Source organism: Bacteroidales bacterium, from assembly GCA_016707785.1.
Taxonomy (GTDB): Bacteria; Bacteroidota; Bacteroidia; order Bacteroidales; family UBA4417; genus UBA4417.
In genome coordinates this window covers 115,344-173,014 of record JADJGZ010000002.1, presented here as the reverse complement: position 1 = coordinate 173,014, position 57,671 = coordinate 115,344, and the positions used below count along the sequence as shown (strand labels likewise).

Genomic DNA, 57,671 nt, shown 5'->3' with positions numbered 1-57,671 from the left:
GATGGCAAGAAGAAAAATGATGGTCAGACCAGAAAGCAGAATTGTCAGGGCGATTTCATTCGGAGTTTTTTGCCTGCTTGCTCCTTCGACCAGGGCAATCATTCGATCCAGGAATGAATCACCGGGATCAGATGTTACCCTGATAATAATACGGTCGCTGATGACTTTTGTGCCGCCGGTTACTGCGCTTCTGTCACCACCACTCTCACGGATTACCGGCGCTGATTCGCCGGTAATTGCTGATTCATCAACGCTGGCAACACCTTCAGTTACTTCACCATCAGCCGGAATTATATCACCAGCTTCGCAAACCACAATATCTCCTTTTTTGAGTTTTGTAGCCTGGATTACTTCAATAATTCCATTTACCAAACGATTTGCCTTCGTTTCAATCTGGTTTTTTCTCAGGGATTCTGCTTGTGCTTTACCTCGTCCTTCAGCAATGGCTTCAGAGAAATTGGCAAAGAAGACTGTAAACCACAACCATATTGCAACCTGAAGGTTAAATGCCTGGTAAGTCCCCTCAGCCATTTCCCGGAATACTAAAATGGTAGTCAGGATTGCCCCGGCTTCAACAATAAAAATAACCGGGTTTTTGATCAGGGTAAAAGGGTTTAGTTTAATAAGTGCATCCTTAGTGGCATTCAGGAGTAGCTTCCCGGTAAAAACATTATTTTTATTTTCTTTCATCATTTTTTTCATCATTAAAATCCAATACCCAGTTTCATCAGCAGGTGTTCAGAGATAGGCCCCAATGTTAAAGCCGGGAAAAATGTAAGTCCCCCGATTACGAGTATTACAGAGATCAGCAGCACTCCGAAAAGCCAGTTATCGGTTCTGAAAGTACCGGAAGAAATGGGGGTTATTTTTTTTATGGACATGCTACCAGCTATTGCGAGCACAGGAATAATGATTCCAAACCGGCCTATAACCATGGCAATGCTTAGTAAAATATTATAAAATGGAGTATTTGTATTTAGTCCGGCAAATGCACTGCCATTATTGCCGGCACCGGAACTAAATGCATAAAGGATCTGACTGAGTCCATGAGGCCCCTGGTTATTCAGACTGGAAGTCCCGATGGGAAGAATGCTGGCAATTCCGGAAAATACTAATATGACAACACAGGGTGCAAGAACAGCAAGAATGGCCATTTTCACTTCAAAAGCCTCAATTTTTTTACCCAGGTATTCAGGGGTTCTTCCTACCATTAATCCGGCAATAAAGACTGTCAGGATAATAAAAATCAACATTCCATACAGACCGGCCCCTACACCACCAAAAATCACCTCTCCCAGCATGATATTAAATATTGCAATAAGTCCGGATAGGGGTGAAAGGCTATCATGCATGGAATTCACTGAGCCACTTGATGCTGCTGTTGTCGAAACAGACCAAAGAACACTGTTACCAATGCCCAGCCGGGTTTCTTTACCCTCCATATTTAACAAATTTCCCAGCTGGGAATAAGTTCCCATTTCTGCAACATATGAAATCACCCAGCCTGCTGTAAAGAGTATTAACATTACAATGAAGATCGTCCACCCCTGACGGCTGGAACCGGCTAATTTGCCATAAGTAAAAGTGAGGGCTGCAGGTATAAGAAGGATCGATAATAATTGAAGGAAGTTACTAAAAGGTGTCGGGTTTTCAAATGGATGTGCTGAGTTAGTCCCGAAAAACCCACCCCCGTTTGTCCCTAGTTGTTTTATTGCAATTTGTGAAGCAGCAGGGCCTGCCGGTATTACCTGGGTAGCACCTTCAAGGGTTGAGATTTCATGGTAGGAAGATAGATTTTGTACCACACCCTGGCTAACAAGTGCTATTGAGAGTATGATGGAAAGGGGAAGAAGGATATATATAACTGATCGCGTCATATCAACCCAGAAATTGCCCAATTTCCGGATACCTTTTTCCTTTAATCCTCTTAAAACGGCAATGATTACTGCCATACCGGTGGCAGCACTCAGAAAATTCTGAACAGTTAATCCAGTCATTTGGGTTAAATATCCAAGAGTTGATTCTCCGCTGTAGGATTGCCAGTTGGTATTTGTCATAAAGCTTATGGCTGTATTCATAGATAAATGCCATGATGCTCCGGGAAGATGCTGCGGATTGAAGGGCATATATCGTTGAAGGATCATTAATGTGAAAATGATACCTCCCCCAACAGATTAAATAGAACCAGGCTATAAGCATAGGTTTTCCAATTCATCCCTGCTTCCTTATTTATGCTGCAAACCTTATAGATCAGCTTTTCCAGCCAACCTAAAACGGGCAATAAAAAATGTTTTTCTCCCTGGTAAACTTTTACCATATATCCCCCGAGGAAAGGCGTAAACAAAGTAAGGATCCCCAGGAAAACTGCTAATTGAAAAATTTCATTCATCTTGATCTGTATTTAAAATCTTTGAATGATCCTGATTCAGTGAAAGGTCCATATGAAAGACTAGTTCAATGAACCTGGCAATAAAGTAACTGAACACGAAGACCAGGAAAACACCTAAAAATAATCCTAAGGCCTGGATCATTTTCTCAGAATTTTTGTGGTTTAACAAGACTATACACCAGGTAAGCCAAAACAGAGATGGCCAATATCAAGGCAAGAATGTATGAGGAAGAAGATTCAGATTCAATGCCGGTAGCTACCAGCAAAGTAAGAAATAGGGCGACAATAAAGGTTTTCATTTTGCTTCGTTTTTTGATGAAGCAAAATTATTTCCGGAATAATAAGTGTTTTATCAAATAAGAATGTGAGGGTATAAAAAAAATATAAAGAAAATAACCTTGTTCGCAGTATTATTTCTTAACGATACAATTTTGTTCATTACAGATTAAAGGAGTATTCATGTTTTCAATGTACCGGGATATCATGGTAGGATAGGGCTGCTTCGAAAAATTAAAAGCCAGGTTTACCGGTGCTTTTGTAAAAGCTATTGTATTGCTTATTTTGATTCTGCAGACAAAAGTGCCTTGACCTTTATCAGAAATGATGGTGCCCCTGAGTTTGTCATCACCTGTATTTTTTGAATAGGGTTTCAATGTTCTGGAAGGAAGTTTGATAGCATGTGTCTCCTTTGAAAAAATAACCGCTTGGGGTTTCTGAGTTTCATTCAGGTCCGATTTACCTTCAACCAGTGAAACAGTGATCTCACCCCCTTCATAAAATGCAGGATTGATAAGTATACAGGCTTGTAATAATGCCAATTCAAAGGGCTGTTTTTTATCTAAATTTTTCAGATATAAATCAAACTCTAAAGTCTTATCAGAGGTCAAAACAATTTGTTGAATGGTCAGATTGAATGCTGGGTCAATCACTTTATTCGATTGGGAAAAGGATTTATTGGTTGTGATTACAATTGCAAGCATTAGCAGTCCAATTACCAGGCTATTTTTCATAATAGATAAATAAGATGAATGGTTGGTTCTGGAAAATTCCAGTGATAAAATTAATAAAATCTCGTCATGCAGTAGATTATAATCGCAGAGATGGATAGATTGTTATTTCAATAACAATAAAATTTTGTAATATTCAGATCTATTGTATATTTGACATGGTTTATTAAAATCATTGATTTAAGGACCAACAAATTAGGGTTTTTGGGTATTGAAAGGTAACTAACCTGAATTCATAAAGAAATCAAAGGTCGATTCAGTTGCAGGATTTAGGTAATACCTTGATAGGACTACTTTTTTAAGGTGGTTTTATTATAATTCATTAATGCATTCTGAGCAATAACTAACTCTTATTTCTCAGGCAATAAAATATATATTACCCAACCCTAATCTCTTCATAATGAAACACTTTACTTCTTTCCTCGTTTCAGGAATTATCCTTTTCTTTTTAGCCATCTCAGTTAATGCTCAGAATTATTCCTTTCCGGATGCATGGAATAATCATGGCTTTACACTTCTGAAAAGCAGGACTTCAGATATAGAGATCAATTTCTCAGTATCAGAATTCAGTCTTAACGATGTAGTAATTAATGGCGAGGCAATGAAAGATATTTCCATATCCGGGAATTTTCTTTTTAACAACGAAGGGGCACCGAATCTCCCCGGGAATGGCAAGTTCATTGCTATTCCTAATGGTTGTGTTCCTCTTGTGGAGATAATTTCATCACGGAAAGAAGTCTTCAACAATATTAATCTTGCCCCCGCACCTAATATCCCTAAAGATGATGAAAAAGGTCCGCTTCATTATAATAAGGACCCCAGGATTTATAACGTGGATGCTCTTTACCCTGCCGAACCGGTAATCCTTTCAGAAACCAGGCAATTAAGAGGGATTGATGCTGTTATGTTGGGAATAACTCCGTTTCAGTATAATCCGGTAACAAAACAACTCATCGTTTATCGGGACATGAAGGTGAAAATCAGTTTTCAGGGTGGAACAGGAAGTTTTGGAGAAGATCGGTTGCGGAGTCGTTGGTGGGATCCAATCCTGGAAGATGCCATTTTCAATTTTTCACAACTACCTAAAATTAATTATGACTCAAGAAACAGGACATCCGGACCTTCCGAAGAAACTGGTGCTGAATACCTTATCATCACTCCTGACGGCCTTGCTTTTCAGCAGTATGCCGATTCCATCAAAAAGTTCCGGACGGAACAAGGAATTCTTACAATGGTAAAAACGCTTTCCCAGATTGGAGGAAATACAACGCTTATTATCGAAAACTATATTAATAATGCATACAATACATGGACGATACCACCTGCTACCATTCTACTTCTGGGAGATTTTGGATCAGATATCAATAGTACCGTGATTTCTCCCATTTATGACAACTATTGTGCGTCAGATAATATTTATGGAGATGTTGACAATGATCAGTTACCCGACATTGTTATGGCCAGGATAACAGCCAATAACTTAGCACAGTTGCAGGTTATGGTTTCCAAGTTCCTGAATTATGAAAGAAATCCTCCTACCAGTGCCTCATTCTATGATCATCCGATAACTGCTCTTGGATGGCAGACAGAGCGCTGGTTCCAGTTATGCTCTGAAACAGTCGGGGGGTACTGGAAAAATGTTCAAGGTAAGAATCCTGTCAGGATCAATGAAATTTATGACGGAACCCCTGGTACAGCATGGTCTACAGCACCTAATACTTCAACCGTTGTGAGCTATTTTGGCCCGGCAGGACTGGGATATATCCCTGAATCACCGGCCACTTTGGGCAATTGGAGTGGAGGTAATGCAACTGATATAAATAATGCCATTAATGCTGGTAGTTTCATGCTGCAGCATAGAGATCACGGGGCTGAATCTGGTTGGGGTGAACCTGCATATTATAGCTCAAACATTGATGGACTCACAAATACAGATTTGACGTATATAATGTCAATCAATTGTTTGACGGGGAAATATAATTATTCGAGTGAGGTATTTGCTGAAAAATTCCATCGCTATACCTATGGCGGTCAAAATTCCGGAGCGCTAGGTATAATGGCAGCATCAGAAGTATCCTATTCATTTGTCAATGATGCTTATGTATGGGGTATGTACGATAATTTATGGCCGGATTTTATGCCTGATTATGGAACAACACCCGCTTCAAGAGACGTTTTACCTGCTTTTGGCAATGCAGCCGGGAAAATTTTCCTTGAAAGTTCCGGTTGGCCTTATAACACTGGCGACAAAGAAGTAACTTATCATCTTTTCCATCATCATGGGGATGCATTTCTGACGGTTTATTCAGAAGTTCCCCAGAACCTGACCGTTACTCATAACCCGGTGCTTTATGCCGGGGTCACTACTTTTGAAGTGACTGCAAATGCCGGGTCTTTTATTGCTCTTACTTCGAATGGGGTTATCCTTGGTACCGCAACAGGAACAGGTTTCCCGGTTAGTATTAACATTCCCGGCCAGGTACCTCCCGACCAAATGATTGTAACGATTACCAAACAGAATTTTTATCGATATAGTTCGGTTGTGGACGTCGTACCAGCAACCGGACCTTATGTAGTCTATTCCTCGAATTCTATAAGTGACCCAATACCCGGGGGTAACAATAATGGATTGATGGATTATGGTGAAACCAACCTGATTTCTGTGTCATTAAGGAATGTTGGTATTGCTATGGCAAACAACGTTTCAGCAACACTTTCCACCGCCGATCCCTATATTACTATTACTGATCCGTTGGAGAATTATGGTAACATTGATCCCAATCAAACGGTAAGTAAAAGTGATGCTTTCTCTTTAATACTCGCGAATAATGTCCCTGATCAATATATTGTGCCGTTTACTTTAAATTGTAACAGCGGCACAGATACCTGGACTTCCCACTTTAATATTGTTGCAAATGCCCCTTCGCTGGTGATTGGAGCTATGACAATACAGGATAATGGACCGGGTTGTAACAACGATGGAATACTTGATCCGGGCGAAACGGCAAATTTACTTATTGCCACTTCCAATAATGGTCACAGCAGTCTGGCGGGTATTACCGGCAACCTTGCAATCAGTGGTGGATCAAGTGCCTACCTTTCACTGGTAAATAGTTCATCAACGCTGGGGACATTGAATCCCGGAGGATCGACAAATGCCGTATTTGTAGTAACGGCTGACCCCTCCACCCCGATCGGAACGCCTGTTGATCTTGAATATACTGTTATAGGAGGTGCATATAATGTACTGGGATTGAAACAAGTTGTTATTGGTTTAATTCCAACCTATAATATGACAAATGCGGTAATTACAACCTGCCCGGGAAATTTCTATGATTCTGGCGGAGCTTCAGGCGCCTATCTGGATAGTGAAAATTATACAGAAACATTCTATCCATCCACACCCGGAAATATGATCAGGTTTACTTTCAATTCATTTGAAACAGAATCAGGCTACGACTATTTAAGAATTTACAATGGAACCAGCACAGCCGCTCCTTTAATCGGAACCTACCATGGTACTGCCGGTCCGGGAACAGTTACTGCGTCAAATGCTGCCGGCGCTCTGACATTTAATTTTACCTCCGATGGCAGTGTTACTAAACCCGGATGGTCAGCAGGCATTAGTTGCTATAATAACAATATTCCACCGGTAGCAGGGTTTACTGCCTCTTCAACAACCACCGCCATTAATTCGACGGTGACTTTTTCCGACCAGTCTGCAAATATTCCAACCTCCTGGTCATGGAGTTTCACACCTGGAACTGTTATATTTATGGGGGGTACAGATGCAAGCTCCCAGAATCCACAGGTTCAGTTTACTTCAATCGGAACCTATGATGTCACGCTCACTGTTACCAATGCATTTGGAAGTAATACCATCATAAAAAGCAGTTACATAAATGTTCTCAATTATCAATATTGCACTCCAACCTTTACTTCAGGAACCAGCTCAGGAGATTTTATCACACTGGTGCAGCTTGGAAGTATAAATAATGCAACAGGTGCTTCAACAAGTCCCTATTATACCTATTATAGTTCATTATCGACCGACCTTTTACCAGGAAACAGTTATTCTATAACCTTAAGCCCCGGAACCTATTCAAGCGGCAATTATATCGCAGTTTGGATTGATTATAATATAAATGGGGTATTTGAGACTACAGAAAAACTTGGTACCATTAGTATTGCCCCAACCCCGGCAACGGGTTCCATTGCTTTTTCTGTTCCTGCAACCGCTCTGACAGGTACGACACGAATGAGGGTGAGAGAGGTATGGAATAATAGCTCTATAGATCCCTGTTTGAGTTATTCATATGGTGAAACAGAAGATTATAATGTGAATATTGTCAGTTCCGACAAAAACCTGAATCTTACCGTTTTACTCGAGAGCCTGTATTCAGGTCAAGGGATGATGCGTAAGGCGCAAAATTCGACCGGTGACCAGTTCCAGGGGAATATTGCTGACCAGATAACAATTGAATTGCATAGCGCTGACCATTATGGTACAGTTGTATATTCCCTGAGTAATGTGAACCTGAGTATTGATGGAGTTGCCCAGGTAATCATTCCGGGAATATATAATGGCACCTATTACCTGACAGTAAAAGGCAGGAATGCAATTGAAACCACATCAAACACTCCTGTAAGTTTTAATCCGGGTACAATCAATTATAGTTTCGAAAATGCTTCTATGGCTTATGGGTCCAATTTAAAGCAGATGCCGGATAATGTATGGGTGGTTTATTGTGGAGATGTAAACCAGGATGGCGTTATTGATTCCCAGGATATGAATATCGTCAGTAACCAATCCTCATCATTCAGTTCAGGATATATTCCAGAAGATATTAACGGGGATGGGTTATTAGATGCTGCAGATTTCATTATTGTGGATAATTGTGCATCTCATTCAATAACAAAAATTACACCCTAAATAAACAATCAAAGGGGAAGCAGGGAACAGAAGAAAGATAATCCAGGTTTCTTTCTGATTGAATTCCAATAAGGTCTCTCCTTATATGATCCTATAACATTCTCAAAAAAAACCATTAACCCTATTCATATGAAAAAATTGATTTACGCTTCAAAAGTGCTCCTGGTTTTGATGGCCATTGGTACATTTTCGTCAGGACTGTTTGCTGAAACTATTCATTTAAATGCGGAAGCTACTAAAGTCCGAATGACTGAAAATTCCTATCAAAAACTTGTATTCTCAAGTACCATTGCGGATATTGGAACATTAAAAGTATCAACAGCTGTTGGTGATTTCAATGTATTATCTGTTGAAGGTTTTGGTCAGAGAAATGTTGTTGGAGAACCGGCCCTTCCTGTTTACAGGAAATTAATTGAGGTCCCTTTAAATGCATCTTTCACCATCAATATTATAAAGCAACACTTTATTGACATTGATCTGGATGATCAGGGAATAAAAGGATTTGTTATGCCTGCTCAACACCCATTGTCAAAGGGTGATGATCCATCAAAGGTTACCTTTGAATACAATTCGCAAATTTATTCCAGGAATGATTTTATAGATGATCCATTTGCAACGGTAACTCCTATTGGTATATTACGTGCACTTAATCTTGCAAGGGTGGATATTTCACCGGTTCAATATAACCCGGTTGAAAATATATTAAGAGTGTATGATGTCCTGGAAGTAGAAATAGTATTTAATAATGCGAATATACCCGGGACTATTGGATTAAAGCAAACCAAGGCTTCTCCGTATTTTAAAAGCATGTACGGAATGGTTGAAAATTTTAAGCCCCTTGGCCCGGGTGATGAACTGATTTCTTCTGCACCTGTTACCTATGTTATCATTTCGGATCCTATGTTTCAGTCGGCCCTGGCACCATTTATCCAGTGGAAACAAAAGAAAGGATTTAAAGTCATAGAAGGTTACACCAATAATCCGCTGGTCGGGAATACTACCACCTCAATCAAAGCTTATTTACAGAGTTTATACAACTCGCCCCCAAGTGGTTTTAATGCGCCTAGTTTCATCCTTTTTGTAGGGGATGTTGCCCAGATACCGGCATGGTCAGGTTCTGCAGGTTCCCATTTTACTGATCTCAGGTATTGTGAATATACCGGTGATAATTTGCCGGAAGTTTATTATGGAAGATTTTCGGCAACTACAGTTGCTGAATTACAACCACAGATTGATAAAACCCTGGAATATGAGAAATACCTCATGCCTGATCCATCCTTTTTAAATGAGGCAGTAATGGTAGCAGGAGCCGATGCCAGTTACCAGACTCATAGTAATGGTCAGATCTATTATGGAACTGAAAATTATTTCAATGCAGCCCATAACATTGTATCTCATACTTACCTTCAGCCAGAACCCTCGGGGGGAAATTATTCTGCCAATATTAAGAGCAATGTTTCAAGCGGGGTTGCCTACGCTAATTATACAGCCCATTGTAGTTCAAGTGGTTGGGCCGATCCTAGTTTCTCAATTTCTGACATTGCCAGTCTGACCAATGCCCATAAATATTGTTTGATGGTTGGGAATTGTTGCCTCTCAGCAAAATTTGATGTAACAAGTTTTGCGGAAGAACAATTACGGGCAGCCAATAAAGGATCCGTAGGTTATATTGGTGGTTCAAATAATACTTATTGGGATGAAGATTATTGGTGGGGTTGCGGTTTCAAGACTGTTGTATTACACCCATCCTATGATGCAAATCATATTGGTTCCTATGATGGCACCTTCCATGATCATGGAGAACCTTCATCCGATTGGTTTATAACACAAGGCCAGATGGTGGTTTGTGGAAATTATGCCGTTGAAGAATCCAATACCAGCAGGAAGACCTATTACTGGGAGATATATCACCTCATGGGAGATCCATCACTGATGATCTATTATTCAGTACCTCCGGCTTTAACAGCCACCTACCAAAACACTTTAATGTTAGGAATGTCATCTTTAACAGTAACTACTGAAGCAAATGCCTATGTTGCCCTTTCTTTCAACGGAACCTTGCTGGATGCAAAACTGGCTGACGCCGCGGGCACTGCAAATCTTACCTTCCCCGCACTTGGAGCTGTAGGCTATCTGGATATTGTGATTACCAAACAAAACAGGCAGCCACATATTTCAACCATTCAGGCTATACCGGCTTCAGGGCCTTATGTTGTATATACCTCAAATTCAATCAGCGACCCCATACCATCTGGAAATAATAATAACCTGGTTGATTTTGGGGAAACAGATCTGATGAGTATTGCAGCTAAGAATGTTGGGGTAGCAGTAGCCAGTAATACCATTGCAACATTATCCAGTGCAGATACTTATATAGTTATTAATGACAACACTGAGAACTTCGGATCTATCAACCCTAATCAGGTAGTTACTATGACGGATGCATTTTCTTTTTCTGTATCCAATAACATCCCTGATCAGCATATCATTCCTTTTACCTTTTCAGCCACAAATGGATCAGATACCTGGAATTCCCAATTTAATGTAACAGCCAATGCCCCCAATCTCACCATCGGTGTTCTATCGGTTCATGATACAGGTCCGGGATGTAATAACGATGGCATTCTTGATCCCGGGGAAACAGCTGACCTCTATATAGAATGCAACAATACGGGACATGCCAGCCTGGGAAATATTGCCGGCACCCTGACTATTTCAGGGGGATCAAGTCCGGATCTTATACTCAACAACTCCACCTATAATATTGGTACGATTACTCCAGGTGGCTCCTCATCGGCAGTATTTAATGTAACAGCAAATGCAAGCACACCAATCGGGACGCCGGTTGATTTACTATTTAACCTCTCCGGGGGTTCCTATAGTGCCCAGGAGGCTATGCAGGTTGTCATTGGACTTATCCCAACCTATGTAATTACCAATGGGACAATTACAACATGCCCGGGGAATTTCTATGATTCCGGAGGTTTATCAGGTGAATACCAGAGCAGTGAAAACTTTACTGAAACATTTTATCCCTCAACACCCGGTGCCCAGATCAGGTTTGAATTTTCAGCTTTTGAAACAGAATCAGGGTATGATTACCTCAGAATTTATGACGGAATCAATACTTCAGCTAACCTTATAGGTACATATCATGGGACTACAGGTCCGGGTGTTGTTATGGCAACCAATGCCTCCGGTGCCCTCACATTTAACTTTACATCTGATGGCAGTATTACGAAAGCCGGATGGCAGGCTTCCATCAGTTGTTACAATTCAGCACAGCCACCGGTAGCCCAATTTACAGCTTCTGCTACTAATCCGGCAATTAATACCACTGTAACACTAACTGATCAAACAGTGAATATTCCAACTTCATGGAGTTGGAGTATAAGTCCGGGTACCTATACCTATGTAAATAGCACATCCTCCACATCCCAGCACCCACAGGTTCAATTTAGTTCAATTGGTACCTATACTGTTTCACTTCATGTTGAGAATGCCTATGGAACAGATGAAATAACGAAAGTTGATTATATCAGTGTGATAACCTGTTCTTATTGTACCACCTCATTTTCAAACTTAACAGACGATTTTATCAGTAATGTTACTTTAAGTACCATCAATAACAATAGTGGTTCTACAAGTTATTCAGATTATACGTCACAATCCGCTACTTTAATGCCTGGAACATCCCAGGGTATTTCTGCAAGTATTACAGTCAATGGTGCCTGGATACAGCATTGTATCGCATGGATTGACTGGAATCATAATTGCAGCTTCACTGATGCAGGCGAATTGGTAGACCTTGGACAAACACCCGGTACCGCTGGAGTAACTGTATTGACGGGTACAGTAAATGTTCCTGTAACAGCACTGCCTGGCCCAACAAGAATGAGAATTTCTGAGCGTTATAGCCAGGATCCCGGTTCATGTGATGCAGCCACCTATGGTGAAGCAGAAGACTATACGATTATTGTGGGATCATCAGAGCGGACTGTCAACCTGAGTGTTATGCTTGAAGGTTTATATAACGGAGAGGGAACGATGCGAAAGGCACAAAATGCAACAGGAGATCAATTCACGGGAAATACTGCAGATCAAATTAGTGTTGAGTTACATGATGCCACGAATTATTCGGTGATTGTAAGTACGATAAATAATGTCAATTTAAGTACCTCCGGTCTGGCAAGTTTAACATTACCCGGTTCATTTAATGGATCTTACTATATAACAGTAAAGCACAGAAACAGTCTTGAAACAACAACGCTTAATCCTGTCAGCTTTTCTTCAGGCACTGTTAATTGCAATTTAAATCATCCCTCTCAGGTTTACGGAGCCAATCTAAATCAAATGCCTGATGGATCGTGGACTATATTCTCTGGTGATGTAAATCAGGATGGGGCGATTAATAATGATGATATTCTTTTGGTTTCCAGCCAGTCTTCACTCTTTACCAAAGGATATTTACCAGAAGATGTGAATGGGAACGCAATGGTGGATGCCGGAGATATGATAATCATAGATAATTGTGCCGCACACACTATTGAAAGGCAAATACCTTAAGTATCCGATATAAATGCAATTTCCTGCCAATTCTTTGTTTTAAAAGAGTGGGCAGGAAATTGTTTTGATTAGCAAACTGATTGTCTTTTAATGAAAAGCAATTAGTTTTTGTTTATTTGCTTTAAAAGGTGTCGGGCATCTTTACGGTGAAAATTATCAGGATTGGCTGCAATTTTTTCAAGCTGCATCTTGGCTTTCACCATTTGATTGCTTTTTAGAAAAGAGAGTCCAAGGTACCATTCAGCATGCTCCGAATATAAATTACCTTCATTTTGAATGATTCGGTTAAAAGCATTCTCAGCCTTTAAATAGTCAGAGGTTTCGATACAGGAAATTCCGTAATAGAACCAACCTGCAAAATTGGTTGTATCATTTTCAAGAATTTGTCCGAAAAGGCGTGAAGCCGAGGTGTAATCCCTTTCCTGGAATTTAATAATGGCCTCAACGATATTGGCATCACTGGATCGTGTGATTTGTATCAGGTTATCCGGGGAATAATACTGTTTGAATAAACTGTCATTTGTCCCGGTATCATTAAAAGCAAAAATAAAGACACTTCCAACGGTAGCCAAGAGTATTATTGACGCTGCAGCATACCAGTATTTTTTCCAGAGGGTCCTTACTTTGGGTTTAGCTGACTGAGTCAAGCCCGCCTCCTTACGCGCGGCTAAAAGCTTTATCCTCAAATCCAGTATATCTTCATTACTGATTGCAGCATCAATGCTCTTAGTCAGGATCAGTTCTTCTGAAAGTTCTTTGTTCGTAGTAACCTCTTTCTCAAATGATTTCTTTTCGGCATATGCCAGATCATTGGTAAGGAATTTTTCAATAATAGCGGAGTACTTAAAATGACGTTTCATATGTAGAGTATTCTTATAGTTCGCAGAGCTTAGTGAGTAAGTAAAGTAATCATGAAATCATTCTTAAATATAATTTTCATCAGCAGAGGGCATAGAGTTTATTCAATTCCCTGAAAAGCATGCAGCCAAAGAAAAAGAGCAGTCATAAATAGACAATCCACTTATTACCAAAGTTATGCCAAAGTAATTGAGAGGAGCCTTATAGTAGTGCATAGACATTTCGCGATAATCATAACAGGTTGATAAACAGATTTTAAATTAATTATACATTTTCGGGAACTCTAAAAGAAAAAAATTTATACTTCTCAGTTTTTTTGCCAGGAGAGAAAAAACTTTTACACTTTGTAAAGTATTCCTTCTTGTGAGGAGCAATTATCCATGGAATCTCATAAACCAATTTTGATATAAAGAAATATTTCATTGTTATTGCGGGAGATCTGAACAAGAGATATAGAATATTTGAAATACCATATCATCCTAAATAACTGAATAATAGGGATTTGTGGGAGGGGAATGATGGATAAGGCCAGGCTGGTTTTTTACTAAAATAGGGTTTCTTTACTGCTAATATTTATTAATAAATTAATGTTAACAATTTGAAAACAAAATTGAGATTGTAAACGTCTCTATTTATGCTTAATTTAGTAACTTGCATTTGGATTTTTTTTGATCCTGAAGTTAAGTTTAACTGTTGAAAATACTTCATCTATTCCGTTGCTATTTCATCTTGTATTCAGCCAAAGGCGGACAGATTTTAAGACACCCGGTATAGATGAATTCAAACATACACTGCTTCGAGCCAATGGCTTTTCTAAAAGGGTCCATTTGGCTCTTTGATACATTTTCATTAACACTCAGTATATTTCAAATAACAGCAAATCATTATATTAACCAAATTAACATGACATGAAAAATCAGAAACTCTCAATTCAATGGTTTTTGCTGCTTTTCCTGATCCTTTTGGGTTTTGGGATTAAGGCTCAATCACCAACTTACAATTGTCGGATTACTAATGCTGCGCAGGTTTCCTGCAATGTTTGGGAATTTGATGTTGTTCTTCAAAGAACCGGAACTACAGTTTTCAAGTTAGCCCAGTTTCAGATGGGTATTAACATGAATCCTGCTATTATTCCAAGTGGCGGTATCATTAATGTTTCGCCGGTTCCGGGAAGTTCTCAATTAAATGCCTCACAGCAACCAGGGCCTGAAAAATTCTCCTATGATGCAGTTAAGAATTGTATCATCGTAACACCAGTTGCCCCCCCGGGGTCAGCCGGTGCATCCACAATTTCCAACCTCCCGGCAGGAACCCGCTTAACCAGGATCAGGGTAGGTTGTAATCTTGCATTTAATACGGCATTAACCCCCGACCCTACCTGGTGCTGGACATTATCCCTGGGATATCAGACTAAAATGTTCGCATATGTTGGAGTAATCAACACTGATGTTACAGTTCAGGCTTCCCACAGTTATGTGGCTCCTTCAAATCCAACCTTAACCGGTGGTTTTCCGGATCCTATAGCTCAGACAGTTACTTCAGATGTTACTGAATATTGTAATCTTCCCGGACAAGGGGCTCAAATCTCATTGGCAAGTACAGAAGCCGGATATACCTATTACCTGTTTAGCAATGGAACCCCGGTTTCCGGCGCTGCAGGGGTAGTCTTCGGAACAGGCTCTGCCGCAACTTTCGGAGCAGTGGCTACCGGTGCTGTTATGTCGGTAAAGAGCCCATCCTGTACAGGATATGGTAGATATGCTGAATACAGTAAGTCTTTCCCCCGCAAATCCCGTTGTACCTTCTGTAACCATAACTGCATCACCTGCAACAGCTGTTCCTCCGGCAACATCTGTTACTTTTTCACCTACACCGGTAAATGGAGGAACTCCATCTTACCAATGGTTTGTTAATGGAGTGCCGGATTATGTCAATGGACTTGAAGCCACTTATACTTATACCCCAGTGAATGGTGATCAGGTATATTGTGAAATGTACCCCTCGCTTACTTGTGTTAGTCCACTTTTCGGAACATCAAACACCATTACAATGTTTGTTGGTACAATAGACCCGCCAACAGCATTCAATGTTACTGGTGGTGGTAATTATTGCCAGGGTGGAGCGGGAGTGCCTGTTGGATTGTTTGATAGTGAACTGAATGTTACCTATACATTGTTTTTGGATGGTGTAGCCCAAACGCCTACTGTAGCCGGTACCGGTTCAGCCATATCCTTTGGTAACCAGCTGGCTGGTGTTTATACTGTTTCAGGAACCAACCTGGGAGGCACTACTGTAATGACAGGTAGTGTTACAGTTGTAGAAGACCTGCCCGTTCCGGTAAGTGTTTCTATTTTGGAAAGTGCCAATCCAATTTGTGATGGAGGTTCGGTTACATTTACAGCCACTCCAACCAATGGCGGAACGGCTGCTTACCAGTGGTATGTTAACGCAAACCCCGTTGGAACCAATCTTGATACATATGCCTATACTCCAGCCAATAATGACCAGGTTTATGTCATTATGACCTCTGGATTAACATGTGTATCCGGAAGTCCGGCAACTTCCAATACCATCACTATGTCAGTAATAGCCATTACTCCCGTTAGTGTTGTAGTTGCTGCTGATCAAAATCCTGCCTGTGTTGGAAATACCGTGAATTTTACTGCAACCCCAACGAATGGTGGTGCTGCTCCCACATACCAGTGGTATGTGAACGGAATAGCAGCAGGAACAGGCCTGGATACCTATTCTTATGCACCCGCTGATGCTGATGAAGTTTATGTTGTCATGACCTCAAATTTTGGATCCTGCCTTAGTAATAATCCGGCAACTTCCAACACTGTAACTATGTCAATGAGTCCATCAGGTGTTGCCTCTGTGCTCATTGCCGCCAGCGAAAATCCAAGTTGCGACGGGTCTTCTGTAACCTTCACAGCAACTCCGTCATTCGGAGGTATCCCAACTTATCAGTGGTATGTTAATGCTACTCCTGTTGGTACTAACCTGGATACTTATTCCTATATTCCTTTAGCAGGTGACCAGGTTTATGTTGTTATGACTTCAAGCCTTACTTGTGCTTCCGGAAGTCCGGCAACATCCAATACTATCACCATGGCAACCACTGCCCCTGTTACTGTAAGTGTTACCATTGCAGCATCAGAAAACCCCTCTTGCGCAGGTGCTTCTGTTACCTTTACGGCAACCCCGGTAAACGGTGGAACAACACCCACCTATCAATGGTATGTGAATTCAATAGCTGTTGGAACCAACCTTGACACATACAGCTATGTACCGGCAAACAATGATCAGGTATATGTAGAAATTACGACAAGTCTGACATGTGTAGTTGCTGCCACTGCTAATTCAAATACAATTACAATGGGCGTGCTTCCATTGGTACCATTAAGTGTTACCATTGGTGAATCTGCAAACTCAGTATGTGCCGGAACCTCTGTTTTATTTACAGCCATAATAGGAGGAGGGGGCACAAAAGCTCCATCTGACTATTCTTATCAATGGTATGTGAACGGAACAACAGTTGGCATCAACCAGGATACATATTCATATGCTCCGGCCAATAATGATGAGGTTTATGTAATAGTAACTTCTTCCATTCCCTGTGCTACAGGTACCCCGGCAACTTCCAATACTATTACCATGACGGTAATTGCTATTGAACCTGTAAGTGTAAGTATTTTACCTTCTGCAAATCCTGTATGCGCGGGATCAGATGTAACATTAACTGCTACCCCTGTTAATGGAGGAGTTCCTGCTTACCAATGGTATCTTAATGGATCACCAACAGGAACAGGTTTGGCAACATATACCTATACACCAACTGATAATGACCAGGTATATGTAATAATGACTTCTGATCTTCCCTGTACCTCAGGAAATCCAGCAACATCAAATACAGTTATTATTGCAGTCAGTTCCTCAGTAGTTGCATCAGTTACAATAAATCCTGATGCCAATCCGGTTTGTGCCGGAACTCCGGTAACCTATACTGCAACACCGACCAATGGTGGTACTCCTTCATACCAGTGGTATTTGAATTCAAATCCTGTTGGACTTAATCAGGATACATATAATTTCACCCCTGTAAATAATGATCAGGTATATGTTGTAATGACCTCAAGTATAGGTTGTGCAACAGGTAGCCCTGCATCCTCAGCTGTTTCAACAATGGGGGTAAATGCATTGCCGGTTCCGGGAATAGCAGGCCCAGTTTCGGTTTGTGCTACAGGAACAGGAAATGTTTATTCTACTGAAGCGGGAATGACCGGTTATACCTGGTCAATTTCAGCCGGTGGTACAATCACAGCCGGTGGTACAACAACTGATAACACCGTAACTGTTACATGGAACGTAGCTGGTCCTCAGACCGTCAGTGTTAGCTATACTGATGCCAACTCATGTGTTGCTGCAGTTCCATCCATTTACAACGTTACAGTTAATCCTTTACCTGTACCTGTTATCACTGGTTCTGCTTCTGTTTGTTTAAACAGCACAACAGTTTATTCAACTGAAGCCGGAATGACTGGTTACAGCTGGGTAGTATCTGCAGGGGGTACCATTACTGCCGGAGGCACAGCCACCGACAATACTGTTACCATTAACTGGACTGCTTTAGGTGCTCAAACAGTTAGTGTTGGTTATACAAATGGTAATTCTTGTACATCTGCATTACCAACAGTATACAATGTTACTGTAAACGCTCTTCCAGTGCCTACGATCAGTGGTTTGGCATCAGTTTGTGCTAGCGGAACCGCTATTTACACTACAGAAGCAGGTATGACAGGCTACACCTGGAATATATCAGCAGGTGGTACCATCACAGCCGGCGCTGGCACCAATGCCATCACAGTAACCTGGAATACAGCAGGTGCCCAGACGGTAAGTGTGAACTATACCAATGCAAACAGCTGTACAGCACCTTCTGCAACCGTTTATAATGTAACGGTGAATGCTTTACCAGTACCTACTATTACAGGCCCATCGCCCGTTTGTGCTTCAAGCACCGGTAATGTATACACCACCGAAGCAGGTATGACAGGTTACACCTGGACTGTATCAGCAGGCGGAACCATCACTGCCGGAGCAGGCACTGATGCTATTACAGTAACCTGGAATACAGCCGGAGCCCAGACCGTAAGTGTAAATTACACCAATGGTAATTCCTGTACAGCAGCAAGTGCTACTGTTAAGAATGTAACCGTTAATGCACAACCTGTACCAACGATCACAGGCACCACACCAGCAGGTGTTGGAACATCGCATGTTTATACCACAGAAGCCGGTATGACCAACTATGTATGGACTGTTTCAGCCGGTGGAACCATTACAGCCGGTGGAACAAGCACCAGCAATACCGTCACCATCCTTTGGAATATAGCAGGAGCAGAAACAGTAACTGTCAACTATAACAATGCCAATGGTTGTAATGCCACAACGGCTACTTCCTATCCTGTCACCGTTATATCCATTCCTCCAACTGCCGGTTCCATCACAGGAACATCAACAGTATGTCAGGGTACTATGGGTGTAGCTTACAGTGTAGCTCCAATTCCTAATGCAACAGGCTATGTATGGAATCTGCCAGCCGGTGCAACCATTGCAACCGGTGCCAATACCAACAGCATCACAGTTGATTTTGGATATACAGCAGTATCAGGAAATATCACTGTTTATGGAACCAATATCTATGGTAATGGTGGCTTGTCACCAGCATATGCAGTGACAGTAAATGCAGCTCCTGTACCAACGATCAGCGGCCCTGCTTCGATCTGTTCTTCAGCAACCGGTAATGTTTATACAACCCAGGCCGGTATGACCGCCTATGTATGGGCCGTATCAGCCGGAGGTACTATCACAGCCGGAGGTACAGCAACGGATAATACCGTAACAGTAAGCTGGACCGGATCAGGTGCACAGACCGTAAGTGTATCTTACACCAATGGTAACGGATGTACAGCAGCCACACCTACCGTTTACAATGTAAGCGTAGGCGCTTTACCTGTACCAACCATTACCGGAGACAATGCAGTTTGTGAAGATTCAGATTATTACACCTATACTACCGAACCAGGAATGACCAATTATGTATGGGCTATGAGTCCGGGCAGTGGTACCATGACCTGGGTAACCGGCAGCAATGAAGTAATGATTTTCTGGACTACTTCGGGGGCGAAATTCGTAAGTGTAAGCTATACCAATGCCTCAGGATGCAGCGCAGCAGCACCAACCGTATTTAATGTAACGGTAAGTCCGGTGCCATCAGCAGCAGGAACTATCACCGGAACCACTACCCTATGCCAGGGTACCTCAGGTGTGACCTATACCACCACAGCTATCAGCGGTGCTACTTACAGCTGGACTGTTCCTACGGGAGCAACCATTGTAACAGGAGCTACAACCACCAGCATAACGGTGGACTATGGCAGTACAGCAGTATCAGGGCTTGTAACAGTAGCTGGCAGCAATGCCTGCGGACTGGGCACATCCTCTTCCCTGTCAGTAACTGTTAACCCGATACCAGCTACCCCAACCATTACCCGCGTGGGTTATATCCTGACCAGCAGCTCACCTGCAGGCAACCAGTGGTATAAAGATGGTGTTCTGATCACCGGAGCAACAGCACAGACCTATGAAGTTTTGGAGACAGGCACCTATTCAGTGGTTGTAACGCTGAGCGGATGTACTTCAGAAAGTTCAGAAGGACTCCTGGTTGTATACACCGTAGGGGTGAATGAACTGGTAAAACTGCAGAAAGTGGAAGTTTATCCAAACCCCAATGATGGACAATTCACACTGGGAGTAACCAGCTCATCGAGAGAGATGTTCGACATCCGCATCATGAGTAACCTGGGTGTGGTTGTTTATGAAAGAAAGGGCGTTGAAGTAGACGGAAGCCTCAAACAGGAAATTGACCTTTCCAGGATGCCTAAGGGTATTTATTCAGTGGTACTGCTCAGCGGTAACACTCAAATCATCCGCAAGGTAGTTATCAACTAAAGGGCTTAAAACCCCGGTTTATGCAAAGGCTGCCTTAAATGGGCAGCCTTTGTCTTTTTAATCTGAAACATAACTTAGTAATTGATCTCAAGAGTTAAAGTCATTTAATATCGTTTGATCAGTTTTGAAAAGACGGAAAGTATCCAAAACTTCTGGTTACGGAATATAGATCCAGGGTTTGTCCAATGTTTTATACTATGAGAAACAATCTAAAATTAATGTTATTAGCTTTTTTTGGATTCCAGAAGCCTGCCCGAATGACTGTGACTGTGATGATACTTTACTAATCTCATTGAAATTTCGGATAGGTGGGTCAGGATTCATATTTCATAATGGCCTGACTATAAGCATTTAATAATTAAATCACTATTCAGGATTCTCCCGAAGGGAAGCCTTTGGCTTGGCTTCTTCGGGGAATAGCTTCTTTAGACAATCTCTTAGCATTTAAAATCCAATAAGAGCCACTTGATCAATTGTATAATAAAAAGAAGGGTAAAATTCTATGGAATCTTACCCTTCTTTTGAAAATTGTCATATTAGCAAAATGCTAATACCTTTTTAAAACTTAGATCCTGTTGCAGATGATTTTTTAGCTACAATGTACATATCTACAGAACAATTGAAAGTTTGCCCATCAGAAATCTGAAACTCTGTAAGACTTGGACTTCCAAGGCCCCCTGAACCATACCAGCCAACATAATCGGTAAACGACCAGGTACCACTATTATCAATATCTTTCCATACGTCCAGGTAATAGTTACCAGGGTTGACATTTGTAAGTGTGAAGGATACACTTGCACCTGATCCTGTAACTGCTCCGAATTTGATGGGTTGGTTATTCAGCCAATTATCATAGGAGGTATAGATACTAACTTTGGAATTTGATAAATCTCCGGAAGTTCCTGCCGGGAATCTGGCTGTGCCAGTAATTTGAGTAACAGGTTGCAGAACGGTAAGGGCTCCGTTTCCAGTGGCCTGATTACCATTTCCATCAGAAACAGTAACAGTAATTGAGTGGGCTCCTTGTGCAGACGGAGCTGTCCATGATACGCTAGGCCCGGTTCCTGTAATAGCTCCACCGGTCACGGAATAAGAATAAGTAAGAGCATCACCTTCAGGATCAGAAGCAGCAACGGAAACAGAGACAATACCATTTGCGTTGACGGTACCTGGGTTTACTAGGACTGAAGTAATTGATGGAGCTTTATTTGTCTCTTCTTTTTTACAGGAGGAGAAAAAAGTGATTCCAATTCCCAGGGTTAATAAAAGTAAAAGGGGTAAGGTTTTCATTTTCATGAGAGTGAATTTAGGTTAATAACTGGTTTTAAGGTGGTTATAAATAATTGAACTTGGTTAACAGGTTCGTAAAATATTAAATAATCTAGCAATCTCCTCCTTTGAGCAAATATAAGGACACTTTAAAAAAAAACCATAAATTCATGATTGTTTTTTGTAAACTCTTCTGAATATTATGGTTATACCGAGGCTTAAAACTGGATAGTATACAGCGAAATTTGACCACAGTAGTGATTTCGCTGACTTCGATTGGATCAAATGCAAGTACTTCCAAAGATAAATGGAGATTTGAAACATTTATCATTTCTTCAAAGCAATTCCTGATTCTATAGTTATAAAGTATCTGTTTTGAATCAACCGGGACAGACCGTTGATCATCATAGCTTTAGTGAAAAAATGGAAATGTGCACTTTTTACGCTAAGTATTAAATCAGAATGCCTGAATGAAGGTAAAATATGCTCCAAATTATTGGTATTAAAGGGGAAGCGAATCGATGGATTTTAAGCATGGGATTTTAGGCTACACCTGATTTTTGAAGAATAACTCTAAGCCTGTTCTGAACCATCCGATTTTAGGTATAATTTCTATAATCATACTTCACTTTGTCAAATGATTATACTGTCTTTTTTCTGCATTGAAAGCTGCTTGTAGTAAAGAAATCAATGAGTTATCCATTTGAAATACTTAGGGTAACATCAAATTTTCATAAGGATGAGATAATATAGTATTACTATTCCGCAGTATCCACGTCTAAATTTGAGTAATTAAAAAGAAAAGCTATGCAAAAAAAATTACTCAGAGTAATCGCCTTAGTATGTCTTTCTCTAATCTCCTTATTACAAGTTAGTTATGCCCAACAAGCAACAACTATTTCAGGGACTGTATATGGGGAAGACAATGTGACTTTGCCCGGTGCTACCATCAAAATTCCTGGTACCACCATTGGCACATCGACCGATGTAAATGGTAAGTTCTCACTTCAGGTTCCGGCAACTGCCAAAACTATAGAAGTGTCCTTCGTTGGAATGAAGGTACAGCAACTTCCTGTCACTTCCGGTACAATGAAGATTTATTTAAAGTCGGATGTCAAGCAGTTGGATGAACTGGTTGTTATCGGTTATGGAACAGTGAAAAGAGCAGAGGTTACCTCATCCATTTCATCTGTAAATCAAAAAGAACTTAAAAACCTTCATGTTACCGGGGTTGACCAGGCCATGCAGGGCAAACTTGCCGGGGTTACTGTTACCAATAACAGTGGTCAGCCAGGTGGAGGTGTTGCTTTAAGGGTTAGGGGATTTACTACAATAAATAGTAATGACCCTCTCATTGTAATTGATGGAGTGCCATTCACAACAAATACCGTTTCCAGTTCCGGTTATGACGGACTTGGTGGTGGACGTGGACAGACAGGAAATAGTTTCCTGGCTAATATCAATCCCAATGATATCGAATCTATAGATGTTTTAAAAGATGCATCAGCACAAGCTATTTACGGATCACAAGCTGCCAATGGGGTCATCATGATCACTACAAAGAAAGGTAAAGCTGCAGATGGAAAGGTTACATATGATGGCAGTTTTGGAGTCTCACAGATTGTAAACAGGCTGGATGTAATGAATCTTAGTCAGTTTGCCCAATACCAGAATGAAATTCTGACTGAAACAAATCAAACTCCAACACCTGAATTTGCTGATCCAACCATCCTTGGTGAAGGGACAAATTGGCAGGAAGCTATTTTCAGGAATGGGTTATCAAGGAATCATTCTCTGAGTTTTTCCGGAGCAAAGGATAAGACCTCTTATTATGCTTCAGCAGGGTATCTCGACCAAACAGGAACCATTGAAGGTTCAGATTATAAAAGGTATTCAACTCGTTTCAACCTTGATCACCAGGTTAAGAGTTGGTTAAATTTTGGTACCAGTGCCAATATCATGAGAAGTATTCAAAATGTTGCACTTGCTGATAATGCTCCTTCGGGATCGATTTGGCTTGCTTGTATTCAAAATCCTTTAACACCGGTTAAAAATCTGGATGGCACATGGGGTGGAGGACAAACAGTAGGTGGACAGCAATATCTTCAGGAAAACCCTGTTGCTAATGCAAGAAGCCGTGGAAATGAGGTTGTTCAGAACCAGATTTTTGGTAACATCTACGCTGATATCAAATTTTTGAAGGATTTCTCATTCCGTAACGAAGTATCCTATACTATCGGAAATCGCAATAACAAAGCTTATCAGCTTGGAGTTGATGTTGGATCCCGCGAGTTGCAAAGTAAACTGATTGATAGCCGTAATAACAGCTATTATTATGCTTTGAGAAACTATCTCAATTACAATAAATCTGTGGGTAAACACTCCTTTGGAGCCACAGTCGGTCATGAAGCCCAGTATTCCTATTGGGAACAGGTATCCGGGACCAAACTCGACCTTACCAATAATATCATCGACCTGAATGCCGGTAGCACTACTCAAACTACCTGGGAATTAAATGGAGGCAAAGGTGATTGGGCGATGGAATCCTATTTTGCACGCGCTATGTATATGTTCGATAATCGTTATTCATTATCGGTTAGCTACAGAGGTGATGCATCATCCAACTTCGGACCAAACAACAAATGGGGTTATTTCCCTGGCATTTCTTTAGGCTGGACTGCCAGTAATGAAAGTTTCTTCGAACCTATTAAAGGTGTATTCACATATCTTAAGGTACGCTTAGGTTATGGTGGCGTAGGGAATCAAAACCTTCCCAGTGGTGCACCCAATCCTCCTTATACCTCACTTATCAGTATATGGCCAGGACCAGCAGGATTTGGGTCAGTTAATGGTTATGCAACCAACTACCTTTATGGAATTGCAAATCCAGACCTGAGCTGGGAAAAGGTTATAACTTCCAATATCGGTTTTGACATGAGTTTTCTGAAAGAACGTATCGACCTTACCGTTGAACTCTACAAGAAAACGACTTCAAATATGTTACTCTTCACAACAGGTCCTACCTTCCTGGGCATCGGTTCAGCATGGAATGACCTGAAAGCCCCGATAGGAAATGTAGGTAAAATGACCAATAAGGGGGTAGATCTAAGCCTGACAACTCAAAACTTTATTAAAGGTGATTTCAATTGGTCTACAACACTCATTTTCTCAAAATACAAAAACACCCTTGATAAACTGTTGAATGAAAGTTCATCACTTACCGGATCTGTGTATTACACTGGTTATAATATCACTTACACCGCTCCAGGTCATCCGGTTGGATCTTTCTACGGACTGGTTTCAGATGGTATTATCCGGACACAGGACGAACTTGATGCATCACTACCACAGTTTGGCTATTCAAAAGATGAAACCCATACATGGTTAGGTGATGTCCGTTATAAGGATATTAATGGAAAGGATGAAAACGGAAAACTAACCGGAGAAGCGGATGGAATTATTGATGAAGCTGACATGACTTACATCGGCAGCCCGATTCCTGATTTTACCTTTGGTTTCACAAATACCCTTTCCTATAAGAATTTTGATATGTCAATCTTCATACAGGGAAGCCAGGGTGCTGAGATCTTCAATTTCCTCAAATGGCAGTTGGAAAAAATGGATAATACTACCAATAATCAACTTGCTTCAGTGCTTGACAGGTATACTGCTACCAATACCGATGGAAATCTGCCCCGGTTCACTACAACAAACTCCAATAATAGCTATATGTCCGACAGGTATATTGAAGACGGATCCTATGTTCGTATTCAGAACCTGACCATTGGATACAGACTCCCGGTAAATATCATCAGGCATGTTAAGATGACCAATCTGAGAGTTTATGCTTCTGCCCAGAACCTGTATACCTTTACTAAATACACAGGTTATGATCCGGAAATTGGATCGTACGATAATGGCATTCTCCTGATGAATGTGGACCAGGGACATTACCCCAATCCACGGACTTTCACATTTGGTGTTAATGTCGAGTTCTGATAGCTACTCCTTGGTTAAACCTTAAATCGTAAAGAAAATGAAGCGTAAATTAATATATATCTTTCTTGTACTGGTGTTTGGAGTGGTATCCTGTTCAAAGGATTTTACCGAAAAGACGTCCCTGACCAGTGTTTCTATTGACAACTCTTACAATACGGCGGATGAGGTGCGGGCAACCACCAGCACATTATATTCGGGATTACCATGGGCGGGATTTATGAGCCGCGGATTAGATGATATCGGTGATGTTATGGCAGGAAACTCTCATAGCTATGAAGGGAATGGAGATTACCGCGCATTCGTGGAATTCTCGCAATCAGCAGCCACACCATTGGTTCAGTATTGCTGGACATCCTTTTACAAAGTAGGAGGTTGGGCTGCATCCTTCCTGCGTGCATTCGAAATGAAAAAGACGCTGGGTGGAGATCCTGAAATCCTTGATCCGGCAATTGCCGAATGCCGTTTTATGCTTGGTGTTACCTATTTTTATATAGGACGTGCTTTTGGAGATGCTCCTATCATCGATGATCCGGGTAAAATTGCTCTTGAAGGTGACTATAATCTCCCTAAGTATTATAAGGAAGATGTGCTGAAATATGCCATCGAACAAATGACACTTGCAGAGAAAGACCTTCCTGAAACAGATGTACCGGGCCGTGTAACTAAATCTTCAGCTAAAGCATACCTGGCTAAGATGTACCTCTATGTAAAGGATTACACAAATGCTGCTATTAAAGCCAATGAAGTAATCGGTTCAGGTAAATATGACCTGGTTTCTTCTGAAAGTTATGCTACAATGTTCAATAGCAGCACCATGAATAACAATATTGAATCGATTTTCTCCATTCAATACCAGTTGACAGGCAATCCATGGGGTGCCGGAAACCAACTGCAGTGCGACCGCGGACCGAGTAATCTTAATACTTCGGAATCGAGTATGTGGGAACTTTTCAGGCCATCAATAGATTTTGTAAGAAATGCCTTTGAAACCGGTGATGTTCGTCGTGCCGCAACCATTATGGAGCATGGGTGGTCAAAGCCAGATTGGAAGCCACAAACTGCTGATCCTGCTTACAACGAATTTATGGCCAATGGTTATAAATATGATACCGTTACTACCAGTCCTGCAAAAGCAGGTAGTGCTACCGGTGCAAATATTGCCAAGTATGTTGTTGGTCCGGGTATGTCCTATGGTGGTGAACAGGTTCTGGGAATGAATACCGGGCAGAATTTCATGATGATGCGTTTCTCAGATGTTTTGTTGATTTATGCTGAAGCTATTCTGGCCGGGAATGCATCAACAAGCGACGGTGCTGCTCTTGATGCTTTCAACCGTGTACGCACCCGTGCCGGACTTCCTTCAAAATCTTCTATAACCCTTGATGAAATTATGCGTGAACGTCGCGTGGAATTCGCATTTGAAGGTGATTATTGGTATGATATTCAACGCCAGGGATTTGCTAAAGCAAAACAAATTATCGAAGCCCAGGATCGTGGAACAGTTACCACCCCACTTCATGTTACTTTCACCGAAAACTATATGCACTTGCCTATTCCAGCCAGTGAAATCCTTCAGGATCCTGAATTAGCAAAAGATCCCATTCACTATTATGGTGGCAAATAATCACTTAATCCAATGAATATGAAAAAGACAACAACATATTTTATCATTCTTCCTGCCCTGCTACTTTCAGTTGCTTTGATTTTCAGCAGCTGCAAGAAAGACACCGATGGCAGTCCAGAAGCGAATCCCGGAAATCCGGTATTCCAAAGTGTATCTCCTACTGAAGCTCCCGGAGGAACGGTTGTGACAGTTTCCGGAACAGGCCTTGGAGATATCCGAAGCATTGTTTTCAGTAATAATGAAGTACCTGCCGGGGTTACATCCACCCTCAATACAGATACTCATATCCTTTTCAGGGTGCCGGATACTGCCTATGGTGGAAATCAGAATATTGTCATCACCAATAGTGAAGGGAAATCCATTACTGTTCCCTTTAAGGTAATTGCACTTCCTATTGTTTCAACTGCATGGCCAGGTGATTTCCAGGCTGGATCTACTGTCACTCTTACCGGAAATAACCTGGATGATGTTACAGATGTTGTAATTGATGGAACTTCTGATGCTGCTACCATCATTTCGAAAGAACGTAAGAAACTTGTAATCCAGATGCCGGCTTCCGATGTAATCAATGGGAAACTGAAGATTACAAATTTATCAGGTACATCTGTAACGACACAGGTATTCATTAATGTGGATAAAGCTGTTCAGGTATTCACCGATGAACTAAAGAATGGATTCGAGAGTTGGTCGTGGGGTGGCGTATATGAAGCTTCTGCTGAAGCTTTTGTTACTGGAACCAAATCAATGAAAGCCGCATACGATGCCGGCGGTTGGGGTGGCCTTCAGATGGGAAATCCCGGATCTGTTGATGCATCTGCCTGTCGTTATTTAACCTTCTGGGCTAAAGGTGCTGATGTAGATTTTGATGTTCAGGTTACAGTGAACTGGGGGCCATGGTATGTATTTACTGTTCCCGCAAATACCTGGACTTACTTTAAAGTCGATCTGCTAACTGCCGGTTGGTCTGGTTTGAATGCTGTCAACAATGTAACATTCCAGATCATGGGAGCAGAAAAGACCTTCTATTTTGATAACATAATGTTTATCAAAGAGTAACTTGATGAAAAAGCTTTCTCAGGTGGTTGTTATGACTGATTATTTGAGATTGGTACCTTGAGGTTGAGGTTTATTTGACGAAAAACCGGTGGGAAATATCTGGTTAATATTTCCTTACCGGTTTTTCTTTAAAAGGAATTCGAACAATAACTTTACAATTCTTAAACAGGCGCTCTTTATACTGAAATATCATGAAAATTAAAACTCTTACCGGAATGATTATGGTTTCTGCAATCATTCTAATTTTATCATGCCAGTTTAAACCCTATGAAATTACCGGAAACGGTGTATTGGTTAAAATAAGGAAAACCGATAAAAAACAAGGGTTTCAAATGAAACTTGAAGTGGTTTCTGATCAGATCATTCATGTTAAAGCGGTTCCCGGCAATAGTTTCTCCGACCGTGAAAGCCTGATGATTCTTGCTGATTCAATAAAAACAGTTCCCTTTCAATGTACAAAGGAAGGTAATGAGCTGCTACTCGAAACCAAAGCACTCATCGCTAAAGTGAATCTTACTACAGGAGAAATAATTTATACTGATACAAGCGGCAAAGTAATACTTGCTGAAAAACAGGGCGGTGGAAAATCATTTAATCCTGTTACAGTTCAGGAAGATGAGGGATATTCAATCGGACAGGTATTTGAATCGCCCGAAAATGAGGCACTTTATGGTTTAGGTGAAAACCAGACCGGTTTCCTGAATCTGAAAGGCAAGGATGCTGAGTTGTTTCAATACAATTCCGTTGCGGTTGTTCCATTTATTGTTTCTTCTCAAAACTATGGAATTCTATGGGACAATAACAGCAGGACCTGGTTTGGCGATACCCGTGAATTCGAAGAATTATCCACTTTAAAATTATATGATAAATCTGGTTCAGAAGGACATCTTACTGCCACCTATAAACAGAAAAAGGATAGCTCGAAAATCATAATAAGCAGGACTGAAAAGGAAATCTCCTACCAGTTTATAAAGGATTTAATAAAATTCCCCGAAGGCCTTGTTCTGGGCGATGCCCTGATTGAATGGGAAGGCGATATTGAAGCAGATATAACAGGTGAACACAAATTCATGTTTACGTCTGCCGGATACGCAAAACTTTGGTTTGACAATAAGCTGATTCTCGATCGCTGGCGTCAGTGCTGGAATACGGTGAGTACCCGTTTCACACTACCTCTTGAAGCAGGGAAAAAACATCATCTGAAAGTGGAATGGATTCCTGATGGAAATGAGTCTTATATCGCCTTAAAACATTTAACTCCTCAGCCTGCAGTTGAACAGAACAGGATCAGTTTAACCTCTGAAATTGGTGATCAGATCGATTACTATTTTATGGCTGGTAAAAATGCTGATGAAGTTATCCATCATTACCGCACACTAACCGGGAAAGCTCCCATCATGCCTAAATGGGCGATGGGTTACTGGCAGAGCCGTGAAAGATATAAAACACAGGATGAGATTCTTGAAACCATGCGCGAATTCCGGAAAAGAAATATTCCAATCGACAACATAGTCCTGGATTGGTTCTACTGGAAGGCGGACCGCTGGGGTGACCATGAGTTTGACCCTACCCGCTTCCCCGATCCTGATAAAATGATAAAAACCCTGCATGACTCCCTGAATGCTCATTTTATGATTTCTGTATGGCCTAAATTCTATAAAGGGACTTCCAACTATGCCGAGATGGAAAAGAATGGCTGGCTTTACATGAAAAACATAAACAATAACCAGAAAGACTGGGTCGGCTATGTTTCAACCTTCTATGATGCCTTTAATGCTCAAGCCAGGGAAACCTACTGGAAAGACGTGAATAAAAAGCTTTTCAGCAAAGGAGTTGATGCCTGGTGGATGGATGCAACAGAGCCTGATATTCATTCTAATTTATCCATTCCTGAGCGACAGGATATGATGCATCCTACAGCATTGGGATCCGGAGCCCGTTATTTTAATGCCTATCCCCTTGTTCATGCCTCAGGAGTTTACGATGGACAGAGGAAGGAGAATCCTTCTCAGAGGGTGTTCATCCTTACACGGTCAGCATTTGCAGGGATGCAAAGGTATGCAGCCTCTACCTGGAGCGGTGATATTGCAGCCAGCTGGACCGATATGAAAGGACAAATCCCTGCAGGTCTGAATTTCAGTATCTCCGGTTTACCCTATTGGACCATGGATATTGGGGGCTTTGCTGTGGAAAACAGGTATTATGATGCCAAAGGAGAAACCCTTGAAGAGTGGAGGGAACAAATGTGCCGCTGGCATCAGTTCGGGGCCTTCTGCCCGCTATTCAGGTCGCATGGACAATATCCTTTCAGGGAAGTTTTCAACCTGGCACCTGAAACACATCCGGTTTACAAAGCTATCGTTGATGCCAATAAAATCCGCTATAGGTTAATGCCCTATATTTATACAATTGCTGCAGAAACCTATTTCAGCGACTACACGATGATGCGCCCGTTAATCATGGATTTTCCAAATGATTCTAGAAGCTTTAATATTGATGATCAGTTTATGTTTGGTCCTCATTTACTGATCTGCCCGGTTACTGAGTATAAGGCTAGAAGCAGGGAAGTTTACCTGCCTGAAGGTACAGGATGGTTTAATTTATTTACAGGCAAATTCAGTGAAGGGGGAAATACCATCCTGGCCGATGCACCGCTCAGTAACATACCGGTTTATATTAAGGAAGGTTCCGTTTTGCCCTGGGGCCCGGAGATTCAATATGCGATGGAAGATACTGATCAGCCCCTGACTATATGCATCTTTGCCGGGAAGAATGGGAGTTTTACTCTATATGAAGATGAAGGCGTGAATTATCAATATGAAAAGGGGCATTATTCCAAAATCAAATTCAGCTATGATGATGCCGGCAGAAAACTGCAGATTGATAAACGCGAAGGTAGTTTCCCCGGAATGAAGACAAACAGGAAGTTTAACCTGGTGATCATTGATAAGAATAAGCCCACATCGCTTTTCCCGGAGCCTAAACCATTGAAAACCATAGAATATTCAGGAGAAGCTATGAACATACAGTTATAGTGATGTTATCAAAGATTAATAATAGATGAATAAAACACTTACAAAAACGGCAATCTCCTTCCTGCTTATCTGCACCGGTTTTGCTGCATTCGCACAAAATCTGCTGCCTCAGCAATGGAAGTTCAGTACTGGAGATGAAATTACCTGGTCCGACCCGGCATTTGATGATTCCGGATGGATCACCCTTTCTCCGGAGCGTGTCTGGGAACAACAGGGATTTGGAAGTTATGATGGAATTGCATGGTATAGGGTCACCTTTGTAATTCCTTCATCTTATAAAAAATACCTGGGCAAGAAGGGTTCATTTCTTTTGAACCTCGGAATGATTGACGATTGTGATGAAACATACTTCAACGGTAAGATTATAGGAACAACCGGCACATTCCCACCTGAAACAGTTACGGCTCATGATAAATTCAGGTCTTACGAAATTGCCTGGAAACTTGTCAGGTGGGATAAGCCCAACACTCTTGCAATAAGGGTTTTCGATGGTACAGGAAATGGTGGAATATATGCCGGCCCTCCGGCCCTGGTGATTAAAGAGCTATTTGAAAAAATCAGCATCATTCCGCAGTTTAAAAAGGGAGACCATGTCTTTTCGGGTGAGGATGTAATCAAGCTGCCCATTACCGTTGAAAACAAATCAGGACTTGATATTGATGGCATTATGAATGTCAGGATTACCAATCAATATGGAGATCAACTGGAAACACATCATCAGCCTCTTAGGAGTGCCTCCGGCTCAGAAACTGAAACAGAAATTAACCTGGATAGAGTAGTGCCTGGTTTCTATAAAGCCTCGGTAAAAATAGAATCAGGGTTGTTTATGAAGCAAATGGACATCCGGTTTGGTTATGAGCCTGAAAAGATTGTTTCAAAGAACGACCGACCCACTGATTTTGAGGAATTCTGGAGTAAAGCTAAGGCAGATTTGAAAAATGTTGATCCCCGGTATAAGTTAATCAGGATAGATAGTTTATGTACCCCAAGCCGAAACATTTACCTTGTGGAAATGCATTCACTCGGCGATGTACTTATCAGGGGCTGGTATTCGGTTCCATCAGCTCCCGGCAGATACCCTGCTATTTTGCAGGTTCAGGGATACAGTTCAACCATCTTCCCATCCTATGTGAACTATGGAGAAGATATCATTGGTTTCGGAATTAATATCAGGGGACATGGTAACAGCAAAGATGATGTGAACCCCGGATTTCCCGGTTATTTGCTCTATCATCTTGACGATAAAGATGAATACATTTACAGGGGAGCTTACATGGACTGTCTCAGGGCTGTGGACTTCCTTTTTTCGCGAATTGAAGTGGATACCACCAGAGTAGGCGTTGAAGGTGCAAGTCAAGGAGGTGCCCTCACTTTTGCAACAGCAGCTTTAGCTGCCGACAGGATAGCTGTTTGTGCTCCCCAGGTTCCATTTCTCTCTGATTTCCCTAACTATTTCAAAGTAGCTGCTTGGCCTGCTAACGAGTTCACCAATTATGTGGAGGTTGAAAAAAAACAAAGCTGGGAACAGGTTTACCGGACATTGAGTTACTTTGATATTAAAAACCTTGCTCCAATGATCAAAGCTCCTATGCTTATGGGGGTTGGTTTATGTGACGAAGTATGTCCTCCGGTCATCAATTTCGCAGCCTTCAATAAAGTTCGGGCAGAAAAAAGTTATGTGATTTATCCCGAAGCCGGGCATAGTCTCCCGAATCCTCATTATGCATTGAAAATGAAATGGTTTCGGGAGAAATTTAATCTCCCATCCAATAAATAGCATCTCTCACGTGATTCATAAATAACTCAACACTATGAAATCCAAATTAATCTTTTTAACCCTTGCAAGCGTACTTACAATGATTATCTGTTCGTGTAAAACACAGGATAAAATCGACCAGCAGGTTGACGACCTCCTGAAACAGCTTACCCTTGAAGAAAAAATATCCCTCATTCACGGGAATACCTTTTTTACCACTCCGGCCATTCCCCGCCTGGGTATCCCCGCACTTCATCTTTCTGATGGACCCAATGGAATAAGGGAGGAAATGAGCCCACACGACTGGAGTGTTGCTAATTGTAAAAATGATGCAGTTACTTATTTCCCCTGTCTTACAGCCCTGGCCTCCACATGGAATCCTCAACTGGCAACAGATTTCGGAAAGGTATTTGCCGAAGAAGCCATAATCAGAGGGAAAGATATTATGCTGGCTCCCGGGCTCAATATTCACCGTACACCCTTAAATGGAAGAAACTGGGAGTATATGAGTGAGGATCCTTTCCTTACCGGGCAGATAGCTGTAGAGTTTATCAAATCAGCACAGGCTGGTGGAATCGCAGTATGTGCCAAACATTTTGCCCTTAATAACCAGGAAAAGGATAGGGGTACAATCAATGTTGAAGTATCCGAAAGAGCTTTGCGCGAGATTTATTTACCGGCTTTTGAAGCTGCTGTTAAAGAAGGGGGTGTCCTTAGTATTATGGGGGCTTATAATAAATTCAGAGGTCAGTATGCCAGTCAAAACAAATACCTGCTCCAGGATATCCTGAAAACGGAATGGGGGTTTAAAGGTTTGGTGATGACCGACTGGGGTGCAGCTCATAATACCCTCGAGGCAGCAAATAACGGGCTGGATCTTGAAATGTACCCTATCGATGGGAAAAAAGGCAATTACTACATGGGACAAGCACTCCTCGATTCCATCAAAGCCGGTAAAGTGGATGCCAAAGTGGTGGATGATAAGGTTCGAAGGATTTTGTATGTAATGGTGAAGTTAAACCTTATTGGCAAAGCAGAACCGGATACAACCGGGATGGCAGCCAAACTTGCCACCCCTGAAAGAGTTGCTGCCACACTGAAAATAGCGGAAGAAGCGGTTGTGCTGCTAAAAAACAACAAGATTCTGCCATTACAGGCAAGCAATGTTAAAAAACTGGCTGTGATCGGTGATAATGCTACCCGTAAACATGCATATGGCGGACTGAGTACCACAATTAAAGCTAAGTATGAAATCACGCCTCTCGAAGGACTGCAGAAAAGATTGGGTAATGAAATAGAAGTGAAATATGCCCAGGGTTATGAAGTAACCAAAGATCTTAAGTCTTCCAATGCCAAACTCAGGGCCGAAGCTGTTAATCTTGCCAAAGAATGCGAACAGGTCATTATTTTCGGTGGTCTCAATCATGAACCCGGAAACGACTGTGAAGGTGATGATAAGCCGGATATGTCCCTGCCTTATGGACAGGATGAACTTATCAGTGCCATCCTTGAAGTGAAGCCCAATGCTATTATTGTTATGATAGCAGGAAGCCCGGTAGATATGAGTTCCTGGATTGATAATGCCAATGCCCTGTTCTATACCAGCTATATAGGCATGGAAACCGGGACAGCCCTGGCCAGGATAATTACCGGTGACGTAAATCCTTCAGGAAAAATGCCCTATACCCTTCCCCGAAAACTCGAAGATTCACCCTCAGTAGTATTTGGAGAATACCCGGGAAGTAATGGAACCGTAAATTACAAAGACGAGTTACTTGTCGGATACCGTTATTTCGATACAAAAGCTGTTAAGCCACTATTCCCGTTTGGTTTTGGACTTTCCTATACACAGTTCGCATATTCTGACCTCAGGGTTAAAACCAGTAAAGGCAACCCGGAAGAAATGTGTACACTAACTTTTATGATTAAAAATACCGGAAAGGTTGCAGGTAAGGAGATTGCTGAAGTTTACGTTACTGACCCCCAATCATCAGTGAGTCGTCCGGCTAAAGAGCTCAAAGGCTTCTCAAAAATCAGCCTAAAACCCGGCGAATCAGGAGAAGTTAAGATCACTCTCAATCAAAGGGCTTTCCAGTTTTACGACCCTGATAAGAAAGACTGGGTGCTCGAACCCGGCAAATTCATGCTGAAGGTAGGTTCATCATCTGATCAAATTTTGCTGGAAAAGGAAATAGAATTATAGCTGATCATTAAATCCGTTCAAATGAAAACACTCCTGGTTACAGGCTTCCTGCTAATCTCATTCATCGTGGCTTCACAAACCACAAAACCGGTTCCCGGCAAGAACCTGCCGATAGAAGAAAGAGTTGATCTGTTAATGAAACAGATGACCATCGAAGAAAAGGCAGCACAACTCTGTTTTATCAATGTTGGAAATACCCTTTTTGATGAGAAAGGTGAAATTGATGAAAACAAGGTATTGAAATCCTTCCCCGACGGAATTGGTGCTATCACCTTTTTCCAGGTAAAAATGCCCATGGAACAAGCCATGCGTCTTGATAATGCCCTTCAGAAAATACTGATCAGTAAAACAAGGCTTGGAATTCCCTGCCTGTTTATTGGTGAAGGACTTCATGGTTTTATGGGAGTGGGAGCCACCAGTTTCCCCCAGGCTATTTCATTGGCCAGTAGTTGGGATACAATACTTATTGAGAAGGTATTTTCCGCAACCGGACTTGAGATGAGAGCCCGTGGTTTTCACCAGGCACTCTCACCGGTTATTGATCTGGCACGGGAACCACGTTGGGGCAGGACAGAAGAGACCTATAGCGAAGATCCCTACCTGACTGCCAGGATTGGCAAAGCGGCTATCCTGGGCCTTCAGGGACGCTCCCCTCTAATTGATGGTTCACATGTAATTGCCACCCTTAAACACTTTGCCGGGCACGGGCAGGGTGAAGGGGGTAACAATACAGCCCCCATTTTCTGCGATGAACGCTATTTCAGGGAAAACCACCTTTATCCTTTCGAAATTGCCGTAAAGGAAGCAGGAGTGCTCAGCGTAATGCCCTCTTACAACGAATGGTCAGCTATTCCTAATCATGCCAATCCCTGGCTGCTAAAGGAAGTGCTTCGTGAGGAATGGGGATTCAAGGGACATGTGATCAGCGACCAGGGAGGAATTGAAGACCTGAACCGTAAGCATTTTGTGGTTGCCGACACCGCCGAAGCCATCAAACTCGCCCTTGAATCAGGCGTGGATTTTGAAATTATGGATGTGAGCAGTTATTACCGCCTGGTAGCCCCCCTCGTAAGAAAAGGGTATATCGCCGAAAGCACATTGGATGAGGCCGTCAGAAATGTCCTTCTCAACAAATTCAGGCTGGGCATTTTTGAAAACCCTTATGCCGATGTTGATAGAACCAGGAAAGTGACCAACTGTGCAGAACATAAGGCAATTGCCCTGGAAGCCGCCCATAAATCAATCATCCTGTTGAAAAACGACAATAAGCTCCTGCCTCTTGATGCCTCCAAAATAAAAACCATGGCAGTAATCGGCCCCAATGCTGCCGACCTTCACCTTGGAGGTTACACTATTGAACCCAGGGTAGGAGTTTCAGTCCTCGATGGAATCAGGAATTTCGCAGGAGAGCAATTTAAAGTTCTTTATGCCGAAGGATGCAAAATTACCACCAGTCCGGGTTCCTTCTGGGATAACAATAATACAGCATTAAATGATCTTGATTCTGACCGAAAACTTATTGCCGAAGCAGTGGAGGTTGCTAAGAAGAGTGATGTTGTTTTGCTGGTAATTGGTGAAAATGAATCGATCTGCCGCGAAGGCTGGAGCGAAGAACACCGTGGCGACCGCGACGACCTTACCCTTTGGGGAAGGCAGGAAGAACTTGCCCGGGAACTGGTTAAAACAGGGAAACCGGTGGTTGTGCTCCTGATCAATGGACGACCGATTGTCTCTGATTTCATTACTCAGCAAATGCCAGCCCTGCTGGAGGGATGGTACCTCGGACAGGAAACCGGAACAGCCGTTGCTGATGTCCTTTTTGGCAAAGTGAATCCTTCAGGGAAACTTACTGTCACATTCCCGAAGAATATCGGACAATTACCGGTTTATTACAGCAAAAAGCCTTCAAGGAACCGTAATTATGTGAATTCCGATATGAAACCTGCATTTCCATTTGGTTATGGCTTAAGCTATACCACCTTCGAATATGGAAAACCGGTAGTTGAAAAAGCTGCAATAAAGCCTGGTGAAAACCTGAAGATTACTGTTCAAGTGAAAAATACCGGCACAGTTACCGGTTCAGAGATCGTTCAACTCTATATTCATGATAAGATCAGTTCGGTAACCAGGCCAATAAAAGAACTGAAAGACTTTGCAAAAATCACCCTGCAACCGGGGGAAACAGCGGAGGTTGTTTTCACAGTCACTCCTGAAAAGCTATGGTTTTATAACCGTGATATGAAAAGGGTAGTGGAACCGGGAGAGTTTGAAATATTCACCGGACCTGATTCAGAGCGGCTCGACAAGGCAGTTTTTACAGTGAACCAATAATTCAAAACACGTATTAATCCTGTTGATTCAATGAAAAATAAGGGTTTCAGGGCTTACCTCATCATTTCCTTAATGTTAGTGAGCCTTTCAGTAATTGCACAACCTCGCAATTCTTCCAGTCTGAGGGAAAAGATTAATTTCAATGAAGGCTGGAGGTTCCTGTTGGCTGATGAACCGAATGCATCGAAACCTGATTTTGATGATTCAGGCTGGCGATCACTGGATTTGCCACATGATTGGAGTATTGAAGGGACTTTCAGTGAATCAAATCCGGCAACAACCGGTGGAGGTGCCCTTCCGGGTGGTTTCGGCTGGTACAGGAAAACCTTTTCAATTAAAAAACCACAGGCAGGCAAACAAATCTACATTGATTTCGATGGGGTGTACCGCAATTCAGAAGTATGGATCAACGGGCATTACCTGGGCAAAAGGCCTTATGGATACAGTTCTTTTCGTTACGATCTTACCCCTTACATCAGGATAAATGAAAACAATGTCCTGGCCGTTCGGGTGGATAATTCCAAACAGCCTAACTCCAGGTGGTACTCCGGTTCAGGGATTTATCGCAATGTATGGCTTGTGCTCACCGGTTCCGTAGCCATTGATCACTGGGGTACTTATGTTACAACCCCAGATGTAAGTGAGGAGAGTGCAGTGGTAAATATCCAGGCAACAGTCAGGAATCATACCGGAAATTCAGTGAAAATTTCACACCGCTCCATCATCCTCGACAACGATAACAATGTGGTGGCCCAAACAGAGCCTGTCCAGGCAGAGCAGCCGGATAGCCTTCATGTTTATTACCAGGAAATTAGGATGTTACAGCCACGGTTGTGGTCCGATAAATCGCCTTATTTGTACAAGATAATAACCTTTGTCGAGCAGAAGGGGAAAGTGGTCGATACCTATGAAACTCCATTGGGTCTTCGCAAGTTCGAATTTGATCCGGAGAAAGGTTTTATTCTGAATGGCGACTTTGTTAAAATCCGGGGTGTCTGTAATCACCATGACCTGGGATGCCTTGGTTCTGCAATCAATACCCGGGCCCTGGAAAGACAGCTTGAATTATTAAAGGAAATGGGGTGCAATGGTATCAGGACATCTCACAATCCTCCCGCTCCCGAACTCCTTGACCTATGCGATAAGATGGGATTTATCGTGATGGATGAAGCCTTCGACATGTGGAAAAAGAACAAAACTGCCAATGATTATGGACTGGATTTCGACGAATGGTATAAACGGGATCTTGAAGATATGGTGTTACGCGACCGCAATCACCCCTCCGTTTTCATCTGGAGCATTGGCAATGAGATTATAGAGCAGTGGGATTCAACAGGGACGCCTCTTGCAACACAGCTGGCCTCTGTTGTCCGCCAACTCGACCCAACCCGTCCGATAACTTCAGCATGTAATGATCCGGCACCCTGGAATAATATCATTAAATCCGGGGCACTCGACCTGGTAGGCTATAACTATAAACTCAACACTTTCGCAGAATTTCCAAAGACATTTCCCGGACAAAAATTCATTGCTTCAGAAACCACATCGGCTTTAGCTTCAAGAGGAAGTTATGATTTTCCTGCCGACTCAGTGAGAAGATGGCCCGTTAAATGGGATGTTCCCTTTAATGAAGGCAACCCGGATTTCACCTGCTCTTCCTACGACAACTGCTCAACTCCCTGGGGCTCCACACACGAAGAAACCTGGAAAATAATGAGAAGCCACGACTTTCTTTCAGGTTTATACATCTGGACGGGCTTTGATTATCTTGGAGAACCCACCCCATACAACTGGCCTGCACATAGCTCCTATTTCGGAATCCTTGATCTATGTGGTTTTCCAAAGGATTGCTATTATATGTACCAAAGTGAGTGGACAAAAAAGCCTATGCTGCACCTGATGCCTCATTGGAACTGGAAAGAAGGCCAGCTTATCGATGTATGGGTATATACCAATTGCCTGGAAGCCGAATTGTTTCTTAACGGCACATCCCTGGGCACCAAAAGAAAGGAAAACGGAGAGCTCCATTTATCCTGGAAAGTACCGTTTGAAGCAGGAAACATAAAGGCAATCGGCCGTACCAGGGGACAAACACTTGTTCAGAAAGAGGTCACTACCGCAGGAAAACCTGCCCGTATTGTGCTGATCTCAGACCGGACAATCCTTAAAGCGGATGGAACAGACCTCTCTTTCTGCACAGTAAAAATTGTTGACGAAAATAACAACATGGTGCCCCAAGCAGATCAGACAGTGAAATTCAATGTAGAAGGGCCTGCAATCATAGCAGGAGTTGATAATGGGAACCAGATCAGTCTTGAACCCTTTAAATCCGATACCAGGAAGGCTTTTAACGGGATGTGCCTGTTGGTGGTTCAGGCCGGTAAATCTCCGGGCCCGATTAAAATCACAGCTACTTCTGAAAACCTTGAATCAGCCGTTGTTACACTTGAGTCAAAATAAACAATATGAAAATATCTGTAATAATTGCCTTTATCCTCCTCTGCCAGGGCCTTTCAGCTCAAAAATATGATCTTGCACAAACCCCTCCTATGGGATGGAACAGCTGGAATAAGTTTGGTTGTGAAATTAATGAGGATCTCATCCGGAAAACAGCAGATGCCATGGTGTCAACCGGAATGGGAGCTGCAGGGTATGAGTATATCAATATTGATGATTGCTGGCATGGAAGCCGCGACAGCCTTGGTTTTATTCATCCTGATCCGATAAGGTTTCCTTCAGGAATGAAAGCCCTTTCCGATTATGTTCACTCAAAAGGACTTAAACTTGGAATTTATTCCGATGCAGGAACCCAGACCTGCGGAGGTAAACCGGGAAGTCACGGACATGAATACCAGGATGCCATCACCTATGCCTCATGGGGAATCGATTACCTGAAATATGATTGGTGTAATACCACCGGAATCAATGCCGAAAATGCCTATAAAACCATGCGGGATGCCCTTCACGATGCCGGAAGGCCGATTCTGTTCAGTATTTGCGAATGGGGTGATAATAAACCCTGGCTTTGGGCAAAGGATGTCGGGCATATGTGGCGGACAACCGGTGATATTGCCAACTGTTTCAACTGCGAGAAAGGATATGGAAACTGGTCATCACTGGGGGTGCTTCAGATTCTCGATAAGCAAAAGGACCTGAGGAAGTATGCAGGCCCGGGCCACTGGAATGATCCTGATATGATGGAAGTAGGAAATGGAATGACATTGAGTGAAGACAGGGCGCACTTTTCACTTTGGTGTATGCTTGCAGCCCCACTCATTGCAGGGAATGACCTGAGGTCGGTGTCAAAGGAAACACTCGAAATTCTTACCAACAGGGAGGCAATTGCCATTGATCAGGATGCCCTTGGAATTCAGTGTTTTAAATACCTCGATTTTGGCAACCTACAGGTATATGCCAAACCCTTAAGCAATAATGAGATAGCTATTTGCTTTCTCAACAGGGGAGATGAAGACCTGCCCGTTAATTTCGACTGGAAGCATTATCCGGTTCGGGATGCCCTATCCGGAAAGAATTTTGAATTCGATAGTCATGAGTATAAAATCAGGGATGTATGGCAGCACAAATCAGCTGGTACCACTGCAGTACCTTTGAAGGCGGTCATTCCCTCTCACGATGTAATATTTCTTCGGCTTTCTGAATAAAGATCCCAATCAATCATTGTTAACCTCTTTAATATGAGATATTTTGCCATGAGAAACTTCAAAACAATTGTATTGTTCCTGAATGTATTTCTTCTTGCATTCAGCAGCACAGCCCAGGCTCCGTTCAGCAAAGGGGTCAATCTTACCGGCTGGTTCCAGGTGAATAGCCCCGGCGAAATTCAATTTACCAAATACACCAAACAAGACCTGGTCAATATCAAGAGTCTGGGTTGTGATGTGATCCGTCTACCCATCAGTCTGCATGAAATGAGTTCCGGCGGCCCCGATTATACCCTGAATCCGCTCTTTTTCAGCTTCCTTGATTCAGTGGTAACATGGTCGGAGCAACTTCAAATGTACCTGATCCTCGATGACCATAGTTTTGACCCATCAGTGAATACCTCACCACAGGTTGAAACCGTTCTCAAGAAAGTCTGGCCTCAAATGGCTGCTCATTACAAAGACAGGAGTAATTATATCCTGTATGAAGTATTGAACGAACCCCATGGAATATCAACCCAGGCCTGGGGTATCATTCAAAAAAATGTAATTGATGCCATCAGGCTTGTTGATACAAAACACACCATTGTTGTGGGAGGATCGGGCTACAATACCTATTCCGAACTTCAGAATCTGCCGGCATATGCTGATACCAACCTGCTATATACCTTCCATTTTTACGACCCATTTATGTTTACTCACCAGGGAGCCACCTGGAATACGCCCTCAATGGCTTCACTATCGGGTGTTCCATTTCCATACGATCCGCTGACCATGCCACCTTGTCCAAACGATTTACTGGGCACCTGGGTGGAATCAGCCCTGAACAATTACCCTGTTGATGGTACTGTGGCAAAAGTGAAATCGCTGATCGATTATGCCATCAATTTCAGAAACAGCAGGAATGTCAAGGTTTTTTGCGGTGAATTCGGAGTGTATATCCCCAATTGTGACACCTCCGACAGGGTTTACTGGTACCAGGTCGTAAGGGAATACCTGGAGGAAAACGATATCCCCTGGACAACATGGGATTACCAGGGTGGTTTTGGTTTATTCAAAAAAGGATCCAATCAAATGTTTAATCATGATCTGAATATATCATTATTACAGGGATTGGGCTTTAATGTCCCGCCTCAGACCTCCTGGTCGATGATACCCGATACCACTGGAATGAAGGTGTATTCCGATTATATTGAGATCAACTTAGTGAATAATAGTTATTCTGCCGGGACTATCGACTTTTATTCTTCCTTATTACCCAATAATAACCAGTATTGCCTCGAATGGAAAGGATTTAGTCAATACAATGCTTTAGGGTTTGATTTTCTCCCTGATCGGGATTTCTCCTGGCTGGTTGAAAATGGGTATGCCCTTGATTTCATGGTAAGAGGGAATGAAACAGATATCAAATTTGATGCAAGATTCCTGGATACAAAAACTGAAGACCCCAATGACCATCCCTGGCGCATTGGGGTCACGATTGATGCCAGCCGGGCAGCCTGGGACAACCGCTGGCATCATGTGCATATCCCTCTTTCTGAATTTGTTGAAAGCGGGTCATGGGATAACGGATCCTGGTTTAATGCCGAAGGAAAATTTGATTGGGCTGCCTTAGACAAGTTTGAATTCTCTACTGAATATGGTGGCACGAGTGGAAATAAAATCTGGTTTGATAATATTACCATTACAAATCTCGATACTGCCATTGTTAGAGAGAATGGCACCCTGGGATTCGAAAGGTTAGCAGAATATAAACCCTTTCATCTTGGCGTTGCACCAAATCCAATGAAGAACCTGACAACAATCACCTTTGCTCTGCCTGCAGCGGAAGAGGTTACAGTCGAAATTTTTAATGCCTGCGGAGTGAAATGCTGTGTAGTGGAAACAGGTTTCCTGTGCAAAGGGGTAAATAAAATCGCATGGAATGGCCGTTTTGCAACCGGGGCAGAAGCTGGAAGCGGCATCTACATCTGTTGCCTCACATCGCCATCAGGCCGTGAAACCTGCCTGCTCGTAAAAGAATAAGCTTTTTTGATATTCAACTTTTTTAGTTCCCTCCCCGATTTTTTCATCCCCTCTGAACCTTTCCTTCATTAGCGTCTTTGCGCCCCCCTTGCGTCCTAGCGGTAAAATGAACAGAGCGAATAAAGATTAAACGAACACCCTGCTCCCCTTGCGTCTTAGCGCCTTCCTTGCGTCCTTGCGGTGAAAAAAGATCATCCTTCCAGCCCATGCCCATAACCTATTCCACTCAACCCATTTATTAAACGAACACCCTGCTCCCCTGATCGTAGCTTTCCCTTAATTCTTTAGGCGTACAACCCTTCTTCTTTTTGAAGATCCTGTTGAAATTGGATATGTTATTAAAGCCACAATTATAGGCGATTTCGGAAATGGATTCCGTTGTTTCAATAAGGCTTCGTGAAGCATGACCCAGCCGAATCTCAATCAGGCTGTCAATGAATGTCATTCCCGTTCTGAGTTTGAAGAACCGACTAAATGCCGATTCTGTCATATTCGTTATCCGGGCCACCTCTGATAATGAAATCTGTTTCTGGAAATTCAGTCTCGAATAGGTCATTACCTTATCAATGCGCCGACTATTAAAAGAAAGCTTTTCAGTATTATTAAAGGACATGTCAGATAGTAACCGGTAATTTCGGGAAACAGAAAGGTCGTGCAGAATCGACAATAATTCCAGGACGGAATCAAAGCCCTGCTTTTTACCCAGGTCCATTATTCTTGGAGCCAATAGCTTTGTAGTATGATTTGAGAATAAGATACCACGGCTTGACTTTTCAATCATGATCCTTATGAATCTAAGTTGATTCCGATAAAGGAATTTCTCATCCAGGAAGTCCTTGTGAAACTGAAGAGTAACTTCTGTAATCTGATTCTCCTTAAATCCTTCCCCAAACCACGCATGCTGAAGATTAGGGCCAATCATCACAAGTTCATAATCCCCTATCTCTTCCATATGATCCCCGATCAATCGTTTTGCACCGGCTCCATTGAGAATAAGATTCAATTCTATATCTTCATGATAATGCAAGGGAAAATCAAAGGCAGCTTTCTTTCGGGTGAACATAGTAAAACAATCCCCCTGAGTAAGAGGCGTTATTTCCCTGAGAATGTTGTCGCGCATGATGCTATCATTTAGGGTTAATAACTGACGAAAACAGACTCAAATATAGTATATGCAAAACTAATATCACTGTTAATATATGATTCTGTTAATATTGTATTAATAAAGTAACTGCATAACACACTAATAATCAACCAGTAAAAAATAATGACTTTTCAAAGATTGATATTATTTTAATAAAGAAGATAAAATAGTATTAATAATGAGTATAATAATACATTTCTCATCAGACTTTAAAGAGGTCATTATAATACCATGATTTAAAAAAATGATATAATTGAAAAATCATCCTTCTGCCTACCTTTGAATCATATTACGATTCCCCTAAGGAATCTGTTGAATTATTTCGGATTTTCCTGGAATGAATAAAACCTGGTCCAAGAGTAATAATTGGGTCAGCATTATTGACAAAGTTATTGCTTAACCTTGTATTTATGATGAAATGGCTTTTGATAACCGGATTACTTCTTTTCTCCATTCTTTCGCTGAAAGCCCAGGATCATTCATTCATCAGCATCAATGACCATACATTTCAACTGGAAGGGAAGCCCTATTACTATATAGGGGCAAACTACTGGTACGGAACGATCCTGGCTTCTCCTACCGGCGACCGGCCACGCCTGGAAAGGGAACTTGATTTCATGAAGCAATGCGGAATTGATAACCTGAGGATTCAGGTAGGTGCAGAAGGCCCCGCTGGCGAGCCTTTCCGCGTTACCCCGGTTTTACAAATCTCACCGGGAGTGTATAATGAAGATATGCTTGATGGACTGGATTATCTGATGGCTGAGTTAGGAAAACGTGAAATGAAAGCCATTCTTTTCCTAAACAACAGTTGGGACTGGTCAGGAGGATTTGCTCAATACCTCAATTGGAACGGGTACGGAAAAATCCCCTATCCAATGGTAAAACCCAATACCTGGCAGGAGTTTATGCAATTCTCCGGACAGTTTATGAATTGTGAGAACTGCAAGAAGCAATACAAGGATTTCATCACTTTTATCCTCAGCAGGACGAATCGTTACAGCGGACTTAAGTACATAAATGACCCGGCAATCATGACCTGGGAAATCGGTAATGAGCCACGGGCTTTTTCTACTGAAAATCTTCCTGCACTCAAGGCATGGATCAGTGATGTAGCAGCATATATCAAACAACTGGATCCAAACCACCTTGTTACCACAGGTACAGAGGGCCAGCATGGCTGCGAAAAATCACTCGAATATTTTGAACAAATCCATGCGGATCCTAATGTCGATTACCTCACCATGCATATCTGGCCTAAAAACTGGAGCTGGCTCGATATTAAAAATATCAGCGGCACCCTGCAATTGAGCATCGATAGCACAAATCAATACATGCAACGACACATAAAGGTGGCACGAAAACTGAACAAACCTATTGTCCTGGAAGAATTTGGCCTTCCCAGGGATTTTCATGGTTACCAGTTAAGTGAAACAACAAATGCTCGTGACGAATATTATAGAAATGCCTTCATGCAGGTGGTGGAACATGCTAAAACCAAGGATGTTTTAGCCGGATGCAATTTCTGGGGAATGGGTGGAGAAGGCCGCCCCTCAAACCTTTACTGGCAACCTAATGATGATTATGTAGGTGATCCTCCTAATGAGGAACAGGGCCTAAACTCTGTCTTCAATACTGATTCCACGATACCATTGATCAATGTATTCAATCAGAAAATATCGGAAGTATTAAAAAAGGTCAAATAACCATTCCGATTCTTTCTTTTATCACTCAATTTTTGAAACCTTCCAGAAGCCTGGTCATCATTTAAAGCCAATTCCATGAAAATAATGCTATGTTTTATCCTTTCCAGTGTCCTGCTTTATTCAGGTTTCCTCCAGGCTCAGGGTGTAAATACATTGGCAGATAAAAAAGCTACAACTGAAACTCAACAGCTTTATAAGAAATTAATATCAACTACCCAAAAAGGCATCATGTTTGGCCACCAGGATGACCTGGCTTATGGAATAGGTTGGAAATACCCTTCCGGACAATCAGATGTGTTCAGGATTCTTGGTGATTATCCTGCAGTTTTCGGTTGGGACCTGGGTCATATCGAAACCGGATCAGCGTATAACCTGGATTCTGTTTCATTTCTTCAGATGCAGGAGTTTGCCCTTACAGTGCATAACATGGGTGGCATCAACCAGTATAGCTGGCATTGCAATAACCCTTTAACAGGGGGGAGCTCCTGGGATATATCCGATCCCGGGGCAGTAAAAAGTATCCTTCCGGGAAATGCTAAAAATATCCTCTATACTGAATGGCTTGATAAACTTGCATCGTTTTTAAAAAGCCTGACGGATGAGAATGGTAAGCCTATCCCCGTATTATTCAGGCCCTTTCATGAACTTGAAGGAGACTGGTTCTGGTGGGGGAAAGCCCACTGCTCTTCAGACGAATTCAAACAACTCTACATCTTTACCATCAATTACCTCCTTCAAATTAAAGAGGTACATAATATCATTACCGTCTATTCCAATGCGGATAATTTCAATAGTTGCGAAGGGTTTCTCGACCGTTACCCGGGGAATAATTATGTAGATATGATCGGATTTGATTTCTATCAATCTCCGAAAATGAAAAATGATGAATTTATGGCCCTGGTAAAGCAGAAGCTTAGTTTCCTTGAAGAAGCAGCTCGTAAAACAGGTAAAATCCCGGCCATCACAGAAATGGGTTATGAGCAGATTCCTGATTCTTTGTGGTGGACCAACGTACTTTGGCCCACCATTAAGGATTTCAGACTCTCTTATGTACTTTTCTGGAGAAATGCTGCCAACCGTCCGAATCACTATTATATGCCCTATCCCGGACACCCCAGTGAAAAGGACTTCCTCAAATTATATTCTTTTCCGGAGACGCTCTTCCGAAAAGACCTGAATTGAAAAGATGAACTTAAAAGAATCCAATGAATAAAGATTACCAGGAAAGGGTATTGATTCTGTCAGAACTACAGGAATCACTCCTTAGCAGGAAAAACAAAATTATTGAACCCGGTAATGGAATTTTTAACCGATGTGAAAATCCCATCCTCACAGCAGCGCATGCTCCACTGATTTGGCGGTACGATTTCGATCCCACCACAAATCCGAATTTCCTGGAACGCTTCGGAATTAATGCTGTTTTTAATGCCGGTGCTATCAAATTCAGGAATAAATATGTGCTTGTTGCCCGTGTAGAAGGAAGTGACAGGAAATCCTTCTTTGCTGTTGCCGAAAGTGAAAATGGTATCGATAATTTCAGATTCAGGGAACTGCCGCTCATTTTACCAGAATCCGATAATCCGGAAACAAATGTTTACGACATCAGGCTCACGGCGCATGAAGACGGGTGGATTTACGGAGTCTTTTGTTCTGAAAGAAAAGACCCTTCCGCCCCGGCTGGTGACGAATTTTCAGCGAAAGCCTCCGCAGGAATCATCAGGAGCCACGACCTGGAATCCTGGGAGCGGCTTCCTGATTTGAAATCTGCCCATCAGCAAAGAAATGTGGTACTGCATCCTGAATTTGTGAATGGCAAGTATGCATTGTACACCCGTCCCCAGGATGGTTTTATTGAAGCCGGAGCCGGTGGAGCTATTGGCTGGGCACTTATTGACGATATCACCAATGCACAAATCAATCAGGAAAAGGTTATTGATCACCGGAAATACCATACCATTAAGGAATTGAAAAATGGATTGGGCCCGGCTCCCATAAAAACCGCCAACGGCTGGCTTCATCTTGCCCATGGTGTAAGAGGCTGTGCTGCAGGACTTCGATATGTGTTATATATGTTCATGACCTCTCTCGAAGAACCCGACAGGATCATTGCCCAGCCGGGAGGATATTTCCTTGCCCCCGAAGGTGATGAACGGGTTGGAGATGTGTCAAATGTGCTCTTTTCAAACGGCTGGATCGCGGATGAGGATGGAACTGTCTATATTTATTACGCCTCTTCCGATACACGGCTTCATGTAGCCGTTTCTGCCATTAACCGGCTCACCGACTATTGCCTGAATAGCCGGACAGACGGATATCGCTCTGCTACATCCATGAATACAGTGAAGGAAATGGTTGAACATAACAGGTCATATCTTGGGAAATGATAACAGATAAGCTGAAACTGAAGGAAAAGATTGGATACGGTTTTGGGGATCTCGCCTCATCCATGTTCTGGAAGATTTTCGGGATGTATCTCCTGTTTTTCTATACAGATGTAGCCGGCCTTCCGGCAGCTGCGGTTGGAACCATGTTCCTGATCACCCGGATATGGGATACCGTTTTCGATCCGGTGGTAGGCGTGATGGGCGACAGGACAAAATCAAAATGGGGGAAATTCCGCCCGTATCTTCTTTGGTTTGCTTTCCCTTTTGGACTCATAGGCACCCTGATGTTTATTACCCCGGATTTTTCAGTAACCGGGAAACTTATCTATGCCTATATCACCTACTCATTGATGATGATGGTTTATTCCATGATCAATGTCCCTTATGCCTCCCTGCTTGGAGTGATGTCGCCGGATAGCAGGGAACGAAATGTACTTTCTTCCTATAGGATGGTATTCGCTTTTATCGGCAGTTTCATTGCCCTTATCCTGATCGACCCATTGGTGAGATATTTTACATCCAATGCCAACGGTAATATTCAAACGGGCTGGACCTTTGGAGTGATGGTGATAGCAGCCCTTTGCGTTATTTTCTTCCTGGGCTGCTTCTGGCTTACCAGGGAACGGGTGAAACCTATTGATGCCAAAAACGATTCCCTGAAACAAGATATCAGGGACCTGTTACATAACCGACCCTGGTGGATATTGCTTGGATCAGGCATTGCAGCGCTCATTTTCAATTCAATCCGCGATGGTGCCGCAGTTTATTATTTCAAATATTATGTGCTGGAACAAAATACCGTTCAAATGCCGCTGATCAGTGTTTCTTTGACCCTGACGACCTTGTACCTGGTACTCGGACAGGTATTCAACATTGTCGGTATTATTATTGTTTCCCCGCTCTCCAACCGCTTTGGCAAGAAAACAACCTATTTGTGGGCCATGATATTTGCCACCATATTTAGCCTGGCTTTTTATACCGTCGGACAGGGAAACATCGCCATGATGATGGTGATTCAATGCCTGATCAGTATGTGTGCCGGGAGCATTTTCCCCTTGCTTTGGTCGATGTATGCCGATATTACCGACTATTCCGAATGGAGTACAGGCCGCAGGGCTACAGGATTGATATTTTCATCCTCTTCCATGTCACAGAAATTCGGCTGGACCCTGGGTGGCGCCCTCACAGGGTGGCTACTGGGGTATTACGGATTCAAAGCCAATATTGAACAATCAGAAAATGCCCTGACCGGTATCCGTTTAATGCTGAGTTTCCTTCCTGCTATAGGAACCGTCCTTTCTGTAGCCTTTATTGCGTTTTACCCCCTCAATGAAAAAAAGATGGCCGTAATCAGTAACGAACTCGCTTTACGGCGGGCAAAAGCGGAGATTGCATAAAAGCGGAACCGATCCTTTGAAATAGCAATGGATTATCTTTGAAAGATGAATGAGAAGAGAGCAATAATCCTCAGGGAAAAGGCCTTTGATGAACTCACAGGGCACATCCTGCCATTCTGGATGAACTTCATGGTTGATCATGAAAAAGGTGGATTCTTTGGACGAATGGATGGCCGGAATCGCATCATCCCCGACGCTCCCAAGGGGGGAATCCTGAATGCCCGCATACTCTGGACCTTTTCAGCAGCTTATAACTTGTTGAAAGATCAGCAATACCTGGAGATGGCCAGGAGGTCCGCTGATTATATAACCGAACATTTCATCGATAAACTGGAGGGCGGTACCTACTGGAGCCTGGGTCATCTTGGAGAACCCCTGGACACTAAAAAGCAGGTGTATTCCCAGGCTTTTTTCATCTATGCCCTAACCGAATACCACCTTGCTTGTGGTAAACCGGAACCCCTTGAACAAGCCAGGAAGCTCTTCCACCTGGTTGAAAAATACAGTTTCGATGAACAGTATAACGGGTACCTGGAAGCCTTCGACAGGCAATGGAAGATACTGGATGATCTCCGGCTTAGTGATAAAGATGCCAATGAGAAGAAGACCATGAATACACACCTGCATATCCTGGAAGCATATACCAATCTTTTCAGGGTGTGGAAGGATCCTTTGCTGGAAAAGAGGCTGCACAACCTTATCAGGCTATTTCTCGATCGCTTTATCAATCCCCAAACCGGGCATTTAATTCTCTTTTTTAATGAAAACTGGGAATCAAAGCTGGATATTACCTCCTATGGCCATGATATTGAGTGTTCATGGTTGTTGTATGAAGCTGCCGTGGTGCTAAACGATCCCAAACTGCTGGTGGAGGTAAGGAAAGTTAGTCTGCTTGTAGCGGAGGCAGTAACGGAAGGATTAACAGAAGAAGGAAGTCTCATTTATGAAAGAAATAACCAAACCGGGCACCTGGATGCTGACAGGCATTGGTGGCCACAGTCGGAAGCAGTGGTAGGATTCCTGAATGCATGGGAATTGACAAATGATAGCAGGTATCTTGATAAAGCCGAAAAGTGTTTCCAATTCATCCAATACAGGCTCGTGGATCCATCAAACGGTGAATGGCACTGGAGTATCCGTTCGGATGGCACAGTGAATCGTGAAGAGGATAAGGCCGGTTTCTGGAAGTGTCCTTATCATAATTCAAGGATGTGTTTGGAGGTGATAAAAAGGATGGGGTAGGGGGAGGTGGTGGAAACGTTCCCGGGCTACATGCTGCCAGGCTTTTATTCAACTAGCTTCCCAAGAAGCACAGAACACGAATTTAGTAATAGTTTTCAAGAGAAGCACGAGCGAAAGCCTGGTGGCGGGTAGGTGCTGTTATGGGCTGCCCTTCTTTCCATTGAGTTAAAATTTGTCTTTATTTTTTCTTATAAATTCAATATTCAGCGAGTTCAAGTCTATGCCCCATCCAAGCACGATAGCAGTTTTATTCAAGTGTTGAGTTCTCTTGTTTGTAATTGTCATTTGAAATTTTCAAAACGTCATCGGATCAAATTCAGTTTTTTAAATATTCTTATATCTCTTAATTTGTGTTTTTAGGTTTTTGATATTGGCCTAAATAATTTATTACATCAACTCACAATTCCAACGCCTCATTCAGTCAATCAAAAATACAATCTAAAAGCAATTAACTGTTCTCCTCAGCACAAAACATTAATTTGGCTTTTTGAAAACCCTGAATAGTTTATAATCCTGATCAATTGTTAATTTTGAGCCAATAATCACTAATTGAGTCCTAATCCACATTTCCATGAAATCTCTTTTAAAACCCATTGGGTGGATATCCCTGCTTTTTATCATGTTTGCCTTCACCATGGATAAACCGGTTAAAATAATCTTCTTCGGTGATTCTATCACTCAAATGGGTGTTGACCCGGGGGGATACATCGATCGGATGAATCAAGCCCTTGTTGCAAAAGGAAAGTCTGATGCCTTTGAGTTGAAAGGTGCCGGAATTGGGGGCAATAAAGTATATGACCTTTACCTGAGGCTGGAGGAGGATGTATTATCCAAATCTCCGGATAAAGTGGTGATATGGGTTGGTGTTAATGATGTCTGGCACAAGTCATCAATGGGAACCGGGACCGATATTGATAAGTTTGAGAAATTCTATGAAGCCATTATTAAAAAACTGGAAGAAAAGAAGATTGAGATCATTCTCTGTACCCCTGCAAGTATTGGTGAGCGCAACGATTTCTCCAATACACAGGATGGTGATCTGAATCAATATTCAAAAATCATTCGGTCCCTTGCGGAAAAACACCAGTGTCAACTTTGCGATTTCAGGACAATCTTTCATGAATATTCCCTGAAACATAACCCCGAAAACCTCAATAAGGGAATTCTTACGACTGATGGGGTGCATCTGAATGAAAAAGGAAATCAACTGGTGTGCGACAGTCTGATGGAAATGATTCTAAAGTAGTGTTGACGTGGTGAAGTGCCGGGTTGAGGCGAGATGGGGAGAGGGTGAGATGGGGAGAGGAATGGGGAGAGGGAGAGGGGAGAGGGGGAGGGGAGAGGGCGAGGGAGGGGATGCCAGAATTGGAGAGGGCGAGAAGGGGAGAGGGCGAGAAGAGGAGAGAGGGGAGGGGGAGAGGGGGAGAGGGCGGATGAGAGGGATGAGGGGATGCCACTGAATTGGAGAGGGCGAGAGAGGGGCGAGAGAGGGGAGAGGAGAGGGGGAGAGAGAGGGGATGCCACGAAGGGGAGCCTATGGCTTGGAGTTGAGGGGATAAATGTACATGTTCCTGAGCTTAGCCGAAGGAGGTGTGATAGGCATTAACATCCAACATCCGACATCCAACATCCGACATCCAACATCGCACGCCCTTCTGACCAAATAATTCTGTTTAATAGTGAAAAAAGTCAACCTTAATTAGGCATTAACATCCAACATCCGACATCCAACATCCGACATCCAACATCCGACATCATCCAACATCCGACATCCGACATCCGACATCCAACATCGACATCCGACATAAATAAAAAATCCCGGTTCATTTGATTTCTCATGAACCGGGATTAAAATTTAAGATAAAACTGCTACTTACCAAGTTCTGCAAGCAATTTCCTGGCATCTCTTGAATGGATATTGTCAGGATTCTGAGCGATCTTTTGCAATTGCTCTTTAGCCCTGTCAGTCTGGTTGCTCTTCAAAGCACTCAGTCCGAGGTACCATTCGGCATGCTCTACATAAAGATTCTGTTCTTCGGTTATAATAGTGCTGAAAGCATTTTCAGCAAGATCATAATGACCAGTCTCCATGCAGGAGATTCCATAGTAGAACCAGCTGCTGTAATTTGCAGGTTCTGCATCAAGAATTTGCCTGAATAATTGTTCTGCAGTGGTGTAATCGCCTTCCTGGAACTTCATAACGGCTTCCACGATATTGGCATCACCTGAACGTGTTACATTGATAAGATTCTCCGTGCTGTAGTATTCCTTGAACAACTGTTCATTTGGGGAACTACCCTGCATATTGAAGAATAAGGTGGACCCGATGGCTGCCAGTAAAATCAGGGATGCTGCTGCATACCAGAACTTTTTCACAAACAGTCGTATTACTGGAACCTCAGGCTGTGCCTTCTTATTTTCATTGTAAACGGCCAGCAGTTTCATCCTCAAATCAATGATATCGTCCTGCTTAAGGGCGTTATCAATGCTGCGTGAAAGCTTCAATTCATCCGTAAGGGATAGCTCCACACCGTTTGATAATTTGAGGTTGTTTTTCATGTTTTTAGTTTTACTTAATCATTGAAATACTGCCTTTTTTATCTCTGGCAGTTTCTTTACAGCTATATAGCTGGGGCATCTCTTGAATTTCTCATTCAGCTTGTTTTAGTTTACACTTATTGAACTTTAATTTTTCTTTCTAAAAGTGTGGCAGTCCACGAGTTAATAGTTCTTTTCCATATGCCATTCTCATTCTTCAATGATTGACATAACGCATATTATCCGTTTTTTCAAAAAAGGTAATACCATGTTTACCGATGTCATGAGTTCGGAAGAAAGCTCAATGGGTGTTATAATACAGACAAATTGTCAATAAGCAAAACCTATAAAAGTTGTCTTATATATCAGAAAATCAGACTTTAATATTGAAAAACAAAGGGTATCTCAGATCATTCATCCTCCCTTAAACCAGGAAAATATATAGCCTGGAAAATTTTTAAATGATCGTGATTATTTTACAATTCAATCATTTCATGGGTACAAATCGAAGGGTATTTTATTTTTCCACAGTAATTATTTTAGTATGTTTTTTCAAAACCATTTTTGGGTGTGCATTTTGTGGAACACAAAAAAAGCAGCCATGACGAACGTCAAAGCTGCTTTAGATTCCGTGGAGCGTATGGGAGTCGAACCCATGACCTTTAGACTGCCAGTCTAACACTCTAGCCAACTGAGCTAACGCCCCGGTAAGAGGTGGCAAATGTAAAACTTTTTTTACAAATAAACCCACACATTTTTTATGTTTACTCTATCGTAATTTTGGCCATCACAACAATTTACTATGAAACGATTATTTGCAGCCATCAAAATTTCACCCAATGCCGAATTTATGGAAGTCTTCAACCAAATCAGGTCCGGGCTACGCCATGAACGTATCAAATGGGTGGAACCGGAAAACATACACCTCACCCTGAAATTTTTTGGTGAAACCGATGAAAAACGTATCCCGGGTATAAAAGAGGCGCTTCAATTAGCGGTTTCCAGGTCGGAATCTACGGTGATAAAAATTAATAAAGCAGGGATTTTTGGCAGCCGGTATGATCCGCGGGTCATTTGGTTCGGAATCGACATTAATGAAGCATTGCAGAATACGGCCGGACAAGTACTGGATGCACTGGAAAAGGCAGGCTGGGAAAAAGACCGGCAGAATTTTGTTCCGCATCTCACCATTGGCAGAATAAAGGAACTAAAGGATAAAGATTTATTCCAGGAGGAAATTCAGAAGTACAGGAACCGATTCATCCAGGAACAAGCCATTAATGAAATCCATCTCTATGAAAGCATCCTTAGGAAAGAAGGGCCACTTTATCTTAAGATTGCTACCTTTCAACTACAGGCAAGTCTCTGACATCATTAGGAACATACGGACTGAATTCAAATTTGCAGAATCTCCTGAATGAGTTTTATTCTTCCTTTTTCACATGATTTTCAGGCAGATTCTGAATCCTTGCTTTTTCAATAAGGAAGTCAACTATTAATGCTGCTCCCCCAAAAATGAAAGCCATGGAGAAATAGGCAACTTCAGGACTCAGCACATCATATTTGGCGAGGCCTTCAGCAATCAGAAGTCCTAGACCTACTCCGAAAAGCAGTAATCCCCACTTTAAGGTAGAATAGCATTGCTTATCCTGTCCGAAGATGGAGGAATCCTTTCCACTTTGGATTAAAGCCATTCTTTCCTTTTTGCGGTAGGAAAGATAGATGATCCCAAGAATCATGGCAAAAGCTGAAATGGGCACTAATATTTCTGCATTCATATTGAGAAGTATTAAGATTGTAAGTTTCATTTTGTGAAATCTTTGACGCAAGCTTTTCTGTCAGGTTACAAAGATTGTTGACTCTGCTTTCACATATTCGTACCTTAGTTGTAACCTTAATCAACAGATTGCGTCAAACCCCCACATGAAAGAACAGGACGATATCTACCATGTGCAGAGAGTGCTTGCGGGAAACACCGCAGCATTCGCCGTTCTGGTCGACAAACATAAAGATCTGGCATTTAATATCGCCCTGAAAATAGTGAGGCATAGAGAGGATGCAGAAGAAATTGCACAGGATGCCTTTATGAAAGCATACCAATCATTACGTTCTTTTAAAGGGGATTCAAAATTCAGCACATGGCTCTACAGGATTGTCTATAATGCAGCCATCTCACATACCCGCAAGAAACAGCAGGAGTTTACACAGATTGATGACAGGGTGATGAGTGATACAACAGAAGACGACATACTGGAAGACCTGGAAAGGGTAGATGGTGATTTGCAGACAAAACTGGTAAATCAGGCCATTGATCGCTTACCACCCGATGAAAGTGCTTTGGTTACCTTGTTCTATATGGAGGAGAATTCAATAGATGACATCAGTCATATTACCGGGTTGAGCGTTTCAAATGTAAAGGTGAAATTGCACAGGATCAGGAAAAAGCTCTATGATGAACTGCAGGGAATGATGATGAAGGCTGCTATGGTATAAAACTGTATTTTTGTAAACTACTAAAACGACTCAGATGAAAACTAAGGATTTACAGCATGATGAAGCGATCCGCAAATTGCTCCGCCATTCAAAGCTAGAAACTCCTTCCCTTGATTTCACATCAAGGCTCATGGAACGAATTGAAACGGCACCTGAACCTGCTAAAGGCTGGATGTTCCGTTATCAGTGGATGATTCTTGTTTTTGCATTCACCGTTGCAGTAGGATTATTGTTTTTCCCGGTTTGGAGTTGGTTTGGGATTGAATTTACTCCCGCACAATTTATATTATACTATGCAGCAGAAGGCTTCAGAATGACATCCGTTTGGTTGGGTGAGGCCCTGAGCAGGTTGGGTAGCATGGGCAAAATGATGTATCTCTTGCCGGTATCAGTTGCCCTGCTCCTCCTGGTAGCTTTGGATCAGGCTTTTAAAAGACCAACTCATAAAACGAGCCAGGCTTAACCTAATTTCTTCCATCTTCTTTGCCCTGCCTTAATTCCTGTATCTCTTCAGATGCATGGTTCTTTGCCAATATTACTATGATAATGTGAGTACATAATATTGTTGATTCCTGCAATCTTTGGACTGATTATCTTTGTGTTCCTTTGTGTATTTGTTCCTTCGTGTCAAATTTTTCTGACACAAAGCCACAAAGTCACAAAGTATCACAAAGGAGACAGCAAGTCATTCATTTAAAATAAGTTTAATGCCAAATTGTATTGAAATCACGTTATTATTAGAATACGATGTTACCTTCCAACATTGAGCGGCATTTGGTTGAGTATCTTACAAGTCTTCATCATAGGCCGGTAAGTATTACTTCTGTCACCTCCCTTGGAGGCGGATGCATCAATGAATCATTTCGAATTGAGACCTCTTTTGGCTTTTATTTTTTAAAGTACAACCAGGCAGAAAAATATCCTGGAATGTTTGCCTCCGAGGCTGCCGGGTTAATAAAACTATCCGAAGGCGGAAGCATACGGATTCCAGGGGTTGTGAATAATGCTGAGGCCGGACCGTATACCTATCTTTTGCTGGA

Annotated in this window: 31 protein-coding genes, 1 tRNA gene and 1 pseudogene (2 of these 33 cut by a window edge); 23 read left to right on the top strand and 10 right to left on the bottom strand. The window is 42.2% G+C overall.

Translation table 11 applies throughout. From position 1 onward, the window contains the following. The 4 genes and pseudogenes from kdpB to IPH84_02420 all read right to left on the bottom strand — a co-directional run. Positions 1-690: the start of a potassium-transporting ATPase subunit KdpB gene (gene kdpB / locus IPH84_02435; protein MBK7172098.1), read on the bottom strand. Its footprint begins 1,389 nt before the window's first position; 690 of the gene's 2,079 nt are visible here — the first part of the coding sequence; it begins with the start codon at positions 688-690; its stop codon lies beyond the left edge, outside the window. Between the two features lie 14 nt (positions 691-704). Then, a pseudogene (gene kdpA / locus IPH84_02430) lies at positions 705-2,389 on the bottom strand (potassium-transporting ATPase subunit KdpA). Between the two features lie 146 nt (positions 2,390-2,535). After that, the gene (locus IPH84_02425; protein MBK7172097.1) at positions 2,536-2,688 is read right to left on the bottom strand and encodes a potassium-transporting ATPase subunit F; all 153 of its coding nucleotides are present in this window, start codon (positions 2,686-2,688) and stop codon (positions 2,536-2,538) included. A 111-nt stretch (positions 2,689-2,799) separates the two neighbouring features. Continuing rightward, positions 2,800-3,399: a hypothetical protein gene (locus IPH84_02420; GenBank protein ID MBK7172096.1), complete on the bottom strand. Its 600-nt coding sequence runs from the start codon at positions 3,397-3,399 to the stop codon at positions 2,800-2,802. A gap of 397 nt (positions 3,400-3,796) precedes the next feature. Here IPH84_02420 and IPH84_02415 point away from each other — a divergent pair, with 397 nt between their 5' ends. Continuing rightward, positions 3,797-8,329 carry a PKD domain-containing protein gene (locus IPH84_02415; protein MBK7172095.1) on the top strand — a complete coding sequence of 1,511 codons (4,533 nt, stop codon included), beginning with the start codon at positions 3,797-3,799 and terminating at the stop codon, positions 8,327-8,329. Between the two features lie 129 nt (positions 8,330-8,458). Next, positions 8,459-12,895, top strand: coding sequence for a hypothetical protein (locus tag IPH84_02410; GenBank protein ID MBK7172094.1), 4,437 nt, complete (start codon positions 8,459-8,461; stop codon positions 12,893-12,895). Between the two features lie 101 nt (positions 12,896-12,996). On the opposite strand, the gene IPH84_02405 is transcribed toward IPH84_02410, so the two are convergent. After that, positions 12,997-13,755 (bottom strand): hypothetical protein, encoded by a 759-nt coding sequence (locus IPH84_02405; protein MBK7172093.1) that lies wholly within the window; start codon positions 13,753-13,755, stop codon positions 12,997-12,999. A 1,747-nt stretch (positions 13,756-15,502) separates the two neighbouring features. Here IPH84_02405 and IPH84_02400 point away from each other — a divergent pair. Continuing rightward, positions 15,503-20,767: a T9SS type A sorting domain-containing protein gene (locus IPH84_02400; GenBank protein ID MBK7172092.1), complete on the top strand. Its 5,265-nt coding sequence runs from the start codon at positions 15,503-15,505 to the stop codon at positions 20,765-20,767. Positions 20,768-21,325: 558 nt separating this feature from the next. On the opposite strand, the gene IPH84_02395 is transcribed toward IPH84_02400, so the two are convergent. Further along, positions 21,326-22,057: a hypothetical protein gene (locus IPH84_02395; protein ID MBK7172091.1), complete on the bottom strand. Its 732-nt coding sequence runs from the start codon at positions 22,055-22,057 to the stop codon at positions 21,326-21,328. A 786-nt stretch (positions 22,058-22,843) separates the two neighbouring features. Here IPH84_02395 and IPH84_02390 point away from each other — a divergent pair. The 10 genes from IPH84_02390 to IPH84_02345 all read left to right on the top strand — a co-directional run bounded on the left by IPH84_02390 (position 22,844) and on the right by IPH84_02345 (position 43,727). Further along, a complete protein-coding gene (locus tag IPH84_02390; protein MBK7172090.1) occupies positions 22,844-26,035 on the top strand; it encodes a TonB-dependent receptor in 3,192 nt (1,063 codons plus the stop codon). Between the two features lie 37 nt (positions 26,036-26,072). Next, entirely contained in the window at positions 26,073-27,659 is a 1,587-nt protein-coding gene (locus IPH84_02385) for a RagB/SusD family nutrient uptake outer membrane protein (GenBank protein ID MBK7172089.1), read from the top strand. A gap of 18 nt (positions 27,660-27,677) precedes the next feature. Next, positions 27,678-28,715, top strand: a complete 1,038-nt coding sequence (locus IPH84_02380; protein ID MBK7172088.1) for an IPT/TIG domain-containing protein — start codon at positions 27,678-27,680, stop codon at positions 28,713-28,715. Positions 28,716-28,930: 215 nt separating this feature from the next. Then, positions 28,931-31,750, top strand: coding sequence for a DUF5110 domain-containing protein (locus IPH84_02375; GenBank protein ID MBK7172087.1), 2,820 nt, complete (start codon positions 28,931-28,933; stop codon positions 31,748-31,750). A gap of 25 nt (positions 31,751-31,775) precedes the next feature. After that, positions 31,776-33,527, top strand: a complete 1,752-nt coding sequence (locus IPH84_02370) for an acetylxylan esterase (protein ID MBK7172086.1) — start codon at positions 31,776-31,778, stop codon at positions 33,525-33,527. Positions 33,528-33,561: 34 nt separating this feature from the next. Further along, positions 33,562-35,709, top strand: a complete 2,148-nt coding sequence (locus IPH84_02365; protein ID MBK7172085.1) for a glycoside hydrolase family 3 C-terminal domain-containing protein — start codon at positions 33,562-33,564, stop codon at positions 35,707-35,709. 21 nt (positions 35,710-35,730) lie between these two features. Next, entirely contained in the window at positions 35,731-38,040 is a 2,310-nt protein-coding gene (locus IPH84_02360; GenBank protein ID MBK7172084.1) for a glycoside hydrolase family 3 C-terminal domain-containing protein, read from the top strand. A 30-nt stretch (positions 38,041-38,070) separates the two neighbouring features. After that, positions 38,071-40,500, top strand: coding sequence for a DUF4982 domain-containing protein (locus IPH84_02355; GenBank protein ID MBK7172083.1), 2,430 nt, complete (start codon positions 38,071-38,073; stop codon positions 40,498-40,500). A gap of 5 nt (positions 40,501-40,505) precedes the next feature. After that, positions 40,506-41,702, top strand: a complete 1,197-nt coding sequence (locus IPH84_02350; protein ID MBK7172082.1) for a glycoside hydrolase family 27 protein — start codon at positions 40,506-40,508, stop codon at positions 41,700-41,702. 48 nt (positions 41,703-41,750) lie between these two features. Further along, the gene (locus tag IPH84_02345; protein ID MBK7172081.1) at positions 41,751-43,727 is read left to right on the top strand and encodes a cellulase family glycosylhydrolase; all 1,977 of its coding nucleotides are present in this window, start codon (positions 41,751-41,753) and stop codon (positions 43,725-43,727) included. 238 nt (positions 43,728-43,965) lie between these two features. Here the strand turns inward: IPH84_02345 and IPH84_02340 are convergent, their stop codons facing one another. After that, positions 43,966-44,847 (bottom strand): helix-turn-helix domain-containing protein, encoded by an 882-nt coding sequence (locus IPH84_02340; protein ID MBK7172080.1) that lies wholly within the window; start codon positions 44,845-44,847, stop codon positions 43,966-43,968. A 434-nt stretch (positions 44,848-45,281) separates the two neighbouring features. Here IPH84_02340 and IPH84_02335 point away from each other — a divergent pair, with 434 nt between their 5' ends. The 6 genes from IPH84_02335 (at position 45,282) to IPH84_02310 (ending at position 52,846) form a co-directional block, all read left to right on the top strand. Continuing rightward, on the top strand, positions 45,282-46,577 hold the full coding sequence (locus IPH84_02335; GenBank protein ID MBK7172079.1) for a cellulase family glycosylhydrolase: 1,296 nt from the start codon (positions 45,282-45,284) through the stop codon (positions 46,575-46,577). A gap of 75 nt (positions 46,578-46,652) precedes the next feature. Further along, positions 46,653-47,759 (top strand): beta-mannosidase, encoded by a 1,107-nt coding sequence (locus IPH84_02330; GenBank protein ID MBK7172078.1) that lies wholly within the window; start codon positions 46,653-46,655, stop codon positions 47,757-47,759. 23 nt (positions 47,760-47,782) lie between these two features. Next, complete coding sequence (locus tag IPH84_02325; protein ID MBK7172077.1) at positions 47,783-48,961, top strand: glycosidase; 1,179 nt, start codon at positions 47,783-47,785, stop codon at positions 48,959-48,961. Next, entirely contained in the window at positions 48,958-50,358 is a 1,401-nt protein-coding gene (locus tag IPH84_02320) for an MFS transporter (GenBank protein MBK7172076.1), read from the top strand. Before IPH84_02325 ends, IPH84_02320 begins: the two co-directional genes overlap by 4 nt. A 45-nt stretch (positions 50,359-50,403) precedes the next feature. Further along, on the top strand, positions 50,404-51,600 hold the full coding sequence (locus tag IPH84_02315) for an AGE family epimerase/isomerase (protein ID MBK7172075.1): 1,197 nt from the start codon (positions 50,404-50,406) through the stop codon (positions 51,598-51,600). A gap of 571 nt (positions 51,601-52,171) precedes the next feature. Then, complete coding sequence (locus IPH84_02310; GenBank protein MBK7172074.1) at positions 52,172-52,846, top strand: G-D-S-L family lipolytic protein; 675 nt, start codon at positions 52,172-52,174, stop codon at positions 52,844-52,846. Positions 52,847-53,469: 623 nt separating this feature from the next. Here the strand turns inward: IPH84_02310 and IPH84_02305 are convergent. Both IPH84_02305 and IPH84_02300 read right to left on the bottom strand, forming a co-directional pair. Continuing rightward, positions 53,470-54,159, bottom strand: coding sequence for a tetratricopeptide repeat protein (locus IPH84_02305; GenBank protein MBK7172073.1), 690 nt, complete (start codon positions 54,157-54,159; stop codon positions 53,470-53,472). 611 nt (positions 54,160-54,770) lie between these two features. Beyond that, positions 54,771-54,844 (bottom strand) — tRNA-Ala (locus IPH84_02300). Positions 54,845-54,940: 96 nt separating this feature from the next. Between IPH84_02300 and thpR the strand changes: the two genes are divergently transcribed. Beyond that, positions 54,941-55,507, top strand: a complete 567-nt coding sequence (gene thpR, locus IPH84_02295; GenBank protein ID MBK7172072.1) for an RNA 2',3'-cyclic phosphodiesterase — start codon at positions 54,941-54,943, stop codon at positions 55,505-55,507. 55 nt (positions 55,508-55,562) lie between these two features. On the opposite strand, the gene IPH84_02290 is transcribed toward thpR, so the two are convergent. Next, the gene (locus tag IPH84_02290; GenBank protein MBK7172071.1) at positions 55,563-55,916 is read right to left on the bottom strand and encodes a hypothetical protein; all 354 of its coding nucleotides are present in this window, start codon (positions 55,914-55,916) and stop codon (positions 55,563-55,565) included. A gap of 145 nt (positions 55,917-56,061) precedes the next feature. Between IPH84_02290 and IPH84_02285 the strand changes: the two genes are divergently transcribed. From IPH84_02285 to IPH84_02275, 3 genes are all read left to right on the top strand, one after another. Next, on the top strand, positions 56,062-56,631 hold the full coding sequence (locus IPH84_02285; GenBank protein ID MBK7172070.1) for a sigma-70 family RNA polymerase sigma factor: 570 nt from the start codon (positions 56,062-56,064) through the stop codon (positions 56,629-56,631). Positions 56,632-56,665: 34 nt separating this feature from the next. After that, on the top strand, positions 56,666-57,094 hold the full coding sequence (locus IPH84_02280; GenBank protein MBK7172069.1) for a hypothetical protein: 429 nt from the start codon (positions 56,666-56,668) through the stop codon (positions 57,092-57,094). A gap of 284 nt (positions 57,095-57,378) precedes the next feature. Beyond that, on the top strand, positions 57,379-57,671 hold the start of the coding sequence (locus tag IPH84_02275; GenBank protein ID MBK7172068.1) for a fructosamine kinase family protein. It continues 586 nt past the right edge of the window; 293 of the gene's 879 nt are visible here — the first part of the coding sequence; its start codon is at positions 57,379-57,381; its stop codon lies off the right edge, out of view.

What these genes read in the sequence shown, in the direction of transcription:
- IPH84_02400 (MBK7172092.1), top strand. Translation starts at nt 15,503, where the DNA reads ATGGTAGATATGCTGAATACAGTAAGTCTTTCCCCCGCAAATCCCGTT.
- IPH84_02285 (MBK7172070.1), top strand. Translation starts at nt 56,062, where the DNA reads ATGAAAGAACAGGACGATATCTACCATGTGCAGAGAGTGCTTGCGGGA.
- IPH84_02395 (MBK7172091.1), bottom strand. Translation starts at nt 22,057, where the DNA reads ATGAAAACCTTACCCCTTTTACTTTTATTAACCCTGGGAATTGGAATC.
- IPH84_02320 (MBK7172076.1), top strand. Translation starts at nt 48,958, where the DNA reads ATGATAACAGATAAGCTGAAACTGAAGGAAAAGATTGGATACGGTTTT.
- IPH84_02415 (MBK7172095.1), top strand. Translation starts at nt 3,797, where the DNA reads ATGAAACACTTTACTTCTTTCCTCGTTTCAGGAATTATCCTTTTCTTT.
- thpR (MBK7172072.1), top strand. Translation starts at nt 54,941, where the DNA reads ATGAAACGATTATTTGCAGCCATCAAAATTTCACCCAATGCCGAATTT.
- IPH84_02335 (MBK7172079.1), top strand. Translation starts at nt 45,282, where the DNA reads ATGATGAAATGGCTTTTGATAACCGGATTACTTCTTTTCTCCATTCTT.
- IPH84_02410 (MBK7172094.1), top strand. Translation starts at nt 8,459, where the DNA reads ATGAAAAAATTGATTTACGCTTCAAAAGTGCTCCTGGTTTTGATGGCC.
- IPH84_02380 (MBK7172088.1), top strand. Translation starts at nt 27,678, where the DNA reads ATGAAAAAGACAACAACATATTTTATCATTCTTCCTGCCCTGCTACTT.
- IPH84_02315 (MBK7172075.1), top strand. Translation starts at nt 50,404, where the DNA reads ATGAATGAGAAGAGAGCAATAATCCTCAGGGAAAAGGCCTTTGATGAA.
- IPH84_02365 (MBK7172085.1), top strand. Translation starts at nt 33,562, where the DNA reads ATGAAATCCAAATTAATCTTTTTAACCCTTGCAAGCGTACTTACAATG.
- IPH84_02390 (MBK7172090.1), top strand. Translation starts at nt 22,844, where the DNA reads ATGCAAAAAAAATTACTCAGAGTAATCGCCTTAGTATGTCTTTCTCTA.
- IPH84_02305 (MBK7172073.1), bottom strand. Translation starts at nt 54,159, where the DNA reads ATGAAAAACAACCTCAAATTATCAAACGGTGTGGAGCTATCCCTTACG.
- IPH84_02350 (MBK7172082.1), top strand. Translation starts at nt 40,506, where the DNA reads ATGAAAATATCTGTAATAATTGCCTTTATCCTCCTCTGCCAGGGCCTT.
- IPH84_02345 (MBK7172081.1), top strand. Translation starts at nt 41,751, where the DNA reads ATGAGAAACTTCAAAACAATTGTATTGTTCCTGAATGTATTTCTTCTT.
- IPH84_02425 (MBK7172097.1), bottom strand. Translation starts at nt 2,688, where the DNA reads ATGAAAACCTTTATTGTCGCCCTATTTCTTACTTTGCTGGTAGCTACC.
- IPH84_02375 (MBK7172087.1), top strand. Translation starts at nt 28,931, where the DNA reads ATGATTATGGTTTCTGCAATCATTCTAATTTTATCATGCCAGTTTAAA.
- IPH84_02420 (MBK7172096.1), bottom strand. Translation starts at nt 3,399, where the DNA reads ATGAAAAATAGCCTGGTAATTGGACTGCTAATGCTTGCAATTGTAATC.
- IPH84_02370 (MBK7172086.1), top strand. Translation starts at nt 31,776, where the DNA reads ATGAATAAAACACTTACAAAAACGGCAATCTCCTTCCTGCTTATCTGC.
- IPH84_02325 (MBK7172077.1), top strand. Translation starts at nt 47,783, where the DNA reads ATGAATAAAGATTACCAGGAAAGGGTATTGATTCTGTCAGAACTACAG.
- IPH84_02340 (MBK7172080.1), bottom strand. Translation starts at nt 44,847, where the DNA reads ATGCGCGACAACATTCTCAGGGAAATAACGCCTCTTACTCAGGGGGAT.
- IPH84_02385 (MBK7172089.1), top strand. Translation starts at nt 26,073, where the DNA reads ATGAAGCGTAAATTAATATATATCTTTCTTGTACTGGTGTTTGGAGTG.
- IPH84_02280 (MBK7172069.1), top strand. Translation starts at nt 56,666, where the DNA reads ATGAAAACTAAGGATTTACAGCATGATGAAGCGATCCGCAAATTGCTC.
- IPH84_02355 (MBK7172083.1), top strand. Translation starts at nt 38,071, where the DNA reads ATGAAAAATAAGGGTTTCAGGGCTTACCTCATCATTTCCTTAATGTTA.
- IPH84_02360 (MBK7172084.1), top strand. Translation starts at nt 35,731, where the DNA reads ATGAAAACACTCCTGGTTACAGGCTTCCTGCTAATCTCATTCATCGTG.
- IPH84_02290 (MBK7172071.1), bottom strand. Translation starts at nt 55,916, where the DNA reads ATGAATGCAGAAATATTAGTGCCCATTTCAGCTTTTGCCATGATTCTT.
- IPH84_02310 (MBK7172074.1), top strand. Translation starts at nt 52,172, where the DNA reads ATGAAATCTCTTTTAAAACCCATTGGGTGGATATCCCTGCTTTTTATC.
- IPH84_02330 (MBK7172078.1), top strand. Translation starts at nt 46,653, where the DNA reads ATGAAAATAATGCTATGTTTTATCCTTTCCAGTGTCCTGCTTTATTCA.
- IPH84_02405 (MBK7172093.1), bottom strand. Translation starts at nt 13,755, where the DNA reads ATGAAACGTCATTTTAAGTACTCCGCTATTATTGAAAAATTCCTTACC.